At 74.5% G+C, this 55,734-nt stretch carries 58 protein-coding genes, 3 tRNA genes and 1 pseudogene (1 of these 62 running past the window's edge); 29 read left to right on the top strand and 33 right to left on the bottom strand.

The features are described from left to right. A protein-coding gene (locus KDL28_RS19815; protein WP_252440801.1) for an APC family permease crosses the window boundary here: on the bottom strand, positions 1-1,100 show its 5' portion. The gene continues 259 nt to the left of window position 1, outside the view; 1,100 of the gene's 1,359 nt are visible here — the first part of the coding sequence; it begins with the start codon at positions 1,098-1,100; its stop codon lies beyond the left edge, outside the window. Positions 1,101-1,189: 89 nt separating this feature from the next. Next, a complete protein-coding gene (locus KDL28_RS19810; protein WP_252440799.1) occupies positions 1,190-2,443 on the bottom strand; it encodes an MFS transporter in 1,254 nt (417 codons plus the stop codon). A gap of 433 nt (positions 2,444-2,876) precedes the next feature. Here KDL28_RS19810 and KDL28_RS19805 point away from each other — a divergent pair, with 433 nt between their 5' ends. Both KDL28_RS19805 and KDL28_RS19800 read left to right on the top strand, forming a co-directional pair. Beyond that, entirely contained in the window at positions 2,877-3,098 is a 222-nt protein-coding gene (locus KDL28_RS19805; RefSeq protein ID WP_252440797.1) for a DUF397 domain-containing protein, read from the top strand. 166 nt (positions 3,099-3,264) lie between these two features. Further along, the gene (locus KDL28_RS19800; RefSeq protein ID WP_252440795.1) at positions 3,265-3,468 is read left to right on the top strand and encodes a DUF397 domain-containing protein; all 204 of its coding nucleotides are present in this window, start codon (positions 3,265-3,267) and stop codon (positions 3,466-3,468) included. A gap of 6 nt (positions 3,469-3,474) precedes the next feature. Here KDL28_RS19800 and KDL28_RS19795 read toward each other — a convergent pair whose 3' ends face one another. Further along, positions 3,475-4,326 (bottom strand): helix-turn-helix domain-containing protein, encoded by an 852-nt coding sequence (locus KDL28_RS19795; RefSeq protein WP_252440793.1) that lies wholly within the window; start codon positions 4,324-4,326, stop codon positions 3,475-3,477. A 340-nt stretch (positions 4,327-4,666) separates the two neighbouring features. Between KDL28_RS19795 and KDL28_RS19790 the strand changes: the two genes are divergently transcribed. Further along, positions 4,667-4,879, top strand: a complete 213-nt coding sequence (locus tag KDL28_RS19790; protein ID WP_252440791.1) for a hypothetical protein — start codon at positions 4,667-4,669, stop codon at positions 4,877-4,879. After that, positions 4,879-5,367 (top strand): hypothetical protein, encoded by a 489-nt coding sequence (locus KDL28_RS19785; protein WP_252440789.1) that lies wholly within the window; start codon positions 4,879-4,881, stop codon positions 5,365-5,367. Before KDL28_RS19790 ends, KDL28_RS19785 begins: the two co-directional genes overlap by 1 nt. On the opposite strand, the gene KDL28_RS19780 is transcribed toward KDL28_RS19785, so the two are convergent. Next, a complete protein-coding gene (locus KDL28_RS19780; RefSeq protein ID WP_252440787.1) occupies positions 5,368-5,856 on the bottom strand; it encodes a MarR family transcriptional regulator in 489 nt (162 codons plus the stop codon). A 62-nt stretch (positions 5,857-5,918) separates the two neighbouring features. Here KDL28_RS19780 and KDL28_RS19775 point away from each other — a divergent pair, with 62 nt between their 5' ends. Beyond that, entirely contained in the window at positions 5,919-6,398 is a 480-nt protein-coding gene (locus KDL28_RS19775; RefSeq protein WP_252440785.1) for a PNPOx family protein, read from the top strand. Position 6,399: 1 nt separating this feature from the next. Here the strand turns inward: KDL28_RS19775 and pdxH are convergent, their stop codons facing one another. After that, positions 6,400-7,089, bottom strand: coding sequence for a pyridoxamine 5'-phosphate oxidase (gene pdxH, locus KDL28_RS19770; protein WP_372497020.1), 690 nt, complete (start codon positions 7,087-7,089; stop codon positions 6,400-6,402). Between the two features lie 299 nt (positions 7,090-7,388). Between pdxH and KDL28_RS19765 the strand changes: the two genes are divergently transcribed. Continuing rightward, positions 7,389-8,504: a citrate synthase 2 gene (locus KDL28_RS19765; RefSeq protein ID WP_252440860.1), complete on the top strand. Its 1,116-nt coding sequence runs from the start codon at positions 7,389-7,391 to the stop codon at positions 8,502-8,504. A gap of 72 nt (positions 8,505-8,576) precedes the next feature. On the opposite strand, the gene KDL28_RS19760 is transcribed toward KDL28_RS19765, so the two are convergent. Continuing rightward, on the bottom strand, positions 8,577-9,893 hold the full coding sequence (locus KDL28_RS19760) for an MFS transporter (RefSeq protein ID WP_252440783.1): 1,317 nt from the start codon (positions 9,891-9,893) through the stop codon (positions 8,577-8,579). A gap of 169 nt (positions 9,894-10,062) precedes the next feature. Here KDL28_RS19760 and KDL28_RS19755 point away from each other — a divergent pair, with 169 nt between their 5' ends. Further along, the gene (locus KDL28_RS19755; RefSeq protein ID WP_252440781.1) at positions 10,063-10,644 is read left to right on the top strand and encodes a VanZ family protein; all 582 of its coding nucleotides are present in this window, start codon (positions 10,063-10,065) and stop codon (positions 10,642-10,644) included. A 7-nt stretch (positions 10,645-10,651) separates the two neighbouring features. Here KDL28_RS19755 and KDL28_RS19750 read toward each other — a convergent pair whose 3' ends face one another. Continuing rightward, complete coding sequence (locus KDL28_RS19750) at positions 10,652-12,853, bottom strand: spermine/spermidine synthase domain-containing protein (RefSeq protein ID WP_252440779.1); 2,202 nt, start codon at positions 12,851-12,853, stop codon at positions 10,652-10,654. A 94-nt stretch (positions 12,854-12,947) separates the two neighbouring features. Between KDL28_RS19750 and KDL28_RS19745 the strand changes: the two genes are divergently transcribed. The 6 genes from KDL28_RS19745 to sepH all read left to right on the top strand — a co-directional run bounded on the left by KDL28_RS19745 (position 12,948) and on the right by sepH (position 19,481). Further along, positions 12,948-13,832 (top strand): ABC transporter ATP-binding protein, encoded by an 885-nt coding sequence (locus tag KDL28_RS19745; RefSeq protein ID WP_252440777.1) that lies wholly within the window; start codon positions 12,948-12,950, stop codon positions 13,830-13,832. Then, positions 13,829-14,653 carry an ABC transporter permease gene (locus KDL28_RS19740; protein WP_252440776.1) on the top strand — a complete coding sequence of 275 codons (825 nt, stop codon included), beginning with the start codon at positions 13,829-13,831 and terminating at the stop codon, positions 14,651-14,653. Before KDL28_RS19745 ends, KDL28_RS19740 begins: the two co-directional genes overlap by 4 nt. A 5-nt stretch (positions 14,654-14,658) precedes the next feature. Next, the gene (locus KDL28_RS41585) at positions 14,659-15,885 is read left to right on the top strand and encodes a sensor histidine kinase (protein WP_252440775.1); all 1,227 of its coding nucleotides are present in this window, start codon (positions 14,659-14,661) and stop codon (positions 15,883-15,885) included. Then, positions 15,882-16,502 (top strand): response regulator, encoded by a 621-nt coding sequence (locus KDL28_RS19730; RefSeq protein ID WP_252440773.1) that lies wholly within the window; start codon positions 15,882-15,884, stop codon positions 16,500-16,502. The genes KDL28_RS41585 and KDL28_RS19730 overlap by 4 nt, the downstream gene beginning before the upstream one ends. A gap of 49 nt (positions 16,503-16,551) precedes the next feature. Next, positions 16,552-17,688 carry a phosphoserine transaminase gene (gene serC, locus KDL28_RS19725; RefSeq protein ID WP_252440771.1) on the top strand — a complete coding sequence of 379 codons (1,137 nt, stop codon included), beginning with the start codon at positions 16,552-16,554 and terminating at the stop codon, positions 17,686-17,688. A 305-nt stretch (positions 17,689-17,993) separates the two neighbouring features. After that, positions 17,994-19,481, top strand: coding sequence for a septation protein SepH (gene sepH, locus KDL28_RS19720; RefSeq protein WP_252440769.1), 1,488 nt, complete (start codon positions 17,994-17,996; stop codon positions 19,479-19,481). Between the two features lie 18 nt (positions 19,482-19,499). Here sepH and KDL28_RS19715 read toward each other — a convergent pair whose 3' ends face one another. Both KDL28_RS19715 and KDL28_RS19710 read right to left on the bottom strand, forming a co-directional pair. Further along, positions 19,500-20,027 carry a DUF2537 domain-containing protein gene (locus KDL28_RS19715; protein ID WP_252440767.1) on the bottom strand — a complete coding sequence of 176 codons (528 nt, stop codon included), beginning with the start codon at positions 20,025-20,027 and terminating at the stop codon, positions 19,500-19,502. Between the two features lie 62 nt (positions 20,028-20,089). Next, a complete protein-coding gene (locus KDL28_RS19710; RefSeq protein WP_252440765.1) occupies positions 20,090-20,896 on the bottom strand; it encodes a TrmH family RNA methyltransferase in 807 nt (268 codons plus the stop codon). A gap of 216 nt (positions 20,897-21,112) precedes the next feature. Here KDL28_RS19710 and KDL28_RS19705 point away from each other — a divergent pair, with 216 nt between their 5' ends. The 10 genes from KDL28_RS19705 (at position 21,113) to KDL28_RS19660 (ending at position 31,019) form a co-directional block, all read left to right on the top strand. Then, positions 21,113-22,621: a glutamate-cysteine ligase family protein gene (locus KDL28_RS19705; RefSeq protein ID WP_252440763.1), complete on the top strand. Its 1,509-nt coding sequence runs from the start codon at positions 21,113-21,115 to the stop codon at positions 22,619-22,621. A 4-nt stretch (positions 22,622-22,625) separates the two neighbouring features. Further along, on the top strand, positions 22,626-23,876 hold the full coding sequence (locus tag KDL28_RS19700; RefSeq protein ID WP_252440761.1) for an MFS transporter: 1,251 nt from the start codon (positions 22,626-22,628) through the stop codon (positions 23,874-23,876). A 232-nt stretch (positions 23,877-24,108) separates the two neighbouring features. Then, the gene (locus KDL28_RS19695; RefSeq protein WP_252440760.1) at positions 24,109-25,071 is read left to right on the top strand and encodes a hypothetical protein; all 963 of its coding nucleotides are present in this window, start codon (positions 24,109-24,111) and stop codon (positions 25,069-25,071) included. Next, positions 25,068-25,940, top strand: a complete 873-nt coding sequence (locus KDL28_RS19690) for a hypothetical protein (protein ID WP_252440759.1) — start codon at positions 25,068-25,070, stop codon at positions 25,938-25,940. Before KDL28_RS19695 ends, KDL28_RS19690 begins: the two co-directional genes overlap by 4 nt. A gap of 3 nt (positions 25,941-25,943) precedes the next feature. Beyond that, positions 25,944-27,125, top strand: coding sequence for a VldE C-terminal domain-containing protein (locus tag KDL28_RS19685; protein ID WP_252440758.1), 1,182 nt, complete (start codon positions 25,944-25,946; stop codon positions 27,123-27,125). A 4-nt stretch (positions 27,126-27,129) separates the two neighbouring features. After that, positions 27,130-27,789 carry a hypothetical protein gene (locus tag KDL28_RS19680; RefSeq protein ID WP_252440756.1) on the top strand — a complete coding sequence of 220 codons (660 nt, stop codon included), beginning with the start codon at positions 27,130-27,132 and terminating at the stop codon, positions 27,787-27,789. After that, complete coding sequence (locus KDL28_RS19675; protein WP_252440754.1) at positions 27,786-28,676, top strand: glycoside hydrolase family 16 protein; 891 nt, start codon at positions 27,786-27,788, stop codon at positions 28,674-28,676. Before KDL28_RS19680 ends, KDL28_RS19675 begins: the two co-directional genes overlap by 4 nt. A gap of 199 nt (positions 28,677-28,875) precedes the next feature. Then, positions 28,876-29,823 (top strand): glycoside hydrolase family 16 protein, encoded by a 948-nt coding sequence (locus tag KDL28_RS41580; protein ID WP_252440752.1) that lies wholly within the window; start codon positions 28,876-28,878, stop codon positions 29,821-29,823. 177 nt (positions 29,824-30,000) lie between these two features. Continuing rightward, entirely contained in the window at positions 30,001-30,252 is a 252-nt protein-coding gene (locus KDL28_RS19665; protein WP_252440750.1) for a DUF2530 domain-containing protein, read from the top strand. Between the two features lie 29 nt (positions 30,253-30,281). Continuing rightward, positions 30,282-31,019 (top strand): SDR family NAD(P)-dependent oxidoreductase, encoded by a 738-nt coding sequence (locus KDL28_RS19660; protein WP_252440748.1) that lies wholly within the window; start codon positions 30,282-30,284, stop codon positions 31,017-31,019. 389 nt (positions 31,020-31,408) lie between these two features. Here KDL28_RS19660 and KDL28_RS19655 read toward each other — a convergent pair whose 3' ends face one another. The 3 genes from KDL28_RS19655 to KDL28_RS19645 form a co-directional block, all read right to left on the bottom strand. After that, positions 31,409-31,618 (bottom strand): hypothetical protein, encoded by a 210-nt coding sequence (locus KDL28_RS19655; RefSeq protein ID WP_252440746.1) that lies wholly within the window; start codon positions 31,616-31,618, stop codon positions 31,409-31,411. A 39-nt stretch (positions 31,619-31,657) separates the two neighbouring features. Beyond that, on the bottom strand, positions 31,658-32,854 hold the full coding sequence (locus tag KDL28_RS19650; RefSeq protein WP_252440744.1) for a L,D-transpeptidase: 1,197 nt from the start codon (positions 32,852-32,854) through the stop codon (positions 31,658-31,660). A gap of 86 nt (positions 32,855-32,940) precedes the next feature. Further along, positions 32,941-33,978 (bottom strand): UDP-N-acetylmuramate dehydrogenase, encoded by a 1,038-nt coding sequence (locus tag KDL28_RS19645; RefSeq protein ID WP_252440742.1) that lies wholly within the window; start codon positions 33,976-33,978, stop codon positions 32,941-32,943. Positions 33,979-34,002: 24 nt separating this feature from the next. Here KDL28_RS19645 and KDL28_RS19640 point away from each other — a divergent pair, with 24 nt between their 5' ends. Beyond that, positions 34,003-34,512 carry a DUF2505 domain-containing protein gene (locus KDL28_RS19640; protein WP_252440740.1) on the top strand — a complete coding sequence of 170 codons (510 nt, stop codon included), beginning with the start codon at positions 34,003-34,005 and terminating at the stop codon, positions 34,510-34,512. Positions 34,513-34,576: 64 nt separating this feature from the next. Beyond that, on the top strand, positions 34,577-35,455 hold the full coding sequence (gene purU, locus KDL28_RS19635; RefSeq protein ID WP_252440738.1) for a formyltetrahydrofolate deformylase: 879 nt from the start codon (positions 34,577-34,579) through the stop codon (positions 35,453-35,455). A gap of 75 nt (positions 35,456-35,530) precedes the next feature. On the opposite strand, the gene KDL28_RS19630 is transcribed toward purU, so the two are convergent. The 6 genes and pseudogenes from KDL28_RS19630 to KDL28_RS42145 form a co-directional block, all read right to left on the bottom strand. Beyond that, on the bottom strand, positions 35,531-35,959 hold the full coding sequence (locus tag KDL28_RS19630) for a TIGR03667 family PPOX class F420-dependent oxidoreductase (protein WP_252440735.1): 429 nt from the start codon (positions 35,957-35,959) through the stop codon (positions 35,531-35,533). A 102-nt stretch (positions 35,960-36,061) separates the two neighbouring features. After that, positions 36,062-38,377, bottom strand: a complete 2,316-nt coding sequence (gene lon, locus KDL28_RS19625) for an endopeptidase La (protein ID WP_252440733.1) — start codon at positions 38,375-38,377, stop codon at positions 36,062-36,064. Positions 38,378-38,503: 126 nt separating this feature from the next. Further along, positions 38,504-39,883, bottom strand: coding sequence for an alpha/beta fold hydrolase (locus KDL28_RS19620; protein WP_252440731.1), 1,380 nt, complete (start codon positions 39,881-39,883; stop codon positions 38,504-38,506). Between the two features lie 76 nt (positions 39,884-39,959). Continuing rightward, positions 39,960-40,610, bottom strand: coding sequence for a response regulator (locus tag KDL28_RS19615; protein ID WP_252440729.1), 651 nt, complete (start codon positions 40,608-40,610; stop codon positions 39,960-39,962). Then, positions 40,607-40,885, bottom strand: a complete 279-nt coding sequence (locus KDL28_RS19610) for an ATP-binding protein (protein WP_252440727.1) — start codon at positions 40,883-40,885, stop codon at positions 40,607-40,609. Before KDL28_RS19610 ends, KDL28_RS19615 begins: the two co-directional genes overlap by 4 nt. A 184-nt stretch (positions 40,886-41,069) precedes the next feature. Then, positions 41,070-41,150, bottom strand: a pseudogene (locus KDL28_RS42145) (hypothetical protein); the annotation flags it as partial. Between KDL28_RS42145 and KDL28_RS19605 the strand changes: the two are divergent. Continuing rightward, complete coding sequence (locus tag KDL28_RS19605; protein ID WP_252440725.1) at positions 41,121-41,804, top strand: hypothetical protein; 684 nt, start codon at positions 41,121-41,123, stop codon at positions 41,802-41,804. The pseudogene KDL28_RS42145 and the gene KDL28_RS19605 sit on opposite strands and share 30 nt — an antisense overlap. 5 nt (positions 41,805-41,809) lie before the next feature. Here the strand turns inward: KDL28_RS19605 and KDL28_RS19600 are convergent, their stop codons facing one another. From KDL28_RS19600 to KDL28_RS19575, 6 genes are all read right to left on the bottom strand, one after another. Next, complete coding sequence (locus tag KDL28_RS19600) at positions 41,810-42,361, bottom strand: YbaK/EbsC family protein (protein WP_252440723.1); 552 nt, start codon at positions 42,359-42,361, stop codon at positions 41,810-41,812. Next, entirely contained in the window at positions 42,358-42,663 is a 306-nt protein-coding gene (locus KDL28_RS19595) for a DUF2516 family protein (RefSeq protein WP_252440858.1), read from the bottom strand. The genes KDL28_RS19600 and KDL28_RS19595 overlap by 4 nt, the downstream gene beginning before the upstream one ends. 321 nt (positions 42,664-42,984) lie before the next feature. After that, positions 42,985-43,836 carry a hypothetical protein gene (locus tag KDL28_RS19590; RefSeq protein ID WP_252440721.1) on the bottom strand — a complete coding sequence of 284 codons (852 nt, stop codon included), beginning with the start codon at positions 43,834-43,836 and terminating at the stop codon, positions 42,985-42,987. Positions 43,837-43,841: 5 nt separating this feature from the next. Further along, entirely contained in the window at positions 43,842-44,231 is a 390-nt protein-coding gene (locus KDL28_RS19585; RefSeq protein ID WP_252440856.1) for a helix-turn-helix domain-containing protein, read from the bottom strand. Between the two features lie 1,337 nt (positions 44,232-45,568). Continuing rightward, entirely contained in the window at positions 45,569-46,780 is a 1,212-nt protein-coding gene (locus KDL28_RS19580) for a DUF445 domain-containing protein (RefSeq protein ID WP_252440854.1), read from the bottom strand. A gap of 612 nt (positions 46,781-47,392) precedes the next feature. Continuing rightward, positions 47,393-47,908, bottom strand: a complete 516-nt coding sequence (locus tag KDL28_RS19575) for a bifunctional DNA primase/polymerase (RefSeq protein WP_252440719.1) — start codon at positions 47,906-47,908, stop codon at positions 47,393-47,395. A 284-nt stretch (positions 47,909-48,192) separates the two neighbouring features. Between KDL28_RS19575 and KDL28_RS19570 the strand changes: the two genes are divergently transcribed. Then, positions 48,193-49,107, top strand: a complete 915-nt coding sequence (locus KDL28_RS19570) for an NAD-dependent epimerase/dehydratase family protein (RefSeq protein ID WP_252440717.1) — start codon at positions 48,193-48,195, stop codon at positions 49,105-49,107. A 99-nt stretch (positions 49,108-49,206) separates the two neighbouring features. Here the strand turns inward: KDL28_RS19570 and KDL28_RS19565 are convergent, their stop codons facing one another. From KDL28_RS19565 to KDL28_RS19535, 7 genes are all read right to left on the bottom strand, one after another. Further along, positions 49,207-49,410, bottom strand: coding sequence for a cold-shock protein (locus tag KDL28_RS19565; RefSeq protein ID WP_142059975.1), 204 nt, complete (start codon positions 49,408-49,410; stop codon positions 49,207-49,209). Positions 49,411-49,657: 247 nt separating this feature from the next. Further along, the gene (mftR, locus tag KDL28_RS19560; RefSeq protein ID WP_252440715.1) at positions 49,658-50,248 is read right to left on the bottom strand and encodes a mycofactocin system transcriptional regulator MftR; all 591 of its coding nucleotides are present in this window, start codon (positions 50,246-50,248) and stop codon (positions 49,658-49,660) included. A 2-nt stretch (positions 50,249-50,250) separates the two neighbouring features. Beyond that, positions 50,251-51,585 (bottom strand): GGDEF domain-containing protein, encoded by a 1,335-nt coding sequence (locus tag KDL28_RS41575; protein WP_252440713.1) that lies wholly within the window; start codon positions 51,583-51,585, stop codon positions 50,251-50,253. Between the two features lie 252 nt (positions 51,586-51,837). Beyond that, positions 51,838-51,911 (bottom strand) — tRNA-Phe (locus tag KDL28_RS19550). A gap of 33 nt (positions 51,912-51,944) precedes the next feature. Then, positions 51,945-52,018: transfer RNA gene (locus KDL28_RS19545), tRNA-Asp, on the bottom strand. A 50-nt stretch (positions 52,019-52,068) separates the two neighbouring features. Continuing rightward, positions 52,069-52,141 (bottom strand) — tRNA-Glu (locus KDL28_RS19540). A gap of 116 nt (positions 52,142-52,257) precedes the next feature. Beyond that, entirely contained in the window at positions 52,258-52,494 is a 237-nt protein-coding gene (locus tag KDL28_RS19535; protein ID WP_252440711.1) for a hypothetical protein, read from the bottom strand. A 430-nt stretch (positions 52,495-52,924) separates the two neighbouring features. On the opposite strand from KDL28_RS19535, the gene KDL28_RS19530 reads away from it, so the two are divergent. Together KDL28_RS19530 and KDL28_RS19525 are read left to right on the top strand one after the other, a co-directional pair. Further along, complete coding sequence (locus tag KDL28_RS19530; protein ID WP_252440709.1) at positions 52,925-53,185, top strand: heavy-metal-associated domain-containing protein; 261 nt, start codon at positions 52,925-52,927, stop codon at positions 53,183-53,185. 170 nt (positions 53,186-53,355) lie between these two features. Next, positions 53,356-53,805 carry a hypothetical protein gene (locus tag KDL28_RS19525; protein ID WP_252440707.1) on the top strand — a complete coding sequence of 150 codons (450 nt, stop codon included), beginning with the start codon at positions 53,356-53,358 and terminating at the stop codon, positions 53,803-53,805. 13 nt (positions 53,806-53,818) lie between these two features. On the opposite strand, the gene KDL28_RS19520 is transcribed toward KDL28_RS19525, so the two are convergent. Both KDL28_RS19520 and KDL28_RS19515 read right to left on the bottom strand, forming a co-directional pair. After that, positions 53,819-54,079 (bottom strand): hypothetical protein, encoded by a 261-nt coding sequence (locus tag KDL28_RS19520; RefSeq protein WP_252440705.1) that lies wholly within the window; start codon positions 54,077-54,079, stop codon positions 53,819-53,821. Between the two features lie 45 nt (positions 54,080-54,124). After that, positions 54,125-55,426 (bottom strand): GDSL-type esterase/lipase family protein, encoded by a 1,302-nt coding sequence (locus tag KDL28_RS19515; protein WP_252440703.1) that lies wholly within the window; start codon positions 55,424-55,426, stop codon positions 54,125-54,127. Between the last annotated feature and the right edge of the window lie 308 nt (positions 55,427-55,734).

The raw sequence follows: 55,734 nt of genomic DNA, 5'->3' as shown, positions 1-55,734 counted from the left end.
GCCAGCAGCAGCAGCGCCGTGGTGCCGCCGAGCAGCGAGATGTCGGCCGTGGCGACCAGGATGACGGCGATCGCGCTGGTGAACACGATGGACACCCACGGGGTGCGGCGCCCGGCGTGCACCCGGCCGAACACGCTCGGGATGACCCGCTCGTTGGACATGCCGTAGAGCAGCCGGCTGGCCATCAGCATGTTGATCAGCGCCGAGTTGACCACCGCGAACAGCCCGATCACCGCGAACACGCCGAGCGGGAAGCCCGGCGCACCCGCCTCCAGCACCCGGAACAGCGCGTCGCTCTTGGCCGCGGCGAGGTCCTCAGCGGGCACCAGCAGCGAGGACAGCACCGCGACCACCACGTAGATCAGCCCGGCGATGCCCATCCCGAGCAGCATCGCCCTCGGGAAGATCCGCGGCGGGTCGTGGCACTCCTCGGCCATGTTCACCGAGTCCTCGAAGCCGACCATCGCGAAGAACGCCAGCGACGTGGCCGCGGTGATGGCCAGGAACGCCGTCGAGTCGCCGGTGTCGATCTCGATCAGCCGGGTGGGCTCGCCCTGGCCCTGCATGACCGCGTACACCCCGACCCCGATGATGAGCAGCAGGCCGGACAGCTCGATGCAGGTCAGCACCACGTTGGCCTTGACCGACTCGCCGACGCCCCGGAAGTTGATCAACGCGAGGCCGGCGATGAACACCGCGGCCACCGCCCACGTCGGCAGCTCGATGAACTGGCGCAGGTAGGTGTCGCCGAACGCCTTGGCCGCGGTCGCCGCCGAGGTCACCCCGGAGGACATGACCGTGAAGGTGACCATGAAGGTCAGGAAGTTGATCCCGAACGCCTTGTGCGTGTAGAGCGCCGCGCCCGCGGCCCGCGGGTACTTGCCGACCAGTTCGAGGTAGCTGAACGCGGTCAGGAAGGCGACCACGAACGCCAGCAGGAACGGCAGCCACAGCGCCCCGCCGATCTCGGCCGAGACCGATCCGGTCAGGGCGTAGATGCCGGTGCCGAGGATGTCGCCGATCACGAAGAACAGCAGCAGCTTCGGACCGATGGCCCGCTTGAGCGCCGGCTGCGGTGGTGCCGTGCTGGTGTCCGCCATGCGCAGATGGTGAACCCCGTCACGCCGTTCGTCATCTTCTGATCAGGTGGATGTCGACGACGGCTCGACCGGGCCGATCAGCCGCGTGCTCAGGCCCGGCTGGCGACGGGCGCCCGGTACCGCCAGAACACCGGGAACGCCAGCACGACGATCACCGACACCACCACGACCGCCACGCCGCCGATCGTCGCGGCGAGCCCGGGACCCGCCCAGTCGGCCGCGGGCCCGTGCCACAGGTCGGCCAGCCGCGGGCCGCCCGCCACCACCACGATGAACAGCCCCTGCATCCGCCCGCGCATCTCGTCGGTGGCCACGACCTGCAGCATCGAGTTGCGGTACATCGAGCTGACCAGGTCGCCCGCGCCGGCCACGGCCAGGAACAGCACCGCCAGCCACAGCGAGCCGGTGAGCCCGAACAGCGCCACGCCCACGCCCCAGACGCAGATCGAGACGGTGACCGCGACCCCCTGGCGCCGCACGCCCGTCAACCGCCCGGAGAAGACCCCGGCCAGCACCATCCCGATCGGGATCGCGGCGAACAGCAGGCCGTAGGCGATCCCGCCGCCGGGCGGGTCGCCGAAGGTCTCCTGGGCCATCTGCGGGAACACCACGCGCGGCATCCCGAAGCCCATCGCCACCACGTCGATCAGGAACGACACCAGCAGCACCTTGTGCAGCAGCGCGTAGCGGAACCCGGCGGCCACCTCGCGCAGACCGGCCCGGCGCCGCATCCCGTCCACCCCCGGGTCCGGCGGCATGACCGGCAGCCGCCAGGTGGCCCACAGGGTGGCCAGCAGCAGGACGGAGTCGGCCAGGTACAGCGTCGGCAACCCGATCACCGGGATCAGCACCCCGGCCAGCAGCGGCCCCGCGATCGCCCCGGCCTGGAACACCGTCATGTTCAGCGCGTTCGCCGCCGGGATCTCCTCGATCCGCAGGATCCGCGGCAGCACGGCGTTGCGGGTGGGCTGGTTGACCGCCAGGAACGCGGTCTGCACCGAGAACAGCGACAGCACCACCCACACCCCACCGACCCCGCTGGCCGCGGTGACCCACAGCGCCAGCGACGACAGCGCGATCCCGGTCCCGGTGACCAGCAGCAGGGTGCGCCGGTCGACCGCGTCGGCGATGGCCCCACCCCACAACCCGAACACCACCAACGGCACCAACCCGAACAGCCCGGTGAGCCCGACGTAGGCCGACGACCCGGTGAGCTCGTAGATCTGCGCGGGCACGGCCACCACCGACAGCTGCGCCCCGACCACCGTGACCATCCCCGCGAACCAGAGCCTGCGGTAGGCCGGGGTCTTCAGCGGGGTGGTGTCGGCGAGGGCACCGCGCACTGCGCGGGCGATCCGGCGGGTGACGGGTTGCGTCGGGCGTTCAGGTCCCGGCGGGGCCGTGCGGCCGACCTGATCAGGGCGTGCGGGTTCCGGACCGGTCGTTGTCACGGCTAACCAGCCTGCCACCTTCACTGCGAGAGCAGCCCGCCGAGACGCGTGACGTCGCCCGCAGCCGACCCGGTGACGACACCTCCCGCATCGATGCCGATCCGTTACTCAACGTCATGACCCGTGAGACGTCTACGTCCGTGAGGGGGATGTGGCTTCAGCTCGCGGCCACACCCGACGATGGACCGTTCGCCCGGCCGCAGTACGCGCTTCGGTCGCAATGTCGTCCGCCGGACGGCGCAGCAGCTCCCCACATGCCGTGCCCGTCTCGACGTGGACGTCGATCCTTTCGCCGCCACCCCAGCCGGGCCAAGGAAGGACCGGAATGGACATGGCGCCGTCGCCGAAGGACCAGCTGGACTGGATCAAGGCCAGTGCTAGCTATGGCAACGGCGCCTGCGTCGAGCTCGCCAAGATCAACGGAATGATCGCATTGCGCGATTCAAAGAACCCCGGCACACCGCCGCTGATGTACACCGTGGCCGAACTCCGCGCCTTTTTGGACGGAGCCCGCAAGGGCGAGTTCGACCACCTGCTCGATCAGTGATCAGCTCTCGCCCGGAAGCAGGGCCCGTCACGATCGTCCATTTTGGTCAGATCATCGAGGAATCTGGGCAGATGTGATGCCGGGCCCGGCCTTGGCATTCAGCTGCACTGGTGGCATGGTGGAGCCCGCAGCATGGCGGAAACGAGCTTGATACGAGGAGACAGGGATGCCCGACGCCGACCTTCAGTGGACCAAGTCCACTGCCAGCATCGGCAACGGCGCCTGCGTCGAGTTCGCCACCCACGACGGCGAAGTCCTCGTCCGAAATTCACGTTGCCCGGAGATCGTAATTTCCTGCACTCCCCAAGAAATGGCAGCCTTCTTTGAAGGTGTGCGCCGGCATGAGTTCGACGATCTCCTGGCGCCCTGATCCCCGCTAGAGCTGACCCATGTGCCGCCGGATGAGTTCCGAACTCTGAGCTGGGTCCAGAGCCAGGCGCCGGAGCCGGTCCCAGAGGGCACGTGCCTCTTCGAGGTCCTTGTCGTCACTCGAATCGACGGCGTCGAGCTGGTCCTCGGAGTAGTACACGTCGGGTAGCTGCGATCCGAGCTCGAGGATGATGAACTGGGCCGAACCCGGAGGGTAGATCCCGGCACGGAACGGCAGCACCTGGATGGACGTCCTGGGGCGTTCGCAGAACGACAGCAGTCGTTCCATCTGCTCGCGCATCACCTCGACCCCCCCGGCGCCGCGCGCCAACACGGCCTCATCGATGACGACCGAGTAGTGCGGCGGAACGGGCCGCTCCAGGATCACTTGGCGACGCATGCGTACCTCCACCGCCTGAGCTGCGCGCTGCAGTGTCCGTCCACTTCCGCTCGCCGCCACAGCAGCAATGGCATAGCGCTCGGTCTGCAGCAATCCAGGCACCACTCCGACGCAGTACTCACTGATGGACTCGGCGACCTGCTCGAAACCAATGAGGGTGCGATAGGAGTCGGCCAGATCGTACTTCTGCCACCACGCCCGGCGGCGGGCCTCATCGGAAAGTGCCAGGAGACGGTGCCGCTCCCCCTGCCCGACGCCGTACCAGTCGCAGAGCCGCTCGACGTCGACCCGCCGCAGCCCGCGCGAGCCGGTGTCCAGCCGCGAGGCCTGGCTCTGCTGCACACCGAGCAAGTGAGCGAGTTCTGCCAGGTTGAGCCCTCGCTGCTCGCGGAGCCTGCGGAAGTAGACGGCCAGCGCCCGCCGAGCCACCGTCGGGTTCGTTCCCGGATCGGTGATCATCGTTCCCTCCGGACCCACGCGCTGGTCCTCACTTCCCCCCGCCCACCTTGCCTTGATGGAATATTCCGTTCACACTGATGACCATAGCGCAAGCCCGCAGGTTGACTCGTCCGTCGGACCGGAATGATCGGTTCGCGACGAAGCCGATACGAAGGCGAGGTGGTCGCCAAGAGCCGCCACAACGCAAGAAGGGCGCCGGCCTGATCCGCCGACGCCCTTCCTACACGAGCACATGCAAATGCACGTACTCGCTGTGATCCGCGGACCGGTGCGCTAACACCGCCTGCGGATGTCGCTCAACACACCCTCCCGCGCGCTAACACAGGACAGGGGCCAGAGCATGTCACACCGTACTCTCCTCCACGCAATTGCAAAACGGGCTACTGCCAAGATCGTCGCCGTCGAGGACCGGATCTTCGCCGACGACGACCTCGCCGCCCTCGTCCGCGGCTGGCGGATCACCCGCCCGCACCCGTTCACCCGCACCTACCGCGACGCCCGGTGGGACCAGGTCGGGCTCGAGCCGATCCCGCCCAACTCGAGGCGGTCGTGATGAGGGACGACCACCGGTCCCGGCGTCCGCGCCGCGTCGGCCTGGTCCGGTGGCTCGTCCGGGGGCGGGTCGAGCTGACGACTGTCGTGTCGGGGGCGCTCGCCGTCGACTCCGCCGGGCCGTGGATCAGCGGGCTGCTCGCGGCCGTCGGGGGCGTCCTCATCGCCGCGGTTCCCGGCGTCCGGCACGGGGTCATCCGCGCCTACCAGCTGGTGGTGCTGCCGCACCGCGTCCGCTCCGCGCTGACCGAGGCCTGCGCCGTCGACCTGCGGGGCCGCCTGCCGTGGGTGCTGTGGGCGCTGCCCGCGGGGCCGTACGCCGTGCTGGTGGAGGTGAAGCTGCGGGCCGGGGTGACGTTCGAGGACCTGTACGACGCGGTCCCGAACATCCGCACCGCCTGCGCGGCTCCGGAGGTGCGGGTCCTGATGCGCCGGCGGCCCGACCGGCTGGCCGTCCTGCTCATCCGCCCGCGCTGGGGCCTGTGGTGATCACTGGTCGGCCAGCTCCTGGGCCGCCGCCTGCCCGGCCGCCGACACCTTGCCCAGGAAGTCGACGATCAGCTCCAGCTCCGCGGCGCTGTACCCCGCGCAGATCTCATCCAGCGCCGACCGCATGCCGCCGTAGAGGCGGTGGACCTCGCCGGCGCGGTCGCGCCGCACCCGCACGGCGACGCCGCGGCGGTCGGCGGCCTCGGGGTCGCGTTCGCGGACGACCCACCCGGCGCGCTGGAGCCGGTCGATGACGCCGGTCATGGTGGCCGGGTGCACGCCGGCGAGCCGGGCCAGTTCGCTGGGGCCGATGGGGCCGTGGCGGGCGATGAGGTCGAGGCAGACGCGGTCGGAGTTGCGCATGTCGAGCCGGGCGCTCACGACCTGGTCGAGCACCGAGAGCTGGGCGTTCGCGGCACGCAGCCCGTCGCGGACGGCGGCGGCCGGCGCCCGGCGGGCGTCGTCCCGGCCAGATGATACGGAACTCATAATTTACGGACTCCATGCTATCGTTGCCGCAACCCGGACAACAATGCCCCAGGAGGGCCGTCGTGACCCAGCAGAGCCCCGGCACCGCGCCGCACGCCCGCCCCATGCGCTTCCAGGGCGTGGCCAACCGCATCGTGCGCGCCCTGCTGGCCACGCCCCTGGTGTCCCGGGGCATCGGGCAGCGCCTGGTCACCGTGCACGTCGTCGGGCGCAAGTCCGGCCGCCGGTTCGCCGTCCCCGTCGCCTTCACCCGGCACGAGGGCGCGCTGCTGATCGGCACCTCGTTCGCCTGGGGCCGCAACCTGCGCACCGGCGAGCCCGTCGAGGTCCGCTACCTGGGCAGGCTCAGGCGGGCCGACGTCCGCGTGCACACCGAGGAGGCCGACGTCGTGCGGCTCTACGACGTCATCGCCCGCGACAACCACCAGTTCGCGAAGTTCAACGGGCTCGGTCTCGACGCCGCCGGCAACCCCGACCCCGACGACCTGCGCGCGGCGTGGGCCGCCGGGGCCCGGGTGCTGGAGCTGCGGGTGCGCGACTGACTCACGGCGCCAGGCGCTGCACCGCCCACGTCCGGTCGAGGCGGTTGATGTCGTAGCGCAGCCGGTCGTGCATCCGGTCCGAGCGGCCCTGCCAGAACTCGACCTGGTCGGGCGCGATCCGCCAGCCGCCCCAGTGACCGGGCAGCGGCACCTCGTCCTGGCCCTCGAAGCGTTGGGTGACGGCGGCCAGCGCGTCGTCCAGGACGCGGCGGTCGCGCACCACCGCCGACTGCGCCGACGCCCACGCCCCCAGCTGCGCGCCCCGCGGCCGGCTCGACCAGTAGGCCAGCACCTCGTCCAGGTCGACCGTCTCGACGATCCCGCGCACCGTCACCTGCCGGTGCAGGGCGTACCAGGGGAACGTGGCCGAGGCGTAGCGGGTGGAGCGGATGTCGTGGCTCTTGGCCGAGGTGTAGTTGGTGTAGAAGGCCACGCCGCGGGCGTCGAAGCCCTTGCACAGCACCGTCCGCGAGGACGGCCTGCCGTCGGTGCCCGCCGTGGCCAGCACCATCGCGTTGGGCTCCACCACGTCGGCGGCCACGGCCTCGGCGAACCAGGCGGCCAGCTGCTCGTGCCAGGTGGGGGCGAGGTCGTCGACGTCCAGGCCCGCGGTCTCGTAGTCGACCCGCATCGCGGCCAGCCCCTGGTCGGTGCCCGGCTCCCCCGCGGCGACGCTGTCCACCCCGGCCACGGTAGGGGGGTGGCCACGCGGTGGACAACGTCGGTGACCGATCCCACCCGCATGCCCCGTTGCCACGGGACACCCGCGCGGGCAGATTGGCGCCAACCGCGTGCATCTCACGGCGCCCGTGGCCAGCCCGAGGCCGCAGCCGCAACCGGCGCAGGCGGCGGGCGCAACCTCCGGTCGTGGTCCGCCACCGGCGGCCCGGCCGGCGCCTGTCGGGGACCACGATGAGGAGGACACAGGTGTCCACTGCACCGATCACGGAGAATGCAGGGACGGCGCCGACCGCGCCGGAGGCACCGGCGGTGCCCCCGCCCCCACCCGGGTTCAAGTCGGGTCTGGAGGGCCACGTCGCCTTCCGCACCGAGATCGCCGAGCCGGACAAGGACGGCGGCGCGCTGCGCTACCGCGGCGTCGACATCGAGGACCTCGTCGGCGCGGTCAGCTTCGGCAACGTCTGGGCGCTGCTGGTCGACGGCCGGTTCGGGCCGGGCCTGCCGCCCGCCGAGCCGTTCCCGATCCCGGTGCACACCGGCGACGTCCGCGTCGACGTGCAGGCCGCGCTGGCCATGCTCGCGCCGTACTGGGGCTACCGGCCGCTGCTCGACATCGACGACGACGAGGCCCGCGACCAGCTGGCCAGGGCCTCGGTCATGGCGCTGTCCTACGTCGCGCAGTCCGCGCGCGGGATCGGCGTGCCCGCCGTGCCCCAGCGCCGCATCGACGAGTGCTCGACGATCACCGAGCGGTTCATGACCCGCTGGCGCGGCGAGCCCGACCCGGCCCACGTCAAGGCCGTGGACGCCTACTGGGTGTCGGCCGCCGAGCACGGCATGAACGCCTCCACCTTCACCGCCCGGGTCATCGCCTCCACCGGCGCGGACGTCGCGGCGGCGATGTCGGGCGCGATCGGCGCCATGTCCGGCCCGCTGCACGGCGGCGCACCGGCCCGCGTGCTGCCGATGCTGGAGCAGACCGAGCGCACCGGCGACCCGGAGGCGTTGGTCCGCGGCATCCTCGACGACAAGCAGAAGCTGATGGGCTTCGGCCACCGCGTCTACCGGGCCGAGGACCCGCGCGCCCGCGTGCTGCGCCGCACCTGCCAGGAGCTGAACGCGCCGCGCTACGAGGTGGCCGTCGCGCTGGAGCAGGCCGCGCTGGCCCTGCTGCGCGAGCGCCGCCCGGACCACCCGATCGAGACCAACGTCGAGTTCTGGGCCGCGGTGATCCTCGACTTCGCCGAGGTGCCGCCGCACATGATGCCGGCCATGTTCACCAGCGCCCGCACGGCGGGCTGGTCGGCGCACATCATGGAGCAGAAGCGGGAGAACAAGCTGGTCCGCCCGTCGGCCCAGTACATCGGCCCCGGCCCGCGCCGCCCCGAGCGGGTCGAGGGCTGGACGGAGATCGCCCGCAGCTGACCCCGGCCCGTCGAGGACGGCGTCGTCACCGGATCGCCCCGTCGATCACGACGACGTCGTCCCCGACGGCTGCTACGCCTTCGTGGCCAGCGGCGGCCCGGCGGCGGGAGCGGCGATCGGCGCCCGCTTGACCAGCAGCGACAGGAACCCGGCGACCACGGCCAACCCGCCGCCGATGTACCAGGCGATGTCGTAGGCGTCCAGCTCGTCGCGGACGATGCCGGCGCCCAGCGCCATCAGCGCCGCGCCGACCTGGTGGCTGGCGAACACCCAGCCGAACACCACCGGTGCGAGCCCGCCGAAGATCTCCCGGCACAGCGCCATCGTGGGCGGGATGGTGGCCACCCAGTCCAGGCCGTAGAACACGATGAACGCCACCATGTGCAGCTCGATGTCCGGCCCGAACAGCACCGGCAGCGCCATCAGCGAGAGGCCGCGCAGCACGTAGTAGGCCAGCAGCAGGTAGCGCGGGTCGATGCGGTCGGTCAGCCAGCCCGAGGCGATGGTGCCCACGATGTCGAACAGCCCGACCAGGGCCAGCAGCCCCGCGGCCACCGTCTGCGGCATGCCGTGGTCGTGCGCGGCCGGGATGAAGTGCGGCTGGATCAGCCCCATCGTGGTGGCCCCGCAGATCATCATGCCGACGGCGAGGTACCAGAACGGCCGGGTGCGCCCGGCCGTGCCCAGCGCCCGCAGCGCCAGCCGCGCCGGGCCCACCTTCGGCGCCGCCACCGGCACCACCCCGGCGGCCGCCGCCGACGGCTCCGGCATCACCGCACCGTAGGGCAGCACCCCCAGGTCGGACGGCTTGTCGCGGAGCAGCCACAGCACGAACGGCGCCACGGCCAGCGCCGCCCCCGCGACCCCGAGCGAGGCCGGACGCCACCCGTAGCCCTCCGAGATCACGGCCACCAGCGGCAGGAACACCAGCGCCCCCGCCGCCCCGCCCGCGGTGAGCACTCCCGACACCAGCCCGCGCCGGGCCTCGAACCAGCGCCCGGTGACCGTCGCGACCAGCGCCAGCGCCATCGACCCGGTCCCCAGCCCGACCAGCACGCCCCAGCACAGGATGAGCTGCCAGCTGGCCGTCATGAACACCGTCAGGCCGCTGCCGGTGGCCACGACCAGCAGCGCGGCCGTCACGACCTTGCGGATGCCGAACCGCTCCATCAGCGCGGCCGCGAACGGCGCCGTCAGGCCGTAGAGGGCCATCTTGACCGCCACCGCGGCCGAGATCGTCGAGATCGACCACCCGAACTCGGTGTGCAGCGGCTCCATGAGCACGCCGGGCACGGCCCGGAAGCCCGCGGCCCCGACCAGGGCCAGGAAGGTCACCGCTGCGACCCACCAGGCCGGGTGGATGCGCCGCAGCACGCTGGGTTCTCTCACGAGACTCAGCTTGCCCCACGGTGCCGCCGCAGGGAACCCCCGCCCGGTCCGGCGGGCCGTGAACCGCGGCCCGCGGGCGCATACCGTCGGCGTATCGGAAAACGCATACGTACCGGCAACGCCGGGCCGACTTCACTGGGGGCATGGACTGCGGCGTAGTGGGGCGAGCGTGACCAGGGGATGGCACGAGTGGGTCTTCACCGAGACCGGCGTGGTGCTCACGACGGTGGCCGGGCTGCCGCTGGCCGCCCTGGCGGTGTGGGCGTTGGCCCGCCACCGGAGGGCCACCGGCGCCACGCGGGGGTGGGCATGGCGCAGGTCGCTGGCCGAGGTCGGCATCGTCTACGGGACGGTGCCGTGGGTCCTGATGACCACGTTCCCGGGCAGCCGGGCGGGTGAGGTGCCCTCCCGGGTGATCCTGGTGCCGCTGCAGGACCTGCTCACGATGGACCCGGGCCAGATCGTCGGCAACCTGCTGGTGTTCGCGGCGCTGGGGGCCTTCGCCCCGCTGCGGTTCGCGGCGCTGGCGGCGCTGCCGCGGGTCCTGGCCCTCGCGGGGGCCTGCTCGGCGCTGATCGAGATCGCGCAGTACGCCCTGCAGCTCGACCGGGTGTCCTCCGTGGACGACGTGCTGCTCAACACCGCGGGCGCCGGGCTGGCCGCGCTGGCGTCGCGCCGCTGGTGGCGGGGACGGGCCGGAGCGTCGTCGGCGGACCGACCCGCTCCGGTCGCCCCGGCACCGGAGCGCTGAGCGCGGTTCAGGCCTTGCTCTCGGACTGGCCCCCGTCGTGCCCGGCCGCCGCGCCCACGCCGGCGTCCTCGGGGTCGTCCCGCTCGTGGGCGACCGGCGCCTGCTCCTCGACGGGAGCGGGCGAGTCACCGCTCAACGACCCCTTCGGGGCCAGCAGGAACGCCCCCACGTACAGCGCCGCGGCCACCAGCAGCAGCCCCGGGAACCCGACGAGCAGCGCCGTGTACTCGAGGCACCCGCCGACCATCGCGCCCAGCAGGTTGGCCCCGAAGGCGCCGGTGGGGTCGGTGGTGTCGGTGAAGCGCTTCGCGAACACCACGTTCGCGGCGAAGATCGGCAGGAACGCGATCACCACCGCGACCACCAGCCGGACCGGCACCGGCAGCGCCAGCAGCCAGGACTCGGGGATCAGCCAGCTCAGGGCCAGCCCACCGAACAGCACCGCGTACATGATCTTCAGCGGGGGCGTGCGGAACCGGCGGGTGATCTCCACGGCGGCCAGCACGGCGATCAGCACGCCGGCCGAGACGATCGAGTTGACCACCCACGTGGTGCCGAACAGCAGCGCGAACCCGGCGATGGACTTGGTCTGCAGCAGCAGGAACCCGGCCCCGAGCAGGAACAGGTCGGCGTAGGGCCGCATCCGGCGGTAGGTGCCCACCGGCCGCTCGCCGCCCGGCTCGCGCCTGCCCCGCCCGACCAGCGCCACCGCGGCCACGCTGAAGGCCAGGATCAGGCCGATGGTGACCAGGTACAGCGACGGGATGGTGGCGCCGAACAGGTACAGGAACGGCCGCGCGTCGGTGGCCGGGGCCGGGGTGTCCTCGGTGGCGCCCGCCCACTGCGGGCCGCAGGACTGGTCGGCCGGGGTGAGCCCGGTGGTGATGACGGCCTGGCCCAGCTCGCCGCCGACGACGTCGACGCAGGGCTGGTGCCCGAAGACGGTCTCCGCGGTGAGCGCGAGCCGGTCGATCAGCCAGCCCTCGCGGTAGTAGTTGTACATCGCGAGCGCGCCGCCGGGGTTGAGGTGCTCGCGCGCGGAGGCGAAGGCCTCCTCGGTGAACAGGTAGCTCTCCAGGCGCAGCGAGCTGGCGCCCTGCACGAGGGTCAGCGAGTCGGGCAGCGCGAAGAGGATGCGGTCGTAGGTCCGGTCGGTGCGCGACAGGAACGCCCGGCCGTCGTCGACGTGCACGGTCACCCGCGGGTCGTCGTAGGGGCGGTCGGGGTGCTTCTCGCGGCCGACCTGCAGCAGCCCCGGGTCGATCTCGACGGCGTCGACGTGCTCGGCGCCGTTGGCCAGCGCGATGGCCACGTCGGTGCCGCTGCCCGCCCCGATGATCAGGACGTCACCGAGGCTCTGCCCGACGGCGCGCTCGTAGGGCAGCGCGTACTGCGGCTCGAACTGCACCCGGGCCGCGGCCGGGATGGCCTGCTGGTGGGGGACGCCGTTGGCCGCGATGTCGACGATCGGCACGCCGTTCACGACGCGCTCCCCGGCCTGGATCTTGTAGTACGGCGACCAGGTGGCCCCCGGCGTCATCGACTCGGTGCGCAGCTCGGCGACCATCAGCACCGACGGCACGGCGACCAGCACCACGCCCAGCGCCACCCCGGAGCGGGTCGGCGCCGGGACCAGCAGCACGCCGAACAGCACCGCGACGATCAGCCCCCACCACATCGGCGGGGCGCCCAGGAACGACAGGCCGGTGAACGCCACGATGCCGATCAGGCTGCCGATGAGGTCGAACCGGTAGGCGGTGAGCCGGGGCAGCTTGGTGAAGCACTGGCCGACCAGCTCGGCGGGCCCGGCGGTGATCACCGCGGCGGCGGCGAACACGATCGGCAGCACCACCCAGGTGGGCGGGCCGGTGGTGAACAGGCTGGTGAAGTAGATGACCGAGTCGTCCTGGCCGCGGTCGACCGTCACCGGGAACGTCATGATGAACAGCACGAGCACGCCGAGCGTGATCGGCGAGTAGAACGGCCGCACCCTCGCCCGGTCTGCGCGCAGGAAGCCCAGCCCGATCCCGAGGAACGACCCGAGCAGCACGAAGTTCGAGAAGTAGCTCAGGTGGACCACGTTGGAGCCGGTCCAGCGGATCAGCGCGAGCTCGACGAACAGCATCAACGCGCTGGCGAGCACCAGCCGGGTGCGCACGCCGAGCAGCGGGTTCTTCGGTGGCGCGGGGCTCGTCGCTGGAGCGGACATGGCCCCGGAGCGTACGGGTGTCCGTCGAACGGCCGACGGCGGTTCCCGTCGTCCGTTCGTCCCGGCACGTCCCGGGGCCGCGCAGGCTGCTCCCATGACCACAACAGCGATCAGGGTGCGGGGGTTGCGCAAGCACTACCCCGGGGCGGCCCGGCCCGCCGTGGACGGCATCGACCTCGACGTCGAGCACGGCGAGGTGGTGGCCGTGCTCGGCCCCAACGGGGCGGGCAAGACGACCGTCGTGGAGATCCTGGAGGGATACCGGCACCGCGACGGCGGCGAGGTGGCGGTGCTGGGCACCGACCCCGGCCGGGCCGGGCGCGACTGGCGGGTCCGGATCGGGGTGGTCGCCCAGACCGCCACCGACCTGCTCGACCTGACCCCGGCCGAGGCGGTGCGCCACTTCGCCGGCTACTACCCCGACCCGCGCGACCCGGACGACGTGCTGGAGCTGGTCGGGCTGGGCGGCGTGCGGCAGCTGGTCGGGCAGCTGTCGGGCGGGCAGCGCCGCCGCGTGGACGTGGCGCTGGGCATCGTCGGCCGCCCGGAGCTGCTGTTCCTCGACGAGCCGACGACCGGGTTCGACCCGCAGGCCCGCCGCGACTTCTGGCAGCTGGTCCGGGCGCTGGCCGCGGAGGGCACCACGATCCTGCTGACCACCCACTACCTGGAGGAGGCCGAGGTGCTCGCCGACCGGCTCGCCGTCATCACCGGCGGGCGGATCGTCGCCGACGCCACGCCGGCCACGCTCGGCGGGCGCCGGCACCGGCCGGCCACCGTGGACTGGCTCGAGGGCGGCGCGCCCCGGTCGGAGTCGACCGACGCGCCGGCCGCGCTGGTGGCCCGGCTGGCCGCCCGGTTCGGCGGCGAGGTGCCCGGGCTCGCGGTGCGCCGACCCAGCCTGGAGGACGTCTACCTGGAGCTGCTCGCGACCGGGCAGGCCCCCGTCGAGCTCGCCGCCGCCGGGGGTGCGCGATGACCGCGGCCGGGCTCGCCCCGCTGCCCTCCGCCCTCCCGCTCGGCCTGGCCCGCGGGGCGCTGGAGGTCAAGCGGTTCTTCCGCAGCCGCGAGGCGGTGGTGTTCACCTTCTCGCTGCCGACCGTGCTGATGGTGCTGCTGGGCTCGGTGTTCGGCGACCACGGCGAGCCGGCGGGCGTCACGTCCTCCCAGGTGCTCGCGGCCGGGATGATCGCCGCCGGGATCATGTCGACCACGTTCGTCAGCCTGGGCACCGACATCGCTGGCGACCGCGACGACGGCACCCTCAAGCGGCTGCGCGGCACGCCGATGCCGGCCGCGGCCTACTTCATCGGCAAGATCGTGCTCGTCGCGGTGACGACGGTGGCCCAGATCGCGCTCATGCTCGCGGTCGCGATGGCCCTGTTCGGCCTGACCCTCCCGGCGACCGTCGGCGACTGGCTGACCTTCGGCTGGGTGTTCGCGCTCGGCGTGACGTCCTGCTCGCTGCTGGGCATCGCGATCTCCAGCACCGCGCGCAACGCGCGCAGCGCGAACGCCATCACCCAGATCCCCTACCTGGCGCTGCAGTTCGTCTCCGGGGTGTTCGTCACCCCGATCACCGCGCTGCCCGACGGGCTGGTGACGACCGCCTCGTTCTTCCCGGTCAAGTGGATGGCCCAGGGCTTCCGCTCGGTGTTCCTGCCCGACAGCATGGCCGCGTACGAGCCCGCCGGGACGTGGGAGCTCGACCGGGTCGCGCTGGTGCTGGGCGCCTGGTGCGTGATCGGGCTGGTGCTGTGCCTGACCACCTTCCGGTGGCGGCGGGGCCAGGACGGGTGAGCGGGGTGGGGGCGAAGGTGGGCGCGGACCGGACGGGGACGGGCGGCCCGCTGCTGAGCTTCTGGCTCTGGGACCTGTTCTTCGCCGCCGCGACGGTGTTCACCTGCGCGCTCATCGCCCTGGAGGACGTGGCGCCCGCCGCCCGGTTCGCGGCGATGGCGATCGTCGTCGGGATGGCCCTGTCCTGGCCGCTGGCCGGGCGGCGGATGGCGCTGTCCCCCGACGCCCGACCCTTCACCGCGGGACGGCTGGCCCTGTGCGCGGCGCTCGGCGTCGGGATGGTGGCCGCCACCGCGCTGGCCGACTCGGCCAGCTGGGCGGCCTTCATCGTCTACTCCCAGCTGTTCTGGCTGCTCCCGCTCGGCCCGGCGATCGGCGCGGTCGTGGCGCTCACGGTGCTGGGGCCGCTGGCCGGGGCGGTGTTCCGGGGCAAGGGCCTGATCGGCGAGCTGTTCCCCCCGCAGGCCGTGTTCATGTCCCTGTTCGGGATCCTGGTCGGCGTCTTCATCACCCGGCTCGCCGACGAGAGCGAGCGCCGCGCCGCGCTGATCGCCGAGCTGGAGGCCAGCCAGGCCCAGGTCGCCGAGCTGTCGCACGTGGCGGGCGCGGCCGCCGAGCGCGAGCGGCTGGCCGGGGAGATCCACGACACCCTGGCCCAGGGCTTCACCAGCATCGTCACCCTGCTGCAGGCCGCGCAGGCCCAGTTCGCGACCGACCCGGACAGCTCCCGCCGCCACGTCGAGCTCGCCGTCCGCGCCGCACGCGAGAACCTGCAGGAGGCCCGCCGGCTCGTGGCGGCGGGCGCGCCCGGCGAGGCCGCCGCGCGCTCGCTCGCCGACGCCGTCGGGCGAACCGCCGACCGCTACGCCGAGGAGACCGGCTCACCGGCGCGGCACACCGTCCACAGCACCCCCCGCAAGGTCTCCGCGGAGACCGAGATCGTGCTGCTGCGCGCCGCCCAGGAGCTGCTGGCCAACGCGCGCAAGCACGCCGGCGCCGGCCGCGTCGAAGTCGACCTCGACTACACCGACCCGGACGCCGTCGCCCTCGCGGTCAGCGACGACGGCCCCGGCTTCGACCCCGACGACGTGGACGACACCAGCTTCGGGCTGCGGATCCTGCGCGGCCGGGTCGAACGGCTCACCGGCGCCGTCGACGTCGACTCCGGGCCGTCGGGCACCACCGTCACCGTCACCGTCCCCACCGCCCGAACCCCCCAGGAGATCCAGTGATCGGCGTACTGGTCGTCGACGACCACGTCATCGTCCGGCAGGGCCTGCGCGGCATGCTGGCCGCCGAGCCCGACCTGGACGTCGTCGGCGAGGCGGGCTCCGGCCCGGAGGCGGTGGCCATGGTCGGCGCGCACAGCCCCGACGTCGTGCTGATGGACCTGCGGATGCCCGGCGGCGACGGCGTCGCCGCCACCACCGCCATCAGCAAGCAGCACCCCGGCACCCACGTGGTCGTGCTGACCACCTACGACACCGACGCCGACATCCTGCGCGCCGTCGAGGCGGGCGCGGCGGGCTACCTGCTCAAGGACTGCTCGCAGGCCGAGCTGACCTCGGCGATCCGGGCCGCCGCCCGCGGCGAGACGGTGCTCACGCCCTCGGTGGCCGCCCGGCTGGTCAGCCGGATGCGCGGACCGCAGCCGGAGTCGCTCTCGCCGCGCGAGGTCCAGGTGCTGGGGCTGGTCGCGGTGGGCCGCACCAACGCCGAGATCGGCCGCGAGCTGCACATCACCGAGGCCACCGTGAAGACGCACCTGCTGCGCACCTTCAGCAAGCTCGACGTGTCCGACCGCACGGCCGCGGTCACCATCGCCCGCGACCGGGGGCTGCTCAGCTGAACGGGGTCAGGTGCTCCCCCGCCGGGGGCAGCAGAGGAGACTGGAGGGCGTGACCGCTTCGACCGCGACCGACCTCCAGATCCCCGCCGACCTCCTGCCCGCCGACGGCCGCTTCGGCTGCGGCCCGTCCAAGGTCCGCCCCGAGCAGCTCACCGCGCTGTCCGGGGCAGGCGCGGCCCTGATGGGCACCTCGCACCGGCAGAAGCCGGTGAAGTCGCTGGTGGGGCGCCTGCGGTCGGGGCTGTCCGAGCTGTTCTCGCTGCCCGACGGCCACCAGGTCGTGCTGGGCAACGGCGGGTCCACCGCCTTCTGGGACGCCGCGGCCTTCGGCCTGGTCCGCGAGCGCGCCCTGCACCTGGCCTACGGCGAGTTCTCGGCGAAGTTCGCCGAGTCCACGAAGGGCGCGCCCTTCCTGGCCGACCCGGTCGTGGTCACGGCGGAGCCGGGCACCGCGCCCACCCCCCGGGCCGAGCCGACGTGCGACCTCATCGCCTGGGCCCACAACGAGACCTCCACCGGCGTCGCCGTGCCCGTGGTGCGCCCGGCCGACGCCACCGACGGCCAGCTCGTCGTCGTCGACGCCACCTCCGGCGCCGGCGGCCTCCCGCTGGACCCGACCCAGGCCGACACCTACTACTTCGCCCCGCAGAAGGGCTTCGCCGCCGACGGCGGGCTGTGGGTCGCGCTGATGAGCCCGGCCGCGCTGGAGCGCGTCGCCGAGCTGGCCGCGGGCGACCGGTGGATCCCGCCGTTCCTGTCGCTGGCCACCGCCGTCGACAACTCGGCCAAGGACCAGACCTACAACACCCCGGCCGTGGCCACGCTGTTCCTGATGGCCGAGCAGGTCGACTGGATGCTGGGCCTCGGTGGGCTGGACGCCTGCGTCGCCCGCACCGCGGAGTCCTCCGGCCACCTGTACGCGTGGGCGGAGGCCAGCGGGTTCGCCACGCCGTTCGTCGCCGACCCGGCGCACCGCTCGCAGGTCGTGGGCACCATCGACTTCGACGACTCGGTGGACGCCGCGGCCGTGGCCGCCACCCTGCGCGCCAACGGCGTCGTCGACACCGAGCCCTACCGCAAGCTGGGCCGCAACCAGCTGCGCATCGGCATGTTCCCGGCCGTCGACCCGGCCGACGTGCGGGCCCTCACCGCCTGCATCGACTGGGTCGTCGAGCGCCAGTCCTGACTCCTGACGCCCCCCGCCGGAGTTCAGGAAAGCCACGATGCCGCCCGCAGGGTTCAGCATCGTGGCTTTCCTGAACCGGGGTCGGGGTCCGGAGGGCGGGCGGGGCGGATCACGGTCCGGCATCGTGGCGCGCGTTCCGGTGATCGACATGGAACGCTGCGCGCACGGAGGAGCACAGCCCGCTCGACGGTCGGGCGCATCATCGCGGCGGAACCGGCCTTTCGGGTCCGGCGCGCCTCCGTCGTGGGTTGCGATCCGGCAACTACCGTCACCCGGACGGGGAGAGACAGCGGGGAGGCCGACCGATGCGGGCGCTTCGGGTCGTCGGGATCCTCGAGCAGGACGGGGAGTTCGCCGTCGTGCTCGAGGACGCGGACCGGCGCGAGCGCTACACGGTTCCAGCCGACGAGAAGCTGCGTGCGGCCGCCCGTGGTGACCTCACCCGTCTCGGACAGATCGCGGTAGAGGTGGAGAGCCAGTTGCGCCCACGAGAGATCCAGGCCCGCATCCGCGCCGGAGCGTCCGTGGAGCAGGTGGCCGCGATGGCCGGGGTCGCCCTGCAGAAGATCGAGCGCTTCGCCTACCCGGTCCTGCTGGAGCGCTCGCGCACGGCCGAGGTCGCCCAGCGGGCGCACCCGGTCCGCGCCGACGGCCCCGACTCCCGCATGCTCGGCGACGTCGTCGCGCACACCTTCGGGCTGCGCGGCCAGGAGTACGCCGACTTCGAGTGGGACTCCTGGAAGGGCGAGGACGGCAAGTGGGTCGTCTGCCTGTCCTGGCACGCCGGCCACTCCGACATCCGCGCCCACTGGACGTTCCAGCCCGGCGCCAACGGCGGCACCGTGACCGCCATCGACGAGAACGCGTTCGACCTGGTGGAGGGCCTGCCCGCGCGCCCGCTGCGGCCGGTCGGCCCGGTCATCGACATCGGCCGCCCCGACGACACCGGCCCCGCCCCGGCGCCGGTGCCCGAGCTGCGCGCGGCCGCCTCCGGGTCCGACCGGCGCGGTCCCGAGCCCGCCTACCCCGCCTACGATCGCACCCCCACCCGCACGGCCCCCGAGCCGTGGCGCCCCGCGCCGCCCGCTCAGCGCCAGGCCCCGGAGGAGGCGCGTCCGGAGCCGCACCCGGGCGAGTACGGCGCCGCGCAGGGCTACGCCGCCCCGCCGCGCGCGCCCGAGCGCCCCGCCGAGCGCCCGGTCGAGCAGCGGCGCGCCCCGCAGAACCCGGTGGAGCGCCACGAGCGCCCGGCCCCGCCGCCGGTCACCCCCGAGCCGACCCCCGAGCCCGAGCCGGAGCCCGTCGACGTCGTCGAGGAGGTCGTCGAGGAGGCCCCCGAGGCGCCGGTCGAGGCCCCCGAGGCGCCGGCCGAGGCCGCCGCGGCCCCGCCGGTCGAGGACGTGCCCGAGGCGCCCGCCCCGGAGCCGGCCGTCGCCGAGGAGGCACCGCGCCCGGAGCCCGAGTCCGTCGCACCCGAGCCCACCGCACCCGAGCCCACCGCACCCGAGCCCACCGCCGCCGTCGAGCCGGAGCCGGTCGCCGCCGAGCCGGTCGCCGCCCAGCCCGCCGTCGAGCCCGAGCCCGCCCCGCAGATCCCGGCCGCCGAGACCCCGGCCGCACCCGCGGCCGAGGCCCCGTCGCAGCCGGAGCCCGAGCCCGCCGCGCCGGAGCCGGAGAAGGCCGCCGAGCCGGCCGCCGAGAAGCCCCGACCCCCGGCCCGCCGCACCAAGAAGGGCAAGCCGGTCATGCCGTCCTGGGACGAGGTCCTGCTCGGCGTCCGCGGCCAGCACTGACCCGCCCCGTCCGCGGCGTCAGCCCAGCAGCCCCAGCAGCAGGACCACCCAGGCGGCGACGAGGCCGACGGCGGTCCCGATCGCCGGCCAGCGCCAGAACGGCACCCGGCGCAGCAGGTATAGCGACGGCGAGAGCCCCAGCCCGACGAGCAGGTTCGCCGGCACCCACAGCAGCCCGAACGCCTCGGCGAACGCCCTGCTCAGCGCCACGTCGGCGATGGTGACCACGATCGCGAAGAACGCCGAGATGGTCAGCCCGGTGGCCCACGGCGTGGGGCCGGGCGGGTGCGCGGCCAGCCGCGGGGCCGGGCCGCCCACCCGCACCGACTCGATCTCACCGGTGCTCGGGTCGGTGAACTCGACGGGCCGACCCAGCACGTCGGCCACCCGCCCGGCCAGCTGCAGGCCCCGCCTGCGCACCAGCGCCTTCTCGGTCGGTCCGCCGGACCTGGCCGTGAGCAGGGCGAGCGCCGACCACTCGCGGACCGCGTCCTGCAGCTCCTCGGGCAGCGGGGCATCCCCCGGCTGCCGGTCCCCCAGTTCCAACCCGTCCCCCGTGGGCCGCGCGTCTCACGGTCGGCCCCGACCGTTGCGCTCGGCGCACAAGCCTACGGGTGTCCCACGGAATGGAACGCGACGGCCGCGGCCGTCGCCACGTTGAGCGAGTCGACCCCGGAGGCCATCGGGATGCGCACCCGCAGATCGGCGGCGGCGAGCGCCTCCGCGGACAGCCCCGGCCCCTCCGCGCCGAGCAGCAGCGCCACGCGCTCCCCGGCCAGGCCCGCCCGGGACAGCGGCACCGCGTCCGGTGCCGGGGTCAGCGCGGCCACCCGCAGCCCGGCCGCGCGCAGCCGGTCCAGCGAGCCCGGCCACGCCCCGGGCAGCTCGGCGAACGGCACCCGCAGCACGTGCCCCATCGACACCCGCACGCTGCGCCGGTACAGCGGGTCCGCGCAGCGCGGCCCCAGCAGCACGCCGTCGACGCCGAGCGCGGCGGCGTTGCGGAACAGCGAGCCCAGGTTCTCGTGGTCGTTGACGCCCTCCAGCACCGCCAGCAGCCGCGCGTCGCGCAGCAGGTCGTCGAGGTCGGGGCGGGGCGCCCGGTCGGCCACGGCGAGGACGCCGCGGTTGAGGTGGAACCCGACGACCTCGGCCATGGTGGCGGCGTCGGTGACGTAGGCGGGGACGTCGAGCCCGGCGAGGTCGGGCCCGAGCTCGTCGAACCGGCGGGCGACCCCGAGCAGCGACCGCACCGGGAACGGCGAGGCGACCAAGCGCTGCACCACGACGACGCCCTCGGCGATGACCAGCCCGCGCCCACCCGGACGGTCAGGTCGGCGATCGGCGGTGGTGAGGTCGCGGAAGTCGTCGAGACGGGGGTCCGCCGCCTCGGCGACCGGGATCAGGGAGGCCACGAGCGGGGATCGTTCCAGGCCCCACCAGCGCGGCCGCGGCGGTCATCCGGTCGGCCGTAGCGGTTGGATCACGGTTGTGTCACGGTTGACAGCCGCTCGGGTCCGTCGCTCCGCTGCAGTTCACCGCCCGCCAGTGCCACGATCTCGGTGTCACAGTGGGCGGCAGTGGGCCGGCCCCCGGGGTGTCGGCCCGGGACCAGGGAGGGCAAGGCGCGTATGGGCCAGGACGTCGACCGACGCACGTTCAGTCGACGGGACCGCCAGCAGTACCGGGCGAAGGTGCAGAGCTGCCTCGAAGCGCTCACCGAGATGCTGCGCAGTCACCCGTTCGCGCGCGACGAGCCGATGACCGGGATCGAGGTCGAGCTCAACCTCGTCGACGACGCGCTGGCCCCGTCCCTGTCCGGGAAGGCCGTCCTGGAGGCCATCGGCGCCTCGGAGTTCCAGTCCGAGCTGGGCCGCTGGAACATGGAGCTGAACCTGCCGCCGCGCCCGCTGCCCGGCGACCAGTGGCGCCACCTGGAGCACCAGCTGCTCGACGAGCTCGCGGTCGCCGGGGCCAAGGCCCGCGATTGCGGGTCCCGCCTCGCCGTGATCGGCATCCTCCCCACCCTGCGCCGCGCCGACCTCGTGCTCGACTCGCTGTCGCCCGACGAGCGCTACCGGGTGCTCAACGAGCAGATGCTCGGCCAGCGGGGGGAGCCGATCCGGCTCGACATCACCGGCGACGACCCGTCCGGGCGCCACGACCTCGCCCCCGATCGCCTCAGCGCCGACTTCGACTCGATCGCCCCGGAGGCGGCCTGCACGTCGATGCAGCTGCACCTGCAGGTCCACCCCGACGAGTTCGGCGGGTACTGGAACGCCGCCCAGTGCATCGCCGGCGTGCAGCTCGCGGTGGGCGCGAACTCGCCGTTCCTGCTGGGCGCGCGGCTGTGGGCGGAGACCCGGATCCCGCTGTTCGAGCAGTCCTGCGACGTCCGCACGCCGGAGCTGCGCAACCAGGGGGTGCGCCCGCGGGTGTGGTTCGGCGAGCGCTGGATCACCTCGATCCTGGACCTGTTCGAGGAGAACAGCCGCTACTTCCCGGCGCTGATGCCGGTCACCGAGGACACCGACCCGCACGCCGACCTGTCCGCGGGCCGGGTGCCCGACCTCGACGAGCTCAAGCTGCACAACGGCACGATCTGGCGGTGGAACCGCCCCGTGTACGACATCGCCAACGGCGAGCCGCACGTGCGGCTGGAGAACCGGGTGCTGCCCGCGGGGCCCACGGCCGTCGACATGGTGGCCAATGCGCTGTTCTTCTACGGCCTGCTGCGCGCGCTGACCGACGCCGAGCGCCCGCTGTGGAGCACGATGTCGTTCGAGGCCGTGGAGGAGAACTTCACCACCGCCGCCCGGCACGGGCTGGAGGGGCCGCTGTACTGGCCGGGCTCGGGCTGGATCCGCCCCGACGAGCTGGTGCTGCGCAAGCTGCTGCCCCAGGCGGCCGAGGGCCTGGCCCGCTTCGGCGTCACCGCCCCGGTGATCGACCGCTACCTGTCGGTCATCGAGCAGCGGTGCGCGCTGCGGCGCACGGGCGCCTCGTGGCAGGTCGACGCGGTCGCCGCGCTGGAGGCCCGCGGCGCCGACCGGCAGCGCGCGCTGCGCGGGATGCTCGATCGCTACCTGGAGTCCTCTGAGGCCAACGCGCCGGTGCACACCTGGGCCCTGCCCGGCTGAGCGGATGACCGCCCTCCCGCAGTTGCGACGGCAGCCGGGCTTCCGCCGGTTCTGGGTCGCCTCGACCGTCTCCGACCTCGGGACGCGGATCAGCACGGTCGCGATCGGCGTGCTGGTCGTGGTCGACCTCGGCGGCTCGGCCGCCGACGTGGGACTGGTGCAGGGCGCCACGATGCTGCCGTACCTGGCGGTGGGGCTGTTCGTCGGCGTGCTGGCCGATCGCATCCGGCGCAAGCCGCTGCTCGTGGCCACCGACCTCGGCCGGGCGGTCGCGCTGGGCTGCGTCCCGGCGCTGTGGGCCCTCGGGTGGCTGGACGTGCCGGTGCTGGTCGCCGTCATGCTGGTGTTCGGGCTGCTGTCGGTGCTCAACGCGGCCGCGCACCAGTCGTTCCTGCCCCGGCTGGTGGCGCGCGAGCAGCTGCACCGGGCCAACGTCCGGCTGGACCAGAGCGACGCGGTCGCCCAGACCAGCGGTCCGCTGGTCGGGGGCGGGCTGGTCGCCGCCATCGGCGCCCCGGTCACGATCCTGGTCGACGCGCTGAGCTACGCCGTGTCCGGCGTGCTCACCGCGCTCACCCCGGCCGACGACCCGGTGCCGGAGCGGGAGCGCCGGTCGGTCGTGGCCGAGCTGCGCGAGGGCGTGGGCTGGGTCTACCGGCACCCGACCCTGCGCCCGTTGGCGCTGGGCACGCACGGCTGGTTCCTGTTCCACGCCGTCCTGAACGCCACCTACGTGCCCTACGCCCTGCTCGAGCTGCGGCTGGACGCGGTTGGCCTGGGCGCGACCTTCGCGCTGGCCGGCGTGGGCGCGCTGGCCGGCAGCTCGGCGTCGGAGCGGGTGGGCGGGCTGATCGGGATCCCGGCCGTGGTGACCGCGTGCTGGCTGCTCGAAGCGGTGGGCTTCGCCGTCATCGCGCTGGCCGGGGCCCACGACGGGCCCGTGGTGGTGGTGCTCGCGGCCGGCGGGCAGCTGCTGTACGGGCTCGGGATGGGCCTGGAGAACCCGATCACGCTGTCGTACCGGCAGGCACTCACGCCCGACCGGCTGCAGGGCCGGATGAACGCCACCATCCGCTCGTTCAACCGCGCGATGGTCGTCGTCGGGGCGCCGCTCGGCGGGCTGCTCGCCGACTCGGCCGGCCTGCGGACCGCGCTGTGGGTGGGCGTGGCCGGCATCGCCGCGACGGGGGTCCTGCTGCTGGTCAGCGGCTTCCGGCTGGCGACCCACGACGTCGGGGCGCCGGGCGGCGGCTGAGCCGGGCGGCGTTCACGATCGCAAAGCGATCTCCCGTTCGGCCCCGCCGGGCCGCCGGCCCTACCTACAGTCGATCCCGTTCCCGCCGGAGCAGGCCCGCACGGACGCCGGGCCGCCGGCCCGCCGCCAGCACCGCAGGCGCCCCACCGCACGGTCGGGCGCGGCCCCCGCACGCCCGTCGACGGGAGAGACCCATGCCTCAGCGACCCGCACCGACCCCGATCTCCCCGCGGTGAGCGCCGTGTCCCGCTTCCGGCTGTTCGGCCGACCCCCCGAGTCCACCCCCGCCCCCGCCCCGCCGCGCTGGTCTCCGACCTCGGCCGGCCCGCCGCCACCCCCGCCCGGCGGACCCGCGACCGGGATGTTCCCCGCCGCGGGCCCCGGCACGGGCCTGTTCCCCGCCGTCTCCCGGCCCGCCGGGTCCGACGGTGCCGCCGCCGGCCCGTTCGGCGGTCCCCCTCCGCCCGCCCGCACCCCCTCCGCGCCGCGGCGCCGCTACCCCGGCGACCCGCCGACCAACCCCTTCGGCTACCCCCCGGTGGCCGGTCCGGCCGCGGGCTCGCGGACCGGCGCCGGTCCGGGCGGCCCCGTCCCCTACCCCGACCGCGCCGACGCCACCGCGCTGGCCGGCGCCTTCGCCGCCGACTACCTGTCCTGGGACGAGGACGACCCGGCCCGCCGCGGCCGCGTTCTCGCCGACTACCTGCCGGCCACCGGCACCGACCCCACCCGCCTGGGCTGGTCGGGCCGCGGCCGCCAGCGCGCCGAGTTCGTGCTGCCCGGCCGGGTCCGCCCGGACGGCGAGGGCCGCGTGCTCGTCGACGTCCGGGTGCGCGTCACGCCGTACCGGCCCGTCGGGGCCGAGCGCGCGGCGGGCGCGCCGGAGCACGACGCGCCCGCCGAGGTCGGTGGCGTCCCGGCCGCGGCCCCGGCGCCCACCGCACCCGGCTGGCGCGGTATGGCGTCCTGCTGGGTGCGGCTCACCGTGCCCGTGGTGCTGGACGGCGACCGGCTCCTGGTCGACGCGTGGGAGGAGCTGATCGGCGCCGACCTGCCGCTGCCGGGCGCGGCCCCGGCGCGGCCCGCGCCCGCCCCCGAGGACCACGCCCTCGACGACGACGAGCCGCCCGCCGAGCCCACGTCCGGGACCACCACCGCGGTCGCCGCCGAACCCACCGCCGGGGCCACCCGATGACCACCGCCACCGCCACCCGCACCCCGCTGGTCACCGGCATCGACACCGGCGTCGGGACGAGCACGCTGGCGGCCGCGCTGCACGCCCGCGACGGCGGCGTGCTCAGCCGGGAGGCCGACGTCGTCGTCTGCGCCGCCACCGAGGAGTCCCTGCGCGCGGCGGCGGTGGTGGCCTGCCCCGGCTCCGGGCCGCGCCCGGTGCTGGTCGTCACCGGCGGGCCCCTCGCCGCGCCCCTGCCGCCCGCGATCCGCACCCGGTACTGCGCGGTGGTCGACCTGCCCCGCATCGACGACTGGGCGGCGGAGGCCGGCGACGTGCTCGGCATCCCCGCCGACCGGCTGACCGCCCCCCTGCAGTCCTACGCGGAGGCGCTGCGCGCCCTGGTCTCGGCGCTGCTCAGCGGCGGCGTGCTGGCCGCGAGCGCACCCCCGATGGTGATCCGCCCGCGCGCGGCCGACCCGTGGCGGGGCACGCACCGGCCGACGCCACCGCCCCCCGTGCGGCCCGCCGCCGTCGTCGGGCCCGCGGAGTCCGCCGGGTCGCCCAGGCCCGCGGCCGCCCCCGCCCGGCACCGCCTGCCCGACTCCGCCCCCTGCGCCCCGGTCCCCCCTGTTCCCCCGGTCCGCCGCCCCTCGACCGACCCCGAACCCACCGCCGCGACCCCGACCCCGCGAACCGCTCCCGCCGGTGAGCGCGCATCCCGACCGGTCGGGCCCGCTCGGACCACCCGCCCACCCCGCCGACTCACCGACGTCCGCTCCGCCCCGCCCCGCCCCCCTCGCGCCACCCGCGACGAGGACGACGAGACCATCGAGGCGCGCAACGTCGCCGCCGACCGCCGCGCCGCGGCCCGGGGACGGGCGGGGTGAGCCGTGGAACTCCGCATCCGCGGCGCGCGGCCCGCGGCGCCGGCCCTGGTCGTCGCCCTGCTGGTGGCGCTGCTGCTCGGGCCGGTCCCGGCGGTGGCGGCGCCCGCCGCCGACGTCGTCTCCGGGGTCGAGGCCACCGTCGTGCCCGCCCCGGCCCGCGACGCGCTGCCGCTGATCACCGAGATCACCGCGACGGAGTGCCCCGAGCTGCCCCCGGTGTGGGTGGTGGCCCAGGTGCAGGCCGAATCGGGCTGGGACGCCGGGCTGGCAGGCGACCGCCCGGGCGCCCCGGCCGGGCTGCTGCAGCTCGACCAGCGCACGTGGACCGCCGCGGGCGGGGCGCCGTGGCCTGCCGATCCGCCGCCGCCCGGGTCCGAGGTCACCACCGCCGCGGCGCACCTGCGGGTGGGCGTCGGCTGGGCCTGCGCGAACCTGCGGGCGGTCAGCACCCACCTGGAGGAGACCGGCAAGCCCACGGCCCCGCTCGACGCGATGCTGGTCTGCCACATCGCCGGGTGCGCCCGGGTGACCGGCAGCGCGACCGGCGTCCCGGAACCCGGTGAGGCCGACTGCCCGCAGCGCTGCGCCCAGGTCGTGCACCGCTACCTGGCCGCCGTGCACGCCAACCTCGACCGGTTCGCCGCGCCGACCCCCGCCCCGGGCGGCGCCCCCACCGCCGCCGACGCCGACGCCGTCGCGGCGGTCACCGGCCGTCCCGGCACCCCGGCCGCCTGGACCGGCGGCGCCACCGGCTGCACCCGCTCCGACCCGACCGGCGGCGACTGCCTGACCGGCGCCACCCGGCACGGCTTCGACGAGGTCGCCGACGCGTTCGGCGGCTGGGAGGACGGGCCGTCGATCCGCTCGGCCGGCTGCTGGGACGCGCACGCCTGGAACCCCCGTAGCGACCACCCGCGCGGGCGGGCCTGCGACCTGTTCACCGGGGAGCAGGGCCGGTTCGCGAAGGGCGCCGCGCTCGACAGCGGCTGGCGCGTGGCGAACTGGCTGCGCGACAACGCCGACGCGCTGGAGGTCAGGTACCTGATCTGGCAGGGCCGCTACTGGGACCCGGGCGTGCGCGACCAGAACGGCTGGGGCCGGCGCTACACCGGCGGCGGGGTCTACGACGTCCGCGACGCCACCGGCGGCCACTACGACCACGTCCACGTCAGCTTCCGGGAGTGACGCCGTGCGCCGCATCCGCCCGACCCTCGCCGTCCTGGCCACCCTCGCCGCCGTCCTCGCCGTGCTCGGCGTGGCGCAGCTGGGCGGTGGCTCCGACCGCGTGCCGCCGTCCGGGGAACCACCGCCCGGGGCCGTGCTCAGCGCCGACGACCGGCTCGCGCTCGACGCCCGCCCGGTCGACCGCGGGGCACCGCCCCCGGCGACCGACCCCGACGTCGACCCGACCGACCCCGTCGCGGTCGCCCGCGCCTACCTGAGCGCCGCGCACTCCGCCCGCCCCGACGACGCCGGGCGCACCAACCTGCGCGCCGCCGCCTACGCCGCACCCGGCAGCCCGCCCGCCGACGTCGGCGTGCTGGTGCTCGACCCGCCGCCGGCCGGCGCGGAGCGCACCGCCTCGGTGACCGCGCTCGACCTCGTCGCGGTGGCCCACGGCGAGGGGGCGGGCCACGGGCACGGGACCGACGAGGACCCCGTGCTCCGGCGCGGCTACCGGGCCGAGATCGAGACCACGACCGGCCCGCGCGGCGGACCGGTCGCCACCGAGCACCTGGTCCGGCACGTCGTGCTGGCCCGGCAACCCGACGACACCTGGCTGGTCGCCGCCGAGTCGACCGCCGCACCCGACCTCTCCGCAGGAGAGCACCGACTGGAGCCGAGATGACCCGCGACGAACTCGAGGACCTGCTGCGCCGCTTCCTGTCCACCGGGCTGGGCCTGATGGTGGTCCTGGGCACACCCGCGCTGAGCGACACCGGGCCCACGGAGTCGCCCCCCGTGGCCGTGCAGACCGAGCAGGCGCCGCGGGAGGACCGGACCGCCGACGACGCCGCCGACGACGACGCCCCGGCCGGGTTCGCCACCAGCGCCGCCGCCACGCACGGCTGGGGACGGCCGAACCGCGTCGACCACTTCACCGACGGCCTCGGCGAGGACTGGAACGTCTACGACAGCCCCGGCCACCAGGGCAACGGCGTGCGCTCCCCGGAGGCGGCGACCGTCGAGGACGGGCGGCTGATCATCACCGGCAGCCCGGACGGCACCACCGCGGGCATGTCGTGGGGCGACGGCCAGAAGTACGGACGGTGGGAGGGCCGCGTCCGCGCCCCGGAGGCCGACGACGCCTACCACGCGCTGCTGCTGCTCTGGCCGGACGCGGAGAACTTCCCGATCGGCGGCGAGATCGACTTCATGGAGATGCTCGACGGCGACCGGCAGACCACGAACCTGTTCCTGCACTACGGCGCGGACAACTCGCAGATCAGCGGCGAGGTCGAGGTGGACGCCACCACCTGGCACAACTGGGCGCTGGAGTGGACCCCGGAGTCGATCACCGCGTACCTCGACGGCGAGGAGTGGTTCAGCACCACCGAGCAGGAGATCTTCCCGCCCGGCCCGATGCACCTGGCCGTCCAGCTCGACTGGTTCCCCGACAGCGAGGACGAGCGCTCGCGGGAGTCGCGGATGGAGGTCGACTGGGTGATGCAGTACCCGCTCGACAGCGGGAGCGGGACCGATCGCGACGACCGCGAGGACCGCGGCGACCGCTGACACCACCGCGGCGAGCTGCGCCACGCGGGACACGCCCAGTGCGATCAGCGGCGCGGATGCCGCCGGGAACGGCGGCCCCCGCGGCGCGTCGTCGCCGCGCGCCGCCGCCCGACCGATCTGGCACTGGCGCTGGCCGCACGCCGGTGCGGCTCGCCGCATCGGCGGCCCCGCGCCGACGCCGCGACCTTAGGGTGCCTGCGTGCCCGACACCCACGAACTCGCGGTAGTCCACCCGTACGCGGAGCCACGACCACCGCGTTGGGGCACGATCATCCTCACGCTGCTGCTCACCATCGTGCTGGGGCTGGGGCTGGCGCTGTTCCTGGTCGTGGGGTTCTGGCCGGACCCCGCGCCGCGGACCAGCGCGGCCGTCGACCGCGCCCAGACCGCGGACTCGGCCCGGTCCGACACCGGCGACCGGGCGGACTACGCGGCGACGGCGCTGCCCGGCGGCCGGTTCGAGCTCGACCCGACGATCCCCGCGGGCACCGAGGCGGCGGCCCGGTACAGCTGGCCGCTCCTGCAGGCCGACGAGTTCGACGGCACGGCGCTCAACCCGCTCACCTGGCAGCCGTACGAGGGTGGGGCGGCCGGTGCGGTCGGGCAGCGCTCCGCGTCCAACCTGACCGTCTCCGGCGGCACGCTGAAGGTCACCAGCCGCGGCCTCACCTCGGGCGGCATGGGCTGGCAGCCCGGGCAGACCTACGGGCGCTGGGAGGTGCGGGCGCGCACCGAGGCCGGGGCGGGCTACCGGCCGGCGATCCTGCTCTGGCCCGACGGTGAGGACTGGCCGATCGGCGGCGAGATCGACTTCCTGGACACGCCGCACCCCGACCGCAGCGAGACCAACTTCGTCGTGCACTACGGGGCCCAGAACTCGCAGGACGGCGTGGCCGTGGAGGGCGACTTCACCGGCTGGCACACCTACGCCGTGGAGTGGGCCCCCGACCACGTCGCCGGGTTCGTCGACGGGCAGGAGGTCTTCCGCACGACCGATCCGCAGAAGATCCCCACCGGGCCCATGCGGCTGACGATCCAGCAGGACATCGGGCCGTCCGAGGACGGCTGGACGCCCGCCCCGGCCACCACCACCCCGGCGGAGGTCCAGATGGAGGTCGACTGGGTGCGCATCTACGCGGCGCCCTGAGGGGCGCCCCGGACGCGGAACGGGGTCCCGGCCGACCGGCCGGGACCCCGTTCCGTTTCCCGAACTGACGCGCCGCTCCCACCACGAAGCGACGAGACGAAGGTTAGCCTTACCTCGCTCCGTGCGCAAGGGCGTCTCGGCGCACCTGGTCAGGAGGCCAGGGCCTAGGCTGGTCCCGTGCAGGATCCGCCGCCGCTGTCGCCGGGGCTCAACCGCCCCGGCCTGATCGCCCTGGTCGGCAGCATCGCCTGGGCGCTGGCCACGATCGTCGTGCTCGTCGTGTCGCTGACCACGGGCCGCCCGCTCGACGTGCTGTTCACCACCTGCCTCACCGGTACGGCGGTCGGCGGCCTCGGCTACGGCATCTACCGCTGGCAGCGCGCCGCCGTCCGGCGCGGCTCGCGCACCGCCCAGGACGGGCTGGATTGACCGTCCGCGGCGGCGCATAGGCTCCACGCATGACCGACCGTCCCACCGCCGTCGTCACCGGGGCCAGCTCCGGCATCGGAGCCGCCACCGCCCGCGCACTGGCCGCGGCCGGCTTCCACGTCGTCCTGGGGGCCCGCCGGGTCGACCGGTGCGCCGAGATCGCCGCCGAGATCGAGGGCACGGCGCTGCGCCTGGACGTCACCGACATCGACTCGGTGACCGCGTTCGCGGCGGCCGTCCCGGACTGCCGGCTGCTGGTCAACAACGCCGGCGGGGCGAAGGGCCTGGAGCCGGTCATCGAGGCCGACGAGGACGACTGGCGGTGGATGTACGAGACCAACGTCATCGGCAGCCTGCGGGTCACCAAGGCGCTGATGCCGGCCCTGCTGGCCTCCGGCGACGGCCACATCATCACGGTGACCTCGATCGCGGCCCTGGAGCCCTACGACAACGGCGCCGGCTACACCGGGGCCAAGCACGCCCAGGCGATGCTGCACCGCACGCTGCGCGGCGAGCTGCTCGGCCAGCCGGTGCGGCTCACCGAGATCCTGCCCGGCCTGGTGGAGACGGAGTTCTCGCTGGTCAGGTTCGAGGGCGACCAGCAGCGCGCCGACGCCGTGTACCGCGGCATCACGCCGCTGACCGGCGAGGACGTCGCCGACGTGATCGCCTTCGCGGCCACCCGGCCGAGCAACGTCAACCTCGACCAGATCGTGATCAAGCCGCGGGCCCAGTACAACGCCTCCCGGGCCCACCGGGAGCCCTGACGGCGGCGCGCCGCTCTCGTCCGGTCCGGGCGCACGGCTCGCCGCCGCTGCGCACCGCCTCGCCGGGCGAGCGAGCGGCGCGGCCGGCCAAGCCGGTTGGCCCAGGGCGCCGGTCGCTCGGCCAGGGGTGGCGCGGTCGGCCGAGCGAGTAGCGCGGTGGGCTGGTCAGGTCGGGCGAGAGCGCCGCTCGCTCAAGCGAACCGAGGCCTGGGCCACCGAGGAGAGGCCTTCCGTGGCGCGCGAGAGCGGCTCTCGTTGCGTCCCGGTGGGCGAGAGCGACTCTCGTTGCGTCTTCTCGAACGAGCGCGACTCTCGTCCCGGCTTGCGCCGGGCGAATGGGGCGCTGGGCCGGCCGTGTTGGGCGAGGGCGCCGGCCGCTCAGCGGCGGGTCAGGGCTCGACGGCGGTCTCTTCGCTGGTGCGGCGCTCGTCGGCCGCGTCGGCCGGGGCGTTGCCGTCCAGGACCTCGGCGACCCGCTCCTCGGAGTCGCGCAGGATCTCGCTCGCCTCGGCGACGCGGTCCTCGTCGCCGGTCTCGGCGACCCGCTCCTCGGGCAGCGGCTCGGCGCGGGTCGCGGCCAGGTCCTCCGGAGTGCTCATGGCCGGGGCGTACCCCCGGCCGGGCGGTCCGGAAACCGGTCAGAGCGCCGACATCCGCGTCCACTCGTCCCAGGAGTAGGTCCAGTCCGCGATGTCGCCGTCGCGCGGGCTCAGCTCCACGCCCGTGCCGCTGACCTCGACGGGGTCGCCGTAGATCGCGGTGTCGTAGTAGGCCTTGGCGTCCTCTGTCGAGAGGTTGATGCAGCCGTGCGAGACGTTCGCCGAACCCTGCGCGGCCGCCGACGCCGGGTTGGCGTGCACGAACTCGCCGTTGTTGCTGATCCGCACGGCCCACTTCTCGATCAGGTCGTAGCCGTAGCGCTCGCTGGTCATCCGCTTGTCGGTGAACTTCTCGCTGACCACGTGGATGCCCGAGCGGGTGTTGCGGTCGGGGTCGGAGTCGAGCCCGTAGCTGGCCGGGTAGTCGGCGACCTGCTGGCCGTCGCGGAAGACGAGCATCCGGTAGCTCGCGGCGTCGGCCTTGACGATCTGTTCGCGGCCGATCCGGAAGGAGCTGGTGACGTCGGCGGCGCCGTAGCGGCCGTCGCCGTAGGCCACGCCGTAGAGGTCGGCGGTGACGGTGACGTCGGTGTAGGCGGGCCAGTACTCCTTGGGCCGGTAGTCGACCCGGGAGCCGCCGCCCTCGTCGGGCAGCCAGCCCCAGGAGCCCTCGACCGGCGTGGACGTCTCGACCTTCAGCGCCTTCTCGACGGCGGCGCGGTCCTCGACGTGGTCGTTGAACTGGATGCGGATCGGCGCGGCCACGCCGACCGTGCGGTCGTCGCCGATGTTGATCTGGCCGCGGACGACCTTCTCCGGCGTGAGCGTGCCGAACGACCCGGCCAGCGGCACCGTGGCGCCGTCGCCGCCGGTGGCGGTGCCGGACCAGGTGTAGGTGGCGTCGTAGCCCAGCGGCTCGGTCGTGCTCCAGCTGGTGCGCTCGGCGTTGAACTCGCCCTCGACGGCCTCACCCTCGGCGTTCTCCAGCGTGACGTCGGTCAGCGTGCCGCCGGTGACCGAGACCGTGGCCGGCTCGGCTGGCGAGCTGTCGGCCGCGCCCGCCGCCGGCGCGTACGCGAGCACCGCCGGCGCGGCCGGGGCCCGCCCGTCGGGTTCGCCCGGCCCGGACGGGGCCGCGGACGGCCCCCCGGTCGGCAACTGGCCGCCCGACGCGGCCGTCACCACGCCCAGCGAGCCGATCACCACCACGGCCAGGATCAACAGGATCCGACGCATCGCTCCCCCAGGCTCCCCCCACGCGACTGCACGTGATAGGACGTCCAGTTCCCTCCGGGGTTGCCCCCGCACCCGAAGCTACGCCGTCACAGGGCGCAGGCGACCAGGACCGGCTCGGCGCCCAGGGTGATGTCGAACGCCTCCCGGACACCGTCGCGCACCTCCCTGGCCAGCGCCAGGAGGTCGGCGGCCGTGGCCCCGCCGCGGTGGGTGCGGGCGAGCACGTGCTGGCCGGACCGGGCCGCGCGGCCACCCGGACCCGGGTGGCCGCGGCGGAAGCCCGCCTGCTCGATCAACCACGCCGCGGGTACCTTCGCCATCCCCGGCCCGGCGGGGAAGCGCGGGGCGCCGTCGGGCACGTCGGCCTCGGCCAGCACCGGGTTGGTGAAGAAGGACCCGGCGCTCCAGGTGTCGTGGTCGTCGGCGTCGAGCACCATGCCCTTACCCCGGCGCAGGCCCAGCACGGCCCCCCGGGCCGCCGCGGCCGGCACCCGCGCGCCGGGCTGGACGCCCAGGGCGCGGGCCAGCTCCGGGTAGCGGATCGGGGCGCTGGCCGCGTCGCCGGGCAGCGCGAACCGCACCCGCAGCACCACCGCGTCGTCGCGGCCCTTGAGCACGCTGGTGCGGTAGCCCAGGCCGAGCTCCGCGGCGGGCACGTGGGCGCGGACGGCGCCGGCGCCCCGGTCGTAGAGGTCGACGTCGACCAGCAGGTCGGCGACCTCCACCCCGTACGCCCCGACGTTCTGCACCGGGGTCGCGCCCGTCCGGCCGGGGATGCCGGACAGGCACTCCAGCCCGCCCAGGTCGTCGGCGACGGCGGCAGCCACCACGTCGTCCCACTCCTCGCCCGCCTCGACGGTCAGCAGCACCGAACCGTCCGGGCGGCGGAGGACCTCGCGGCCGGTGCTCGCCACCCGCACGACGGTGCCGGGCCACCCCTCGTCGGCGACGACGACGTTGGACCCGCCGCCGAGCAGCAGCAGCGGCTCACCGGCCGCGTCGGCGTCGCGCACCGCCTCGACGACGGCCGCGGCGCTGGTGGCCTCGACGACGCGGCGGGCGGGACCGCCCAGGCGCAAGGTGGTCAGCGGGGCGAGGGCGGACGCCACGTCGGGAACCGGCACGGGGTCCAACGGTAGCCTCCGCCCATGCCCCGCCCGATCGACCACCGGTCCACCTCGCCGTACCCGGCGGACCGCGTGTACGCCGTGATGGCCGACCCCGAGTACCTGCGGGCCCGGCTGGCCCGGATGGGCGGCAAGGGCGCCGAGCTGCTGGAGCACTCCCCCGACGGCGACGGCGTGCGGTACCGGCTGCGGCAGGGGCTGGACAGGCAACTGCTCCCCCCGTTGGTGCAGACGCTGATCCCCGGCGACCTGATGATCGAGCGCGCCGAGTGCCTGCGCCCCGACACCGACATCGGCGGCTACCGCGGCGACGTCGACGTGCGGGTGCCCGGCACGCCGGTCGCCGCGACCGGCGCCATGCGGCTGGCCGACGCGGCGGCGGGCAGCGAGTTCGCCGTGCGCGCCCGGATCACGGTCAACGTGCCGTTCCTCGGCGGGAAGCTCGAGTCGATGATCGCCGAGCAGGTGGTGAAGCTGCTCGCCGCCGAGACCGGGTTCACCGAGGAGTGGCTCGCGCGGCGTCCCACCTGAAGTGCACGCCCGGGTGCGGCGCAGGCCACAGCGCCGCCCCGGCCGGTGGTGACACGATCTCGCGGTGGACCCCGCCACCGAACGCCGTTACGTGCTCACCCTCAGCTGCCCCGACACCACCGGGATCGTCGCCCGCATCTCCGCCTTCCTGGCCGCCGACGGCGGCTGGATCACCGAGGCCGGCTACCACTCCGACCCGCAGACCGGCTGGTTCTTCACCCGCCAGGTCGTGCGGGCGGCCTCGCTGCCCTACGACGTCGCCGAGCTGCGGCGCCGCTTCGCCGCCATCGCCGACGAGCTCGGCGGAGCCACCTGGACCGTCACCGACACCGGCGTGCCCAAGCGGGTGGTGCTGCTGGTCAGCCGCGAAGCCCACTGCCTGCACGACCTGCTGGGCCGGGTCGCGACCGGTGAGCTGCCCGTCCGGCTGGCCGCCGTCGTCGGCAACCACGACGACCTGGGCGACATCGTCCGCGCCCACGGCGTGCCGTTCCACCACGTGCCGTTCCCCACCGGCGACCCGGCGGGCAAGGCCGCCGCGTTCCAGCGGGTCGCCGACGTCGTCGACGCCGGCAACCCCGACGCCGTGGTGCTGGCCCGGTTCATGCAGATCCTGCCGCCCGAGCTGTGCCTGCGGTGGGCCGGGCGGGTGCTCAACATCCACCACAGCTTCCTGCCGTCCTTCGTCGGCGCCCGGCCCTACCACCAGGCCTACGCCCGTGGCGTCAAGCTGATCGGCGCCACCTGCCACTACGTGACGCCGGACCTGGACGCCGGCCCGATCGTCGAGCAGGACGTCATCCGCGTCGACCACGGCGACACCGCGGCGGACATGGTCCGCCGCGGCCGCGACATCGAGCGCCTGGTGCTGGCCCGCGGCCTGCGCTGGCACGTCGAGGACCGGGTGCTGGTGCACGGCAACAAGACCGTCGTCTTCCACTAGCCCGACCCCCGTCGAGAACGAACCCGTCGTCGTTCTGGCCCGGTCCAACGACAGCGACGTCGTTCTCGACGGGGGTCAGTGGCCGCGGACGCGGTGCGGGGTGAAACGCAGGGCGACGTTGTAGGTCTGGGCGAACACCTCGGCGGTCCCCCACAGCCCACCGGTGATCTGCTCGCCGTACTTGGCCAGGTAGGGCTGGTTGTCGGGCGGCGCGGGGGCCGTCGCGTCGACGACGACCTCGCCGGTCAGTACGACGATGTCGCCGCCGCGGCCGTCGCCGTCCAGGTGCAGGGCCACCTTGGGGTTGCGCCGCAGGTGGGTCAGCCGCTTGGCGTTCCTGTCGCTGTTGACCAGCGCCGTCGCCCCGTCCCAGAGGAACCAGATGGGGGCGGGCTGCGGGCTGCCGCCGGGGTCGACGAGGGTCATCCAGGCGACGACCTCGTCGCGGAGGCGGCGCTCCACCCGCGAGCCGAACTCGGTCGATGTGTCCGGGAGCACAGTCATGCCAAGGCGAACCCCCGGCCGTCAACCGGCATTCCGGCGCGGACGGGAGGACCCCCGCCGCACGGGAGGCGACGGGGGTCCGGTCGAGGGGTCGGGGGTGGGTCAGGCCGCGGTGACCGCCGCGGGGGCGGGCTCCAGGGCCAGGTCGAGGACGTCGGCGACGTCCGCGACGGGGTGGATGCGCAGCTCGCCGCGGACGCTCTCGGGGAGGTCGTCCAGGTCGGGCTCGTTGCGCTTGGGGATGATCACGTCGGTCAGCCCGGCCCGGTGCGCGGCCAGCAGCTTCTGCTTGACCCCGCCGATCGGCAGGACCTTGCCCTGCAGGGTGACCTCACCGGTCATCCCCACCGAGGACCGCACCGGCCGCCCGCTGGCCAGCGAGGCCAGCGCGGTGGTCATCGTGATGCCCGCGCTCGGGCCGTCCTTCGGGACCGCGCCCGCCGGCACGTGCACGTGCAGCTTCTTCGAGGCCAGGTCGCCGGCCAGGCCGCGGCTGCGCAGGTAGCTCAGCGCGATCGACACCGACTCCTTCATGACATCGCCCAGCTGACCGGTCAGGGTCAGGCCCGGCTCGCCGTCCATGGCGGTGGCCTCGATGAACAGCACGTCGCCACCGGCTCCGGTGACGGCCAGACCGGTCGCCACGCCCGGGACCGAGGTGCGCTCGGCCGACTCCGGGGTGAACTTCGGCCGGCCCAGGTAGGTGACCAGGGCGTCGGCGTCGACGTGCACGGGCGCCTCGGTGCCCGAGTCGAGGGACACCGCGACCTTGCGCAGGACCTTGGCCAGGCCCCGCTCCAGCTGCCGCACGCCCGCCTCCCGGGTGTACTCGGCGGCGATCATGCCCAGCGCCACGTCGGAGAACTCGACGTCCGACGGGTCGAGCCCGGCCTTCTCGATCTGCCGGGGCAGCAGGTGGTCGCGCGCGATGGCGACCTTCTCCGCCTCGGTGTAGCCGTCCAGCGTCACGACCTCCATGCGGTCCAGCAGCGGGCCGGGGATGGTGTCGTAGGCGTTGGCGGTGGCCAGGAACAGCACGTCGGACAGGTCGAGGTCGACCTCGAGGTAGTGGTCGCGGAACGTGTGGTTCTGCGCCGGGTCGAGCACCTCGAGCAGCGCCGCCGTGGGGTCGCCGCGGAAGTCGCTGCCGACCTTGTCGATCTCGTCGAGGAGCACGACCGGGTTCATCGCGCCTGCCTCGCGGATGGCGCGCACGATCCGGCCGGGCAGCGCGCCGACGTAGGTGCGCCGGTGGCCGCGGATCTCGGCCTCGTCGCGCACGCCGCCCAGGGCGACGCGGACGAACTTGCGGCCCAGCGCGCGGGCCACCGACTCGCCCAGCGACGTCTTGCCGACGCCGGGCGGGCCGACCAGGGAGAGCACGGCGCCCGAACCGCGACCGCCGACCTTCTCCATGCCCTTGCGCTCGCGCCGCGACCGCACGGCCAGGAACTCGATCAGCCGCTCCTTGACGTCGTCGAGGCCGGCGTGGTCGGTGTCCAGGATCTCCCGCGCCCCGACCAGGTCGTCGGAGTCGTCGGTGCGGGTGTTCCACGGGATGTCCAGGACGGTGTCGAGCCAGGTGCGGATCCAGCCCGACTCGGGGCTCTGGTCGCTGGCCCGCTCCAGCTTGCCCACCTCGGCCAGCGCGGCCTTGCGGACGTGCTCGGGCAGGTCGGCGCTCTCGACGCGGGTGCGGTAGTCGTCGGCGCCCTCCGGCTCGTCCTCGCCCAGCTCCTTGCGGATGGCGGCCAGCTGCTGGCGCAGCAGGAACTCGCGCTGGGTCTTCTCCACGCCCTCGCGGACGTCGCTGGCGATCTTCTCGGAGATCTCCTGCTCGGCGACGTGCGCCTTGGTCCACTCCAGCAGCTTCTCCAGCCGCTTGGTCACGTCGACCTCGGCCAGCAGCTCGGCCTTCTGCTCGGTGTCGAGCCAGGAGGCCCAGCCGGCGAGGTCGGCCAGCGCACCGGGGTCGGTGGTCTGCTGCACCGAGTCGATGACCTGCCAGGCGCCCCGCTGCTGCAGGATGCCGACGACCAGCGCCTTGTACTCCTTGGCCAGCTCCAGGGCCCGACCGGTGGCCGGCGGGTCCTCGATGGGTGTGGCCTCGACCCACAGTGCGGCGCCCGGCCCGGTCACCCCGGAGCCGATCTGGGCGCGGCCCTCGCCGCGGACGACCGCGGCGCGCTCCCCGCTGGGGAGCCTGCCGACCTGCTCGAGGACGGCGATCGTGCCGACGGCCGCGTACCGGCCGTCCAGCCTGGGAACAACGATGACCCTGCGCGCGTCGGCACCGCTCTCGGCGGCGTCGACGGCTGCCTGGATCTCCGGCTGGTCGAGCCGGACGGGAACCACCATGCCGGGCAGCACCACCGAGTCGGCGAGCGGAAGCACCGGCAGCTTCAGCGTCTCTGTCATGTCCTGCACAACCGTTACAGCGTTGCCGATGTTCCAGCGCTCAAGAAAATCTGCTCGCAGCGAACAGAGCTATCGTGAGCGACCTCGACTCAACTCCGGTTCGGAGGAACGTGCACAGGACCGGGGTCACCGCCCGAGGGGCAGCACGAGGTCCAGGAAGCGCTCCGGGTCCTCCACGTGGAAGCCGTGCCCGGTGTCGACCTCGTGGAACTCCACGTCGCGCAGCAGCGAGCGCGCACGCCGCGCATCGTCGGCGTCCATGGCGGCCAGCAGGACGCCGTTCGCGTCGTAGCTCCAGCTCGCGTGGACCAGGACGACCGGCGCGGTGATCCGCCGCAGGACCACGGCGTGGTCGAAGCCTCGGTGGAAGGACCCGTCGAAGAAGGCCTCGCCGAAGCGCGGGTCGTACTCGGGCATGGCCCGGTAGGGCTCGTTGACCGTCGGGGGCAGCATCCACAGGCTCAGCGGCTCGTCGGGACGGGCGGCTCGCCGCTCCAGCGCGCGCTCGCGCAGGTTCGCCCCGCCGGGACCGAACAGGTCCCACACCGCGGTGTGCGCGATGTAGTAGGAGGTGAAGTCCGTCCGACCGCTGCGCAGGAACCCGTGCGCGGTCGAGGCGAGGTCGACGTGGTTGAAGGTGTGGCGCGCCCGGGGCAGGACCGAGGAGAACAGCGGCGGGTCCTCCAGAACGGCCGCGCGCACCAGATCGGGCGCGTCCGCGGCCAGGCCCGCCGCGACCAGGCCGCCCGAGGAGTGCCCCACCACGACCACCGGCTCGCCGATGACCTGCCGGACGAACCCGGCCGTGCCGGCCACCAGCGCCTCGGCGGTGTACCCGCCCGGCAGCCGGTCCGACGCCCCGTGCCCGGGGCAGTCGACGGCGAAGACGTGGAACCGTTGCGCCAGCCCGGGCAGCACTCGGCTCCAGCTCCGCCAGTCCGTCAGCTGGCCGTGGACCAGCAGCAGCGGCGGCCCGTTGTCCGGCCCCTCGGCGTAGTTCATCGCCGTGCCCCCGACCTCGACCCGCCGCTCGACGAACCCCGCCCGCTCGACGCGGGCCGCGTCCCAGCTCGCGTACGTGGTGTTGCGCACCACGTACCCGGCCACCGCCACCACCAGCAGCCCCAGCACCCCGACCGCCGCCGGCAGCGCCCACCGCCCGCCCGGCCGGGGAGCGGGGCGGGCCACCGCGACGACCCCAGCGGCGAGAGCGACGCCGACGCCGACCGCCACGAGCAGCGCTGCCACGAGCTCGGTCGGACCGGCGGGCTGCAGCACCGGGCCGAGCACGTCGTGGGTGGTCAGCGGATGGGCCGCCACGACCATCCCGACGACCGGGCCCCAGCGACGGCGCACCAGCGCGACGACCAGCGCGACGGCGCCGACGACCAGCGCGTCGAGCGGCAGGACCGAGGTGTCCTGCCCGACCAGGTAGCGCAGGAAGCAGCCGCACGCCGCGGCCACCAGGCCGGCGACGTGCACGGGAGCGGATCGGGCCGGCAGCATGCCGACGATCGTCGCGGCCACCGCCCGCGCAGCGCGTCAGCGCGGGCGCGACCGCCGGGCTACGCGGTTCGACGTACTACCGCGCCAGCCCTGACCGCACCGCGAACACCACGAGCTGGGCCCGGTCCCTGGCCTCCAGCTTGGTCATCGCCCGCCCCACGTGCGTGCGCACCGTCGCCGGGCTGAGGAACAGCCGTTCAGCGATCTCGTCGTTGGACAGCCCCTCGCCCACCAGCCCGACGACCTCGGCTTCGCGCTCGGTCAGGGTCCCGATGCGGGGGTGCGCGGTGCGCCGGCGCCTGCCGTCGGCGAACTCGGCGATCACCCGGCGGGTCACCGACGGCGACAGCAGCGACCCGCCCGCCGCGACGACCCGCACCGCCTGCAGCAGCTCACCCGGCTCGGCGTCCTTGACCAGGAAACCGGCGGCCCCGGCGGCCAGGCACTCGAAGACGTAGTCGTCCAGCTCGAAGGTCGTGAGCATCACGACGCGGGTGGCGGCGAGGTCGGGGTCGGCCACGACCTCGCGGAGCGCGCCGATGCCGTCGAGGCCCGGCATCCGGATGTCCATCAGCACGACGTCCGGGTGGTGGGCGCGGACGAGCTCGACCGCCCGCCGCCCGTCGCCCGTCTCCCCGACCAGGACGATGTCGTCCTCGCCCTCGACCAGCATCCGCACGCCCATCCGGACGAGCGCCTGGTCGTCGGCGACCAGCAGGGTGATCACGCCCGGCCCCGCACCGGCAGCCGCGCCCGCACCGCGAAACCGCCCCCGTCGGCGCCGGCGGCGTCGAGCGTGCCGCCCAGCGCCTCGGCGCGCGCCCGCATGCCGGTGATGCCCAGGCCGTCGCCCTTCCCGCGGTCGCCGCGGCCGGTGTCCACGATCTCGACGACCAGTTCGTCGTCGGTCCGGTCGAGGCGCACAGCCGCGGTCGCGGGGCCGGCGTGGCGCAGCGCGTTGGTCAGCGACTCCTGCACGATCCGGTAGGCGGCGAGCTGCACGCTCGCCGGCAGCGGCCCGGGAGCCCCGGACGGGTCGAGGTGGACCGGTAGACCCCGCCTCGGACGTGCGCCGGACCAGGACGTCGATCCCGTCCAGGTCCGGTGTCGACGCGCCGTCGTCGTCGGCGGCGCGGAACAGCGCGAGCGTGGCCCGGAGCTCGTCGAGCGCGTCGCGGCTGCTGCGCCGGATGGCGACGAGCGCCTCGCGGGCCCGTTGGGGCGAACGGTCGAGGATGTGCAGCGCCACGCCGGCCTGCATGGCGATCGCCGCCAGGCCGTGCCCCACGATGTCGTGCACGTCGTGCGCGGTGCGCAGCCGTTCCTGCAGCGCCTCCTGCCGGTGCGCCTCGGCCCGCGCTACACGGGCCGAGCGGCGCTCCAACTGCACGACCGTGCCGACCGCCCACGGTGCGAGCCCGCAGACCACGCCCCACTCGGTCGCCGCCGCCACGAGCGACGGCCACTGCGCCCCGTCGACGACGTCGGCGACGACGAGGACGGCAGCACTCACCGCGCACGCGACCAGCGCCGGCCGGATCGGGCGATGGGCACCGACCGAATACGCGCAGACGGGCACGGCGAGCAGGATCGGCCCGTCCGGCAGCCCGACCGCCAGATGGGCGGCGACGGCCGCCGTGGCCACGCCCAGCGCCACGAGCGGCGCCATCCGGCGCGCGACGACGGCCGCGACTGCCACGCCGATCAGGGCGAGCGCGAGCGGCCCACCGGGACCGACCGGCCCGCCGACCGCCCCGTAGTACGGCCCCGACATCACGGCGCCGAGCGCGGCGGCCAGCGCGACGTCAGCCAGGAGCGTCCGGGTGGGGAGCCGGGTGGCGGGCACGGGACGACCGTACGTCGCCGTAGCGGGCGGGCGCGTCAACGCACGGACGTAGTCCGGGTGCGCACCCGGTGGTAGGCGGACTACCGACCCAGTCCCTCGACGACCTCGGCGCCCGGGAGGCGGGCGGTCAGTTCGCCGGGCAGGGCGAGCTTGGAGTGGCGCACCCCGCTGCCGATGACGACCGCGGCCGTGGCGGCCACCGCCGGGTCGACCAGGACCGGCCAGTCCGCCGGGAGGCCGATCGGGGTGATGCCGCCGTACGCCATCCCGGTCAGCGCGACGGCGTCGTCCATCGGCGCGAAGGACGCCTTGCGGGCGTCGAGCCGCTTGCGGACCAGGCCGTTGACGTCGGCCCGGGTGCTGGCCAGCACCAGGCAGGCCGCGTAGCGGGTGACCTCGCCGCGGCGACCGGCGACGACCACGCAGTTGGCCGAGCCGTCCATCGGGGAGCCGTAGGCCGCGCAGAAAGCGGCGGTGTCGGCCAGCTCGGGGTCGATCTCGGCGACCCCGACGAGCGCGGCGTCGGCCGGGTCGAGGAGCTTGAGGGCGTGCGCGACCGGGTCGCCGAGGAGGTCGGGGCGGTCGAGCGCGGGCACCGCGGTGAGCGTGCCCAGGACGGACCAGTCGTTCACCAGCGGGGGCCGCCACCCTGCACGCGCACCACGGCCGGGCGCACGTCGACGATGTAGACGAGCACGGCGACCAGGCCCGCGATCCAGAACAGGGCTCCGCTGCTGCGCGGACCGTACTGGAAGACGATCAGGACCAGCAGGCTCGCGCCGGTGATCCCCAGCCAGGCAGGCTTGGTCAGCTTGTCGGCCGCGGTGAAGGCGTCGGCGCGCTGCATGAGGGCGTGCACGAACGCGAAGCCGCCGACGGGGATGGCCAGCAGCCACACTCCGAACAAGACCCACTGATCGAGGGTGTACCACAGGCTCACACGAACAGACTACGTGCGGCCGGGCCCACCGCACATCCCCGGGGCGCGAACACCGGCCCCGCGAGGGGCGTGATGCGCCAGGCGGCACGGGCTCCAGCCACCGGGTCGAGGGGCCTGGGCGATCGGCATCCGCGCAGGTCGCACCCGTCCGGGGCCCCACCGGGCAGGAAGGTCGGCCGGTGATCGGGAGCGCCGCCCACCCGTTCTCCGGGTGGCGTGATTCAGCCGAATGCCCTGCCCGCCAGGGCCGGGCGCGCCCGGACGCGCGAACGCGCCCCGGGGGTGACCCGGGGCGCGTTCGAGTGCGGCTACCGCTCAGCTACCGGACTTGGGGGTGCTGGTGCGGTTGGCGGCCGGCTTGCGGGCGGCCGGCTTGGCCGGCGCCTTGGCCGGGGCCTTGGCCACCGGCTCCGACTTCGCCGCGGCCGACGCCGGGGTGGACGGCGTCTTCGGCTCGTCCTTCGGCGCGGTGCGGTTGGCGGCGCGCCGGGTCGTGCTGCGGGTCTCGTGGGCGACCTCGGCCCCGGTCTCGCTGATCTCGCCGGCCAGCTCTGCGCCGGTCTCGGCGACGGTCTTCGAGGCGTCCGCCGAGACCTCGGCGACCTTCTGCGCGGCCTGGCCGGAGAACCGCTGCGTGGCCTGCGCCCAGCGCTCGCCGCTGGAGCGGGTCTGCCGGGTGACGACCTCGAGGGCCTTCTCCGCGGCGTCGTGCGCGTCGTCGACCCAGGTGTCGAGCCGGGCGTCGAGCTGCTCGGTGTAGGACTCCAGGGTGGAGATGGCCTGCTTGACCTGCGGCTGGGTGCGGATCTTGCCCCACGTCGCCTCGCCGCGCTTGGCGAACTCGGCGTAGGCGACCTCGAGCTGCTTCTGCAGGTCGGCGACGGCCTTGCGGACGTCGTCGCGCAGGTCCTCGCGGCGCAGGCGCTGCGGCAGCTCGACGACGCGCTGCTGCACGCCCTCGGCCTGCGCGGCGGCCCGGGCCCGGGCGTCGGCGGCCCGGTCGGCGGCGACCGCGGCGGCCTTGCTGACCGCGCTGAAAGCGACCTCGCTCGCGCCGAGCACGGCGAGCAGCGGGGTGCGGGCGACCTCGGCCTGGGCGGCGGCGTTCTTCGCGGCCTGCTCACGGGCCTTGCGGACGTCCGCGGCGGTGGGCAGTTGGACTGCCATGGTGATCACTCCTGGTGGATCGTGTTCGGGTGGGTCGGCGTCGGGTCGGCGGGGGCGACATCCGCGCCCTCCCGCCGGAACGACTGGTAGACGTCCAGAAGCACCTGCTTCTGGCGCTCGGTGAGATCGGGGTCGGCGAGCACGGCGTCCACGACGGCACCGGCCGGCCGCTCGTCGAGGAACCCGGCCCGCACGTACAGCACCTCCGCCGAGATCCGCAGCCCCTTCGCGATCTGCTGCAGGATCTCCGCGGACGGCTTGCGCAGACCGCGCTCGATCTGGCTCAGGTAGGGGTTGCTGACCCCCGCCGTCCTCGCGAGCTGGCGGAGCGAGACCTGCGCGCCCTCGCGCTGGCTGCGGATGTAGGCACCGATGTCGCCCACGGCCTGCCCCACGGCCTGCCCGACGTGCTCGACAGCCTGGCCGACCGCGTTGTCGCCCTTACCGGTTGCCACGTACCCCACCTCGTTCCGTCACCGACGACGCTACCCGCGAGTGCTAGCTCCTGCAAGCACTCTGCTTGCAGTCGTGACGAGGCTTACTCGTGGTAGCGCATTCGACGGGCGGGACGGGGTCGCGGAGAGCCACTCTCGCCCCGCTGACCTGGGCATTGGCGACCTCAACGTGAGCGAACGGCGCTCTCGCCCAACGAAGCCTGCCCGCCGCGCCGTTCGCTCGCCCGGCACCTCCCGCCCGGGTTGAGCCAACGGCGCTCCCGCCCAAGGAGACTGGCCCGCCGCGCCACTCGCTCGCCGGACGGGACGAGAGTCGCGCTCGCGCCCCGGGCGAGGCGGCGCGCAGCGCCGCGAGCCGGGGCGAGCCCCCGGGCGCGCAGCCGCCCACCCCCGGAAGTGCTCCCCTGCCGTCGCCTCGGCGCGCACGGCGCAGCGCCTCCGGCGCCGGCCCGCACCCCGCCACGTGTTCGGAGCCGCGGACGGCGCAGCGAAGCGGAGCCGGGAAGCGGCGGCACCCGGCGCCCGCCGAAGGCGGGTGGTGGTGGGGTGCGGGTCGGTGACGGAGGTGCTTCGATGGGCGGATCGAGGTGGCGGCAGGGGAGTACTTCTCCCCCTGCTGGAGCTGAGGTCGCCCGCCGCGGAGGCGCAGTAGGCCGCAGCGTTGGCGGGCGGCGCGCCCGGCCCGAGGCTCAGCTCATGGACAGGTGAAGAGCGCGCCTGCGCGGCGGGCGGCCTCGGATCAAGCAGGGGGCCCGGCCCCTGCCCTCACGCCGACCCGCCCAGGGTTGCACGCCCGGAAAACCCCCGCACGCCTGGCATCCACGCGCTGCGGTCGGCAGCGGAGGGTGCGGGGGCCTTCCGGGCGCGCACGTCTGAGCGCGCCGACGTGACGGCAGGGGCCTCGGGACAGGAGCGGGGCGCTGACGCGCCCCGGCGTTCCCTCGCCTCACGGCGCTGCGCGCCGCATCGAGCGAGACGAACGCGACTTCGTCGCGCGCGGTCGAGACGAGCGCGGCTTTCGGCGCGCCCGATAGAACGAGAGCGACTCCCGTTGCGCACCGGACGAGAGCGGCTCTCGTCCCACACAGCCGAGCGAAAGTGGCTCTCGTCCCAGGTAGCAGAGCGAAAGTGGTTCTCGTCCCACACAGCCGAGCGAGAGTGACTCTCGTGTCATATGGCGGGGCGAGAGTGGCTCTCGTCCCCTCCACCCCGAGCGGGAGGGCCGCTCGACCCACCTGCTTGGGCGAGAGCGCCATTCGCTCAAGCGAGGCCTGGGGCTAGCCGATCAGGAGATGGCTGATCGTGTAGATGAGCAGGCCCGCCAACGCGCCCACGACGGTGCCGTTGATGCGGATGAACTGGAGGTCGCGGCCGACCTGGAGCTCGATCTTGCGGGAGGTCTCCTCGGCGTCCCACTTGGCGATGGTGTCGGTGATCAGGGTGGTGATCTCGTGGCGGTAGTGGCGCACCACGTAGCCGGCGGCGTCGGCGATCCAGCCGTCGATCTTGCCGCGGAGCTCGGGGTCGGAGTCGAGGCGCTCGCCGAAGGCGACCAGGCCGTCGCGGACGCGGGTGCGCAGGGCGCTGGACGGGTCGGCGGCGGCGTCGAGGATGAGGGCCTTGACGGTGCCCCACGCCTGGCCGATGAAGCGCTGGACCTCGGGCTGCTCGACGATCTGGTGCTTGATCCGCTCGGCCTTCTCGATGGTCTCGGGGTCGTTCTGCAGGTCGGTGGCGAACTCGACGAGGAACGTGTCGACGGCCTTGCGCAGCGGGTGCTCTGGGTCGGTCTTGACCGCCCAGGCGAAGTTCTGCACCTCCAGGAACACCCGGTCGGCGATGAGGGAGTCGACGAAGCGCGGCGACCAGCTCGGGGCCCGGTCCTGCACGATCCGCAGCACCATCTCCTGGTTGGCGGCGATCCAGTCGTAGGCGCGGTCGATGACCAGGTCGACCAGGCGGCGGTGGGAGCCGTCGGCGAGGACGCCCTGCAGGACCGTGCCCAGGGGTGGGCCGATCTCCTTCTCCAGCAGCTTGCGCACCAGGACCTGCTCGATGACCTCCTGGACGTCGTCGTCGCGCAGGACGGTGACGACGCCGCGGGCGGCCGTGGCCAGCTCGGCGGTGATCCGGTCGGCGTTCTCCGGCTGGGCGATCCAGGTGCCGACCCTGGCCGAGATGTCGACGCCGGCCAGGCGGGCGCGCACGGCGTCCTCGGAGAGGAAGTTCTCGCCGACGAAGTCGCCCAGGCTGTCGCCCAAGGCGTCCTTCTTCGTCGGGATGATCGCGGTGTGCGGGATGGGCAGGCCGAGGGGGTGGCGGAACAGCGCGGTGACGGCGAACCAGTCGGCCAGCGCGCCGACCATGCCGGCCTCGGCGGTGGCCCGGACGTAGCCGATCCAGGTGGGGCCGTCGTTGACCTCCCAGATGCGGGCCAGCAGGAAGACGACGGTCGCGGCGAGCAGCAGCCCGGTGGCGAACATCTTCATCCGCCGCAGGTCCTTGGCCTTGGTGGCCGCGTCGACCCGGCCGAAACCCAGGCCGACCTCGACGATCGGGACGGAGCGGCGACCGCGGCCGGTTTCGGGGGGCGAGGCCTCGGGGGCGTTCACGCCCGATCGGGTGGACCCGGGATTCTGCACATGCCCATCTTGCCCGTCCGGCCGATGATCGGGCGTCGGGACGGCCGCCGCGCGGCGCGGTCGCGCTGGTCCGGGGTTCCCGCCCCACGGCCCGTCCCGGCTCCCGGTGCCCGGTCGCCGGGCAGGCGGGCCCGGCCGGGGGCAGCGCCGCGGTGGCGCGGCGTTCGGCCCGCGCCGTGCCGGGAAGTGGGTCTGGCCGGGGGGGGGGGGGGGGGCGCCCCCCCCCCCCCCCCGCGGGGGGGGGGGGGCGCGGCGTTCGGCCCGCGCCGTGCCGGGAAGTGGGTCTGGCCGGGGTCGGTGGTGTTCCACCGACCCCGGCCACGTTTTGTGGTGCGGCCGCGCGACGAGGGAGAAGTGCCCCCTCGGGCGCCGCACCACCGGCTTCCCCGGACCTCCCGGCGCGGCGCGACGAGCCGCGTCAGCGGGAGGTGGGCCGGGGAACCGGCTCTTGCGGTGTCGTTACCGCCCGCCCATCGCGACCATCTCCGCGGGCCGCTGGGCACCCGGGTTGCGGTCGAGGTCGGCGCGGCGGCGGACGGAGTCCACGGCGGCACTCAGGATCAGGTCGGCGGGGGGCACGCGGTAGCCGGTCAGGGCCGGGGAGACCCGCCAGTGCACCCAGCCGTCGGGGACGGTGGAGGGCGGGGCCAGCACGGTGGCGCCCGCGGTGTGCAGCCGCACGCCGTCGACGTCGCGCAGCTCGGTGGGCAGGGCGGCGCCCGAGGTGATCGGGTACCACCAGGACCCCGTCGGGGTGGCGGCGACCGGCACCACGGCGCCGGCGTCGCGCAGGATCACGCACATCCGCTTGCCGTCGGCGGCGGGCACCTCGAGGACGTCCAACGCCGCACCGGTGATCAGGAGCACCGTGTCGTCGCCCTGCACCACGACGGGCCAGCCGTGGTCGTCGAACTCACGGGCTGCGGCGCGCAGCTCCGCGCAGTACACGGTGCGGTAGCTGTCCCAGCCGGACATCCCGGACCTCCGATGCGTCTCGTGAACCCCTGCCGTTCGGCGTGTTCTGTGAGGCTCAACACCGAGCATGACGGGTCGGGAACGGGTAGTGGAGGCCACAGCGACGACCGCGCCGCACGCCGAGACGAGCGGATTTTGCCTCTTGACAAAACCGCTCGGCATCGGTGACGGGCCGGATGAACGGAGGGCGAACGGAGACCGGCGGTGGCAACCTCGCCCGACCACGGCGCGGAACCGGTCGTCGCGGGGCGCCGTCGGTCAGCGGTGACTGCCACGATGGCGCCATGTTGATGGTCACCGGAGCAGGCGGGTACCTGGGCAGCGCGCTGGTCGCGCTGGCCGTGCGGGAGGGCCGCGACGTGCGCGCGGTCGTGCGCGACGCGCAGCGGGCCGCGGCGGTGCTGCCGCCCGGCGTCGACGTCGCGGTGGCCGACCTGGCCGACGAGGAGGCACTGGCCCGGGCGGCCCGGGGGTGCACCGGCGTGCTGCACGCGGCCGGTGCGGTGGGCGGCACCGCGGAGCAGACCCGCTGGGCCAACGTCGAGGGCACCCGCCGGGCGCTGGAGGCGGCGGTCGCGGCGGGCGCCGAGCGGTTCGTGCTCACCAGCAGCAGCGCGGCGATCATCGACGCCGACGGCGTGGTGGCCGAGGAGCCCGCGGGCCCGCCCGCCCTCACCGACCCGTACTCGACGAGCAAGGCGGCCGCCGAGGCGCTGGTGCTCGCCGACGGGCGCATCGAGACCGTGGTCGCCTGCCCGACCGGCATCTACGGACCGAGCCCGCGCGGCCCGGAGTCCTACAACGAGCTGCTGCTGGCCGCCGCCCGCGGCGACGAGCCGGTGATCGTGGACTCGCGGGTGGGCTGGGTGCTGGCCGAGGACGCCGCCGCCGGGCACCTGCTGGCGCTGGACCGGGGCGAGCCGGGGCGGCGGTACGTGCTGTGCGGGGAGGCCGCCTCCTTCGGGCGGGTGCTGCACGCCTTCGCCGACCGGACCGGCGGACGGCGGGTGGAGACGCTGCCGCCGGGCGCCACGCTGCCCGACGGCGCAGGCACGTTCGCCCGGCGCTCGGAGGTCTACGGCAAGTTCCCGCCGGTGCGGGTGGACGACAGCGGGGCGCGGGCGCTCGGCTACGCCCCGCGCGGGGTGGATGAGGGCATCGCGATCACCGCCGACTGGTTGGGGCCCGCGCTCAGCTGAGCGTCGCGTCGGGTCCGCGACGGCGCCACCCCGGAACGCACCGAGGCCGGTGACCCCCGTGGGGTCACCGGCCTCGAGGAGCTCCTGACGGAGCTGGGCTCAGATGGGGCGGACCGTGTCGGCCTGCGGGCCCTTGGCGCCCTGGCTCGCCTCGAAGGAGACCCGCTGGTTCTCCTCGAGCGTGCGGAAGCCGTCCGACTGGATGGCCGAGTAGTGGACGAACACATCCGGACCGTTGTCGTCGGTCGCGATGAAGCCGAAGCCCTTCTCGGCGTTGAACCACTTGACGGTGCCCTGCGGCATACCTGATCTCCATACGTGAAGCGGATCCTGCCGGCACTGTGCCGACCGGGTGGCTGCACGGGAAACACCGACGAACGCAGAGTGCCTCTACCCACGCCTGTGAAGCCCACCGTCAACTTCCACGGACGCTTCACAACGATCGAGGAGGAACGACTGCAACCAGGCCGAAACCTATCACGGTCGGAGCGCGCCGAGCAGCACCCGGTAACGCCTGGGGACCGGGATGCGACGCCCGGCCCAACGAAGATCACCTTCCGGCCGGACCGATGTCCGCCGTCCGGTCCAGACCGGCTTCCAGGGCCCGGAACACCTCGTCGAGCAGGGCGTGCAGGTCGCCGCCGCCGTCCAGCCAGCGCTCGTAGGCGGCCAGCGCGACGCCGAGGCTGGCGTGCCCGATGGCCTGCGGGACGAGCCCGTCGACCGGCAGCCCGAGGCGGCGCCCGGCGTGCTCGGCGACCACCCGCCGCCAGGCCGCGTAGCGCAGCGTGGAGTGCGCCTGCAGCGCGGGCGTGCCCAGGATGAGCCGCAGCCGCCTGCGGTGCCACGGCAGCTCGTCGGGGTGGACGTCGTTGAACGACAGCACCGCGGCCCGCACCCCGGCCAGCACCGACAGCTCGTCGGGCAGCGCGGCGAACGTCTCGCGCATCCGGTCGAGCTGCTCGTCGAACGCGCCCCACGGGATGTCGTTCTTGGAGGCGTAGTAGCGGAAGACCGTGCGCCGTCCGATGCCCGCCGCCGCCGCGATGTCGTCGACGGTGGTGGTGTCGAAGCCGCGGGCGCTGAACAGGTCGAGCGCGATGTGCTCGATCTCCGCGCGCGAAGTGACCGGGCGGCGCACGGTCAGGCCAGCGGGAGGGGGCCGGCCCCCGCGCCGGCCACCGGCTCGACCCCGATGCGCACCTTGTTGCGCCCCGCCCGCTTGGCCGCGTACATGGCCGTGTCGGCGCCCTCGACCAGCTGGACGAGCTCGCTGCCGTCGGACGGGAAGGTGGCGCCGCCGATGGACACGGTCAGCTCGCCGACCTCGACCTGGCGCGGCGGCTCGCCGATCTCGACGACCACGCGCAGGTCCGCGATGCGCTGGCGGATGCGCTCGGCGACGGTGCGCGCGGCGGCCGGGTCGTGGTCGCCGTCCAGACCGGCCAGCAGCACCACGAACTCCTCCCCGCCGAACCGGCCGACCAGGTCCTCCTCGCGGACCTCGGCCTTCACCGCGGCGGCCACGGCGGCGAGCACCTGGTCGCCCACGAGGTGCCCGTGGTCGTCGTTGACCTGCTTGAAGTGGTCGATGTCGAGCACCAGCACGGTGGCCTGGGCGTCGGCCAGCTCGCTGCGGCGCAGCGCGCGGGTGGCGCGCACGTGCCACCCGGCCGAGTTCAGCAGGCCGGTCTTGCCGTCGGTGTCGACGGCCTCCTCGAGCTGGCGGACCAGCACCGTGCGGTGCAGGACGAAGAGCGTGGGCAGCACGAACGCCGCGTAGGCCGGCCCGAACGCGGCCATGGCCCCGGCGGCCAGCGCACCCATCGACAGCGTCGCGAACTCCAGGACGGCCTCGTCGAGCGGCCCGAGTAGGCGGCGGAACGTGGCCATGTCCGGTGCGGTGCCGGTGGGCACCATGACCCCGACCACCAGCAGCATGTTGACCGCGGCGTAGGCCAGCAGCGCGAGGGCGACGACGAGCAGCCCGACCAGGCTGCGGAACCGCTCGGCCGGGTCGACCGCGGCGACGACCACCGCGGCCGCCTGCACCGACAGCACGATCGCGGCCGCGCTGAACACCACCCGGTGCGGCGGGATCGCGTCCGGGCGCCACGCCCTGGCGTAGAGGTGGCCGTAGACGATCACGACGACGACCGCCGCGAGCGCCCCCGGCAGCAGGGCCGCCGCGGCGAACGTCCACACGGAGCTGAGGTCGATGTGCGGGCTGGAGTCGGTGCGGCGGCGGCGGCGCTCGGTGCCCAGCGAGGCCTCGGTGCCGATGACGGCGGCCACGGCGAGCACCACGAGCGTCCAGCCCCAGTTCGGGGGCAGCGCGGCCGGCAGGGAGAGCACCTGCAGCACGAGCACGGCCGCGGTGAGCAGCACGACGGCGACGACGGTGCCCAGGACGCGCCCGGGCAGCGACCACACCGCCCACGTGCTGACGGCCAGCGGGTTCGGCCTCGGCACACGCACCCCCGTACTCCTCCGGCCCGCCCGCGGCCCGATCGGCTCCCCCGCCCGAATCCGATGCTAACCACTCGGGGAGCTGGTCACACCGCCCATCCGGAGCTGTCGCCGAGGAGGCGGTTCCCGTCGGGGGGCGGGCGTCCCGACGGCCCGAACGGGCGGAACCCGAGGGCACGTGACCATGACCGTACCCGCGCGTACGAGAGCAGCGGGGGAAGGGCGGCCCGACGACATCACGCGAGGGCCGGAGCAGAGGTGTGGCCAGGGGCGGGGTCGAACCGCCGACCTACCGCTTTTCAGGCGGTCGCTCGTACCAACTGAGCTACCTGGCCGTGCCGGTGCAGAGCACCGGACGAATCGTGGAGCGACCCAGACGGGACTCGAACCCGCGACCTTCGCCGTGACAGGGCGACGCGCTAACCAACTGCGCCACTGGGCCTTGCTTGGAACATGTGTTGCTGAGAACGGACGGTACAGCGGACTGTACCGTGCCCCCAACGGGATTCGAACCCGCGCTGCCGCCTTGAAAGGGCGGAGTCCTAGGCCGCTAGACGATGGGGGCTTGAGCCACCGGGGTGACCCCCGCCCGCAACGGCTTTCCGTTGGGAGCGAGGCAACTATATGCCAGACCCGTCGTGCCCCCCGAACCCGGGGGGCACTTACCAGCTCCGCCGCTGGTCAGCGCCGTACCGGGGGCGGCAGGTCGGGGTTGGCGGAGATCAGCCCGAGCATGTCGAGCAACTGGCGGAGGTCGTCGGAGTCCGAGCAGTTGCGGGCGACCACCATCCGCGCGCTGTGCAACTGCTCCTCCGAGACGCGGTAGGCGTCGGCCGCGGTGCGCTGGGTCGGGATGGCCCCCGCCACCGGCCGGTCGTCCCCCACGTCCTGCCGTGCGTTGCTGATCCCACTGCTCATTCGACGCCTCCCCGTGCGGTCGTCCCCGTGCCCGGAGGCCGCCCGCGGTCTTCGGCCGCGACCGGCCACGGCCGCCGAAAGCTGCGGAGCGACGGCTCGTGGGCCACCCCGCCCCCGAGAGACCGGTGGATTCACCCCTTGTGGTGACGGTGGACACACCGGCGTCCCCCACAGCCACCCCCGTGGCCGTGACCGAGACGTTACCTATCCGTTGTCGGCGTCGCACCCCGCTGCCCGGGTGAGGCTGCCGGGACGATCAGGTCCCGATGATCACAGCGAGCGATCGCCCGACCACGCACCGGTGGATTCGCCCCGGCGGGACCGGTACCGTCCTGCGTCGGCTGGTCTGCGTTCGACCGTTCCCGCGCCCTACCATCTGCGCTGAGGAGTTCGCGCCCCCGGGCTCCACGCCGAGAGGATGACTTGCCCCATGTCCATCCACACCCCCCTCGCGACGCTCCGCCCCGTCGCCGCCGCGGGCAGCTTCCACACCACCGTCACCGTCGCGGGCATGGACTGCCCGCACTGCGTCCGCTCGGTCACCGAGGGGATCAACGGCATCGCCGGGGTCTGCGCGGTGCACGCCAACCTCGAGTCCGGTGCGGTCACCGTCCTGGCCGACCGCGTCGTCGCCGAGGCCGAGATCGCCGCCGCCGTCGACGAGGCCGGGTACGAGCTCGTCTCGCACTGACCGCGCCACCACCCCTACTCCCGGCGACCACCGGACGACCCGCGGGGCGGGCGGGGGGGGGCGGGCGCCGCGCCCCGGGCCCCCCCCCCCCCCCCCCCCCCCCGGCCCCCCCGTGCCCCCCCGGGGGCGGGCGGGGGGGCCCCCGTCCGCCGCGCCCGTACCCTCCACCCATGTCGTACCCGCTCCCGCCGCCCGGGCCCCTGCCCCAGCAGGGCCCGCCGCCGCAGCCGGGCCCCCGGCACCGCTCGGTGCCCGCGCCGCGCACGGCACCGGGCCGGCGCGCCGACCCCCGGGACGACGCCGTCGCCGCGCCGGCGGACGTCGAGCTCGACTCCTACCTGGCCGCGCTCGCCCCGACCACCGACGACCCCTCGCTGACCGGGGGCTTCGGCCACGCCCAGGTCTTCCAGCTGCGGCTGCCCGCGCTGCGCATCGAGCAGCTGCGCCGGATCGCCCAGGAGCGCGGGGTGTCGCCGGGCGCGCTCGCCGTCGACTGGGTGATCGACCGGCTCGACCGCGAGGACACCCCGACCGGGCCGTTCGCCGTCGTCGAGGAGGCCGAGAAGCGCCGCCGCAGCCCGCTGCGCAAGCTGGGCAGGCGCTCGCGCCGCGAGGACTAGCTGCCGCCGCCGCTCAGCGGCGCGGATCGGGCAGAGTGGCGACCAGGAACGGGGTCGGCTCCGGCAGCGCCCCCGCGCCCGACATCGGCCCGAGGGGCAGCGGTCTGCGCGGCTCCCGCACGCCCGCCGAACCCCCCAGGCCGTCGTCCGGGTCGTCCGGGTCTGCGAGCGGGAGGACGTCGAGGACGTCGAACGGGTCGACGACGTGCGCGGGCACCGGGTCGCGGCTCTGCCGTCCCGGCCGCCGCTCCGGTCTGCGCCTGCCACGGGCCATGCCTCGAGTGTGCCAGGTCACAGCCGAGATCGCCGCGGGCGGCGCTCACCGCCCCGGCGCCGCCCGGGCGGCCGGGGTCTCGCCGAGGCAGGGGCTCCCGCTGAGCCGGGTGATGTCCACCGCGTCGGCCAGCGCCTGGTAGCCCGCCGCCGACAGGTGCAGCCCGTCGCCGGAGTCGTACGCGGGGGCCAGCCGGTCGCGGTCGGCCGGGTCGGCCACGGCCGCGGCGAAGTCGAAGACCCCGTCCGACATCAGCGGGCCCTGGGCCCGCATCCAGGCGTTGACGGCGTTGCGCGTGCCGATCGCGCCCCGGGTGCCGTGCGCGCCGGCGGTCGACGGCGTGATCGTGGTCAGGTAGATCCGCCTGCCCTCGGCCCGGGTGCGGGCCACGTACTGGCGCAGGCCGTCGACCACCTCGGTCGCGTTGTGCCCGACGGCGATGTCGTTGGTACCGATGTGCAGCACCACGTCGGTGGCGCCGGAGGGGTCGAGCACGTCGCGCTCGAAGCGGGTCAGCGGGGAGTCGCCGTCGCGCTCCGCGTCGTCGGCGAGCAGGCGGTTGCGGGAGATCCCGGCGTTGAGCACCACCATCCGGGCCCCGGGCAGCGCCGCGGGGTCGGTGAGCCTGCGGGTGAGCGCGTCGGTCCAGCGCTCGTCGACGTCGACGCCGCTGCCCACGCCGTCGGTGATCGAGTCGCCCACGGCGACCAGCGCGTTGACCGGGCGGGCGGTGAACACGTCGAGGCCGGTCAGCACCGACCAGGAGTTCACGCTGTCCGGGAACGCCGACGCGTCGGAGAGGGTCGCGTCCCCCGGGCCGGACCGGAACGACGTCCGCAGCGCCACGGCATGCCGGGTGATCCGCTCCGGGACGGTGACCAGGAAGACGCTGACGGCCAGCGCGATGCCGGACTCGGCGTGCAGCGGCACGGGGTCGCTGACGACCTCCTCGCCCGCCGGGATGACGACCCGCGGCTCGTCGGTGAACGTGACCGTGCGCTGGGTGCCCTCGGCCAGGGCGGCGCCCTCGCCGGCGCGGGCCACCGAGACCGCCCCGACCTCCAGCGGGGTCGCGCCGTAGGCGTTGGACAGCCGCAGGCGCAGCTGCGAGCCGCTGACCTGCGGGAGCACGATCATCCGCAGCGTGGTCCCGGCCAGGCCGTCCTCGGTGGCGGCGGCCTGCGGCGCGGCCTGCCAGCCGGTGATCCACGCCGGGGCGCAGGCGATGACCCCGGGCGCGGCGCCCGCCTGGGCGACCGGCCCGACCCCGTAGGAGCCCGGTACGGCCAGCACCAGCCCGGCGAGGCAGGAGGCCGCCACCGCCAGGCCCAGCTGGAAGCGGTCCACGACCGGACGCCACCCGACCGGACGGCCATGCCTGCGCCCCATCAGCCCGCTCACCCCCCGCGCGATGTCGCGCCCGCGCGATCCCAGCCGCTTGAACCCGAACGCCGACGCGGTTCCCGCACCGTCCACACCAAGCGACATGCACTACATGTAGGCCTATCGTCACATATCGTTACGCCGTACAGCAGAGCGGGCATGCAGTAGCCGGTGGAACGGGCTACTACACCCGCCAATCGGGGAGGGCGCGGGGCCGTCGGAGGCCGATCGGCGCTCTACGGACCTGCCCGGCGGAGGGCGCGCGTCCTAGG

It is taken from the genome of Pseudonocardia humida, assembly GCF_023898865.1.
Taxonomy (GTDB): Bacteria; Actinomycetota; Actinomycetes; order Mycobacteriales; family Pseudonocardiaceae; genus Pseudonocardia; species Pseudonocardia humida.
This window is presented reverse-complemented; position numbering and strand designations above follow the sequence as displayed.

Coding starts and splice junctions, on each gene's coding strand:
- KDL28_RS19690 (WP_252440759.1), top strand. CDS start 25,068: ATGACCACCGCCACCGCCACCCGCACCCCGCTGGTCACCGGCATCGAC.
- KDL28_RS19700 (WP_252440761.1), top strand. CDS start 22,626: ATGACCGCCCTCCCGCAGTTGCGACGGCAGCCGGGCTTCCGCCGGTTC.
- KDL28_RS19675 (WP_252440754.1), top strand. CDS start 27,786: ATGACCCGCGACGAACTCGAGGACCTGCTGCGCCGCTTCCTGTCCACC.
- KDL28_RS19630 (WP_252440735.1), bottom strand. CDS start 35,959: ATGACTGTGCTCCCGGACACATCGACCGAGTTCGGCTCGCGGGTGGAG.
- KDL28_RS19590 (WP_252440721.1), bottom strand. CDS start 43,836: ATGGCAGTCCAACTGCCCACCGCCGCGGACGTCCGCAAGGCCCGTGAG.
- KDL28_RS19565 (WP_142059975.1), bottom strand. CDS start 49,410: ATGCCGCAGGGCACCGTCAAGTGGTTCAACGCCGAGAAGGGCTTCGGC.
- KDL28_RS19780 (WP_252440787.1), bottom strand. CDS start 5,856: ATGAGTTCCGTATCATCTGGCCGGGACGACGCCCGCCGGGCGCCGGCC.
- KDL28_RS19650 (WP_252440744.1), bottom strand. CDS start 32,854: ATGCGTCGGATCCTGTTGATCCTGGCCGTGGTGGTGATCGGCTCGCTG.
- KDL28_RS19620 (WP_252440731.1), bottom strand. CDS start 39,883: ATGCTGCCGGCCCGATCCGCTCCCGTGCACGTCGCCGGCCTGGTGGCC.
- KDL28_RS19795 (WP_252440793.1), bottom strand. CDS start 4,326: ATGATCACCGATCCGGGAACGAACCCGACGGTGGCTCGGCGGGCGCTG.
- KDL28_RS19745 (WP_252440777.1), top strand. CDS start 12,948: ATGACCACAACAGCGATCAGGGTGCGGGGGTTGCGCAAGCACTACCCC.
- KDL28_RS19575 (WP_252440719.1), bottom strand. CDS start 47,908: ATGTCCGGCTGGGACAGCTACCGCACCGTGTACTGCGCGGAGCTGCGC.
- KDL28_RS19655 (WP_252440746.1), bottom strand. CDS start 31,618: ATGAGCACTCCGGAGGACCTGGCCGCGACCCGCGCCGAGCCGCTGCCC.
- KDL28_RS19570 (WP_252440717.1), top strand. CDS start 48,193: ATGTTGATGGTCACCGGAGCAGGCGGGTACCTGGGCAGCGCGCTGGTC.
- KDL28_RS19580 (WP_252440854.1), bottom strand. CDS start 46,780: ATGAAGATGTTCGCCACCGGGCTGCTGCTCGCCGCGACCGTCGTCTTC.
- KDL28_RS19805 (WP_252440797.1), top strand. CDS start 2,877: ATGGACATGGCGCCGTCGCCGAAGGACCAGCTGGACTGGATCAAGGCC.
- KDL28_RS19740 (WP_252440776.1), top strand. CDS start 13,829: ATGACCGCGGCCGGGCTCGCCCCGCTGCCCTCCGCCCTCCCGCTCGGC.
- KDL28_RS19660 (WP_252440748.1), top strand. CDS start 30,282: ATGACCGACCGTCCCACCGCCGTCGTCACCGGGGCCAGCTCCGGCATC.
- KDL28_RS19640 (WP_252440740.1), top strand. CDS start 34,003: ATGCCCCGCCCGATCGACCACCGGTCCACCTCGCCGTACCCGGCGGAC.
- KDL28_RS19790 (WP_252440791.1), top strand. CDS start 4,667: ATGTCACACCGTACTCTCCTCCACGCAATTGCAAAACGGGCTACTGCC.
- sepH (WP_252440769.1), top strand. CDS start 17,994: ATGCGGGCGCTTCGGGTCGTCGGGATCCTCGAGCAGGACGGGGAGTTC.
- lon (WP_252440733.1), bottom strand. CDS start 38,377: ATGACAGAGACGCTGAAGCTGCCGGTGCTTCCGCTCGCCGACTCGGTG.
- KDL28_RS19750 (WP_252440779.1), bottom strand. CDS start 12,853: ATGTCCGCTCCAGCGACGAGCCCCGCGCCACCGAAGAACCCGCTGCTC.
- KDL28_RS19800 (WP_252440795.1), top strand. CDS start 3,265: ATGCCCGACGCCGACCTTCAGTGGACCAAGTCCACTGCCAGCATCGGC.
- KDL28_RS19530 (WP_252440709.1), top strand. CDS start 52,925: ATGTCCATCCACACCCCCCTCGCGACGCTCCGCCCCGTCGCCGCCGCG.
- KDL28_RS19535 (WP_252440711.1), bottom strand. CDS start 52,494: ATGAGCAGTGGGATCAGCAACGCACGGCAGGACGTGGGGGACGACCGG.
- KDL28_RS19705 (WP_252440763.1), top strand. CDS start 21,113: ATGGGCCAGGACGTCGACCGACGCACGTTCAGTCGACGGGACCGCCAG.
- KDL28_RS19520 (WP_252440705.1), bottom strand. CDS start 54,079: ATGGCCCGTGGCAGGCGCAGACCGGAGCGGCGGCCGGGACGGCAGAGC.
- KDL28_RS19525 (WP_252440707.1), top strand. CDS start 53,356: ATGTCGTACCCGCTCCCGCCGCCCGGGCCCCTGCCCCAGCAGGGCCCG.
- KDL28_RS19785 (WP_252440789.1), top strand. CDS start 4,879: ATGAGGGACGACCACCGGTCCCGGCGTCCGCGCCGCGTCGGCCTGGTC.